Raw genomic sequence first — 57,671 nt, 5'->3', positions numbered from 1 at the left:
CTGGGCGGCCTTTAAGCACAACAAGACCAAACTGTTCTGCGCTTCGTTCCTTCCCGAGTTTTTGACGGGCCTGGTCGCCAACGTTGTCACCTGGATCCTGACGTTCGTCTTTGGCACCATTGCCTCTGTCGGTATGTATAGCTACTACTACCGTCCTTCGGCTATTGAGGCGCTTGTTACCGGCGGTGGCATCACGCTCGTATTGTTCTTGGTGCTGACGGCGTTTGTCACGGTATTCCTCACGGTCTTTGGCAAGATGCTCAAGCACCGTGCCGTTGGCTATTGGGTTGCGCGCTACGCAAGCGAGTGGGCCGACGAGGACAAGGACGACGTCCTGACTTTTGTGCTGCCGTTTGAGAAGAAGTCTGCTCCGGCTGGTTTTAGCGCCGACGCAGCGCCCGTATCCGATTCCGCTGCGGCGCCGGCGCCTGCGCCCGAGCCCGAGCCCGCGCCCGTGCCTGAGCCTGAGCCTGAGCCTGAGCCTGAGCCCGCGCCCGTGCCTGCGCCCGAGCCCGCGCCCATGCCGGAACCGGAGCCCGAGCCTGCACCTGAGCCCGAGCCTGCGCCAAGCTCCGACGAGGACCCGCAGGACGAGTAACCCTGCCACCTGCCATTTGGGGACGGGGTAGAAACGGTAGAAATAGCGCTTGACAAATAAGCGGGGGCGGACGTGCCGAAGCGTCCGCCCCCGCTTTGATATCGCGATGCGGCTATGACTGCGAGATGGTCGTGGATCGACTACTCGTCGTGCTTCTCCTCGCGGCGGGCGGCGGCGCGAGCGTCGTGGATGCCCTTGATTGCGGCGTGTCGGGCGGTGCGGGCATCGTGCATGGCGTCGCGGGCCTCGGCGGCCGTGGCCTTGGCAGAGCGCAGTTTGGCTGCCAGGTCGGGATTGGTCTCGGCGACCGCGGCAATCGTGGGGCCGTCGAGCTCTTCTTGTGTGGGCTCGGCCAAAAAGTCGATGGCATATTGGGCGGCCACCATGGAGCCCTTGGCCAGTACCGACTCGTCAATCTTGTAGAAGCAAGAATGTTGGGCGTACGTGGCGCCAATCTGGGGGTTGCGCGTGCCAACAAAGGCGAGCACGCCCGGTACGCGGCGCAGGTACTCCGAAAAATCCTCACCCGAGAGTGTGCCGCGATAATGGCCTTGGCCGGTGGGGCCCAGGCATTTGATTACTGCCTGGCGGCAGCGCTCGCTCGAGGCGGCATCGTTTTCGACCTTGTAATTGGCGATGGTGTAGTCGGTGAGCTCTGCCTCGGCGCCCAAGGCGGCCGCGGTATGCTCCACGATGCGGCGCATGAGCTCCGGCATTTCCTCGTGGGTCGAATCTCCGTAGGTGCGCACCGTGCCGGCGAGGTAGGCCGTGCCGGCGATAACGTTGCGCGCGGTGCCGCCGTGCAGCTCGCCGACGGTAATGACGGCCGGCTCGTAGGGACTGATCTCGCGCGAAACGATGGTCTGCAGAGCGTTGACGATCTCGGCGGCAACCATAACGGCGTCGTGACCGCGCTGGGGCATGGCGCCGTGGCACGAGGTGCCGCGGACGTCGATGCGGAACCAGTCGGTATTGGCCATGCGCGGTCCGGGCTCACAGCTCACGGTGCCGGCGTCGACCTCACTCCAGATGTGCGCGGCGTAGGCGCCATCGACGCCGTCGAGCACGCCCGTGCCGATCATGAGCTTGGCGCCCTGGCCGTTTTCCTCGCTGGGCTGGAAGACGATGCGGACTTCGCCGTGGATGTCGTCGGTCATATGGCGCAGGATTTGCAGCGTGCCGAGCATCATGGCGATGTGGCAGTCGTGGCCGCAGGCGTGCATGCAGCCCTCGTTGACGCTGGCAAACTCCTCGCCGGTCTGCTCGGTGACGGGCAGGGCGTCGATATCCGCGCGCAGCAGGATGCGGCGGCGCGGCGTGCCGTCCTCGTGGTAGGCATCCGACGCGGTACCGCGAAGCGTTGCCACCAAGCCGGTCTTGAGCGGACGCTCGTAGGGGATATTCATGGCGTCGAGCTGGTTGGCGATGTCGGAGGTCGTGCGCTCCTCGGCAAGGCTCAGCTCCGGGTGCTTATGGAAGTGCCGGCGCTGCTTGATGATATAGGGTTCAAACTCGGTAGCGATATCTTTGATGGCTGCGGTGACGTCGTCAGCCGCGCGAGCCTCGGTCGCCGCCATAATCTGCTGTGCCTTGGTCTTCGTCATGGTCGATTTGCTCCTTGCTGGGTTGATCGCAAAATCGTACAGGCTCTCTCCAGTATGCCACCTGCCGCTAGGGCTGGTAAAGTTGCCGTTTGCCGCTTGGGGTTTTGTTACAAGGGCGGGGGAGTACACTCGGGGGTGTTGAATTTCCTGCCAGAGATGGGGATGCCCATGCAACATATCGATCGGATTATCCGCTCCAAGAACGTCTTTACCGCGCAAGACGGCATCGATACCGCCCGCGAGCTGGCGATTGCCATCGCAGGCGACCGTATCGTCGCAGTCGGTGCGCCCGATGACGTGATTGCCGCCGCGCCTGCCGTCACGCCGGTTATCGACTACGGCGAGCAGTTTGTCTGCCCAGGTTTCCATGACGCTCATCTGCACTTCTTCCATACCTCGGTCGGCTCCTCGCCGTACATGCTCATGGATATGGGCACGTCCGAGACTGCGCTGGTGCAGCACGCGCTCGAGTTTTCCAAGGACCTGCCCGATGACGCTTGGGTTGTGACGCAGGGCTGGCGCGACTACCGTTGGGACCCGCCCGAGCATCCTACCAAGGCGTCGCTCGATGCGGCATTCCCCGATCGTCCCTGCGTTATGTATTCGGGCGACGGGCATACGCTTTGGCTCAACAGCCGCGCACTCGAGGCGCTCGGCGTCACACGCGACAGCGAGCCGCCAGCGGGCGGCAGCTACGACAAGGATGCAAACGGCGAGCTCACGGGCATTGCTCACGAGGCGGCTGCCATGCAGCTGCTACCGCGCTGCCTTGAGTGGCTGGGGGAGGATCGCATTGCAAGCGCTTACGCCGATCAAATGAGGCGTATGGCCGAGCAGGGCATCACCTCGATCTGCGACATGTCGCTCATGCCCATGCCGGGCTGCGATTTTATCCGCGACGACGTCTATGACAAGCTGCAAACAGCCGGCAAGCTGGGCATTCGTGCCCATCTGTTCCCCACACTGCTGGATGACCAGTCGCGCTTAGAAGAACTGCAGATCCGCTACGCGAACAACGCGCTGCTTTCGGCGCCTGGTTTTAAGCAGTTCTTCGACGGCGTGTCGAGCGAACACACGGCGTATCTCACCGAGCCCTATACCAATCCGCGCTTCCCGGGCGACCAGGGCCGTCTGACAGTTCCTGCCGAGCGCATGCGTAAGCTGGTTCTGGCGGCTGCGGAGCGCGGCCACACCGTGCGCATCCACGTCATCGGCGACGGTGCGATTCATGCCGCGCTGGATATCTTCGAGGAGGCCGCCGACCTGTACGGCCTGCCCCAGCACGGCCATAACACACTCGAGCATCTGGAGAACCTCCTGCCCCAGGACATCGACCGCCTGCGCAAGCTCAACGTGGTCGCCTCGAGCCAGCCCTGCCATATCACGCTCGACCCGGGTGGTCCGGAGCGCGACCTGGGCTTGGAGCGCAGCCGCATCATGTGGCCGTTTGCGACCTATAAACAGCGCGGCATTCGCCAAGCCTTCGGTACTGACAGCCCTATCACGCCTGTTACTAGCATGAACGTGCTCTACACGGCTATCACGCGCCAAGACCCCAAAAGCCACTGGCCCGAGGGCGGCTGGCTGCCGAGTGAGCGTATCGATGCGGCAACGGCTCTGCGCAACTACACCCTGGGCAGCGCCTATGCAGCGGGCGACGAGCAAAACCTCGGCAGCCTGGAACCCGGCAAATACGCCGACCTGGTAGTCCTGGACCAAAACCCACTCACTGTTGACCCCCAAGAGCTCCAGGACACCAAAGTTCAGGCCACCTACCTGGCAGGCAACCTAATCTACGAGCGCTAAGTATTCATGTCGTACCGTTAAACGCGGCTTGGGCAGCTTATTTTGGGATGGCGCTCGAGCCGCGTTTGTTTGCCAATGGGGGTTCGTTAGGAGCGTCCCCGCCCTGCTTGATCTGGGCGCGGGGCGGAGGCGCCGCTTCCCCGCGCGCTCAATTTGGACAGCAGCAATGCTATCTCTAGGTGTTTTGCATACTTTCCATTACGAATTGCATAAAAAGGCTGGGATGTTCTTTCTGATCCTGATGTACCCCCGCCCGCGCCGTGCAAAAAACGGAGTATTCAGCACCGCATGCCCCGTCGGTGCCGCTGCGGTTGGGTAATGTTGCGGAGATTGACGTCATTTTGGGCTCCGGCGCGGCGCGATGGTGTGTCCGGCGCGTATGCAGCCGTCCTGGCTTGCTGAATACTCCCAAAAATGCACGGTGCTCCCCAGGGGACCCGTGCACGCGGCGAAAACCATTCCCGCATTCCTATTCGCATCGCCATTTTGCTGCGCTGACTTTTCTGAATGCCGGGCCCGAATTAGTTAACCTGCCTCCCGTGTGGCTCCGGCGAGGCGGGGCATAAGGTTTATCGCGAGTTCCGCACGAGCCGAAGGCCACTTAATGTGGCCTTCGTGCGAGCAGGACTGCCCGAGCAGGAAACCTTATGCCCCGCCCCTCCGCAGCCACACGGGAGCCACTGCTAAGTTATCCCCCGGCATTCAGAAAATCTAAGTGCCAAAAAATAAGATTTTTTGACTCCGTGTTGTATAACCCGCCATTCGTGGGTACCATTCAACGCGTACGCAAACAAAAAGGGTTAACCCGCGCGGCATGACCGCGCGGCCCACAAAGGAGGAAACAAGCATGTCGTCTTTGAAGCCGCTTGCAGATCGCGTCCTGGTCAAGCCCGACGAGGCCGAGCAGAAGACCGCCTCTGGTCTGTACATCGCCAGCAACGCTCAGGAGAAGCCGCAGCGCGGCACCATCGTTGCCGTTGGCGCCGGCAAGGTCAACGACAAGGGTGAGCGCATCCCCATGGACGTCAAGGTTGGCGACGTTGTCATCTACGGTAAGTTCGGTGGCAACGAGGTCAAGGTCGACGGCGAGAAGTATCTGCTGATGCGCGCCGACGACATCTACGCCGTCGTCGAGGCCTAGTCTCGTCAGAATCTCTGATTCGTCTTTGAACGCGATCGTCGCATAGGACTCGGAAGCGGCGACGCGAGTCACATTTCTTTTGGAGGATTACCTACCATGGCAAAGAACATTACGTTCAACACCGATGCCCGCGCTAAGCTTGCCAAGGGCGTCAACACTCTGGCCGACGCCGTTACCGTCACCATGGGCCCCAAGGGTCGCTACGTTGCGCTGCAGCGCACGTTCGGTGCTCCGACCATCACCAACGACGGCGTTTCTGTCGCCAAGGAGATTGAGCTCGAGGACAACATCGAGAACATGGGTGCCCAGCTGGTGAAGGAGGTCGCCACCAAGACCAACGACACCGTGGGTGACGGCACCACCACCGCAACCCTGCTCGCTCAGGCCATCGTCAATGACGGCCTGCGCAACGTCGCCGCCGGCGCCAACCCGCTGGCCATCCGTCGCGGCATCGACAAGGCCGTCAACGCCGCCGTCGCCGAGATGAAGAAGCAGGCCAAGCCGGTCGAGACCAAGGAGCAGATTGCTTCCGTCGGTACCATCTCCGCCGGCGACCCCGAGGTCGGCGAGAAGATCGCCGAGGCCATGGAGGTCGTGGGCAAGGACGGCGTCATCACCGTCGAGGATTCCCAGACGTTCGACATCACCATCGACACCGTCGAGGGCATGCAGTTCGACAAGGGCTACGTCTCCGCTTACTTCGTCACGGACAACGACCGCATGGAGGCCGTGATGAAGGATCCGTACATCCTCATCACCGACCAGAAGATCTCTAGCGTCCAGGACATCATGCCTGTTCTCGAGGCTGTTCAGCGCGCTGGCCGTGGCCTGCTCATCATCGCTGAGGACATCGATGGCGAGGCTCTGCCTACTCTGGTCCTCAACAAGATCCGTGGCGCCCTCAACGTCTGCGCCGTCAAGGCCCCGGGCTACGGCGATCGCCGCAAGCGCATCCTCGAGGACATTGCCGTCCTCACCGGTGGCCAGGCTGCCCTGGACGAGCTGGGCGTGAAGGTCGCTGACATCACCGCAGATATGCTCGGTACCGCTAAGTCCGTCACCATCTCCAAGGACAACACCGTCGTCGTCGGCGGCGCTGGCTCCAAGGAGGCCATCGACGCTCGTATCGCTCAGATCAAGGGTGAGATGGAGAACACCACCTCTGACTTCGACCGTGAGAAGCTCCAGGAGCGCCTGGCCAAGCTCTCCGGTGGCGTTGCCGTCATCAAGGTCGGCGCTGCTACCGAGTCCGAGCTCAAGGAGATCAAGCACCGCGTCGAGGATGCCCTGCAGGCTACCCGCGCCGCTGTCGAGGAGGGCATCGTCGCCGGCGGCGGTGTCGCCTTCATGGACGCTGCTCCTGCGCTCGATGCTGTTGAGATCGACGACCCCGAGGAGAAGATCGGCGTCGATATCGTCAAGAAGGCTCTGACCGCTCCGGTCGCCACCATCGCCAAGAACGCTGGCTTTGAGGGCGCTGTCGTGGTCGACAAGGTTGCCGAGCTGCCCGCCGGCCAGGGTCTCAACTCTGCCAACGGCGAGTGGGGCGACATGATCGAGATGGGCGTCCTCGACCCCGTCAAGGTCAGCCGCGTCACCCTGCAGAACGCTGCTTCTGTCGCCAGCCTGATCCTCATCACCGAGGCCACCGTCTCCGATGTGCCCAAGAACACTCAGCTTGAGGACGCTATCGCTGCTGCCACCGCTGGTCAGCAGGGCGGCGGTATGTACTAAGGCCGACAAGGTCTAGAACTCCCACCGGGAATCCGGGGGCGTGACGGGGCTTCTCTCCGGAACGTCCTCGGTTAGATTGGGTCCCCTTGTCCTGCTCCTTTGGAGCCGCGGACAAGGGGCCCTTTTTGTACTGATGTCTTTATTAAATGAGACGCTTTCCGCTTTGTTTGAATGGTGATGTAAGAGGAAGGGCGCCGAGGAATCAGAGCAGCCCTCTTGCTCGCTCGTCGTAGATTTTATTGAGCTCCGATTGCACGTACTCTTCTTTGAGCTTGGCAATGAAACGCACGTCCGAGAACAGTCGGTAGATGAGTATCGCTGCGCCTCCGAGGTCGAGGCACTCGGGATTCTCTTTGATTAACGCCCGTATGACGCTGCTTGAAGTTGCGATGGTATCGGACAGGAGGATGATTTTCTTGGTACGTGCTTGGTACATCTCGGTGCAGTAATCTGATCCATCGTCCTTGAATATCAGCGTGCACCCGTGAAGTGCCGCTATCAACCAGTTGATAAGAGCGGTCATGCCTGCCTGCGCGCCGACCTTCAGCACATCGCCGGTGCTGACGTATTTGGTAAGCGCCTCGGTATGTGTTTTGTCGAGGATGAGATTGGCGAATGGAATCTGTATCCCGCACGGCGTGTACAGGTCTGTGCCGATGTGGATCAGCTGCTTGATTAGAGCAGCCGCGGCGGCATCCGGCTCGCTCACGACGCGTCTTCCCGCCGCAACCAGCATCTCTACAGTCCCAGCGGGCGCCCCAATCTGCGGATTTTTCCCAAAGGCGTCATAGGAGACCGAGTAGGTTGCGGGAATTCGTGCACCAATACCAAAAACATTGGTGTCTTTAACGCAGGTGATGCTGTTGGTCATGATGTTAGATGTTCCGAACACGAGACCGAGCACTGGGTCGTGGCCGAGGGTCGCGAACCGGTGGTTTGCGCCCTTGAAGAGTCCGATGTTTTCTGCCTCGTAGCGTGTCGCGTCGTAGGGCACTCCACGTGAATTAAGAATATGATGTTTTGAGGCGAACAGATGGTTCGATTCCCGTGGCATCCTGTCATCGAAACCAGAGAAGACACGACTTTGGAAGTCGTGCAGAGCATGTTCTTTTACGTTGCCCGCTCCGGCACACTCGACCTCCGTCAGTGAGTTGATGATAAGAATGCGGGCGACTTGGAGCATGGTTGCGGCGACGACGAAGGCGACGTCAGCATCCTGCAGTCGCGTCCGCTCCTTGAACTCCCGGTCGATGTGCTGGAGGTTCTCGCCATACTCGCGGACGGACTTTTCGACTGCCTGCTCGGCCCGGCTCTCGTCAACGGCCACGCATGCCACCCTCGCCGCCATATAGTCGGCAAAGAGTCTGCAGGCATGCTCCTCTTCTTCTGTCACCTGACCGTCCGCCGCCGCGGCGATTTGCAACTGCTCGGCTATGGAGTCCAGCGACACGATGCTAACGTTGTCCAAACAGTCCTTGACTTGGTCGAAGGACAAACCCTCGTCATCCGCGATGACCTGCACCCTCGTCTTGACGTTATTTGGGAGGCCTCCGTCCAGCTTGAGGTAATCGAGACCCTCCTCGAGCCACTTCTGCTCCTCTTGGGAGAAGTCACCGTCGCAGCGCATCAGGAAGCAGAGCGTTGCCACATATGCGTAGATGAAATTGTGTCGCTTCTCTCCCGCAAGGTAGGCGCCCTGCTTGATTCCGTCACGGAAACCCTTGATGCGTGCCCTGCGGAGTCGCGCGGAGAATGAGTTCTCCTTGATGGCATTGATCCCGCCCTCCACGGTCGACGCCGCGTCGGACGCAAGGGACGATGCTCCTTGGGCCAGATTTACGGCGGCACCGATGGCAATTCCGCCTACCGTGTTCGCGGCCCCTGTAATCGTTTTGCCTGCATCGGACGACGCAATTTGCTCGCCGGCACTCGACATACCTTCCGCAACCGAGCACATGGCGCTGCCGATGGCCTCGGATGCCGAGGTGGCCGTGTCGACGATAACGTTTCCCGCGCCTTCAGCTGCATTCGTGGCGCCTTTGGCGGCGGACTCGATGGCCGCCGATGCGTCTTTTGCCATCTCACCGGCGGCTTGGGCGGCTTGGGATAGAGCTTTCCCGAGATCAAGTTTTGCTGCCAATTTGTTCTCCTGACATACGCGGGTTGCGCAGTGACCTCCTTCATACTACTGCGCGGTGCGGAGCATTGGGTACGTCGGCGGATTGATGATTGCGGAAAATGGGATACTGCATCTTCATTCCGTTTCCTCACAACAAATTACCCCCGGCATACTTTGCACGTATATCCGTTCGTGTTACACTTCTCCCTGCTGTTTCAGGGCGGGGTGGAATTCCCCACTGGCGGTAAATCGGGCGGTGTCAAAGGGACGCCGTGGCGCAGGCGAGATGCCTGCGACCGAGCCGATGAGTCCGCGACCCGTGCGTGTGTTGGTTCGCATGCCGGCTGAACTGGTGAGATTCCAGTACCAACGGTTAGAGTCCGGATGAAAGAGGCAGGTGATCTTATGTCTGAACAGTCGCAGCATATCCATTTTGAGAACACGAATAGGTGGAGCACCAAACAGCTCGTTACCATGGCGTTGATGTGCGCCTTGGGAGCACTGTTTATGTATGTGCAGCTTCCCATCCTCCCCTCGGCGCCGTTTTTGACGTATGACCCGTCGCTGGTGCCGGCGATGGTATGTGGGTTTGCGTATGGCCCCGGTGCCGGCACAGCTGTTGCCGCCATGGCGATCGTTATCCATGCGCTCACCACGGGTGACTGGGTCGGCGCGCTTATGAACCTGGTGGCTACGCTGGGTTATATTCTGCCCGCGGCTATCGTCTACCAGAAGATGCATACCTATAAGGGTGCCGTGATTGGTCTGGTGCTCGGCGTTATTGCCGCTACGGTGCTTTCTATGGTCGCAAACCTTACCATTGGTGTTTGGTTCTGGTATGGCTCGGTCGACGTGATCGCCCCGCTCATGATTCCTGCCGTGCTGCCGTTCAACCTTATCAAGACCGTTCTCAACTCGGTGTTGACGCTGGCGGTGTACAAGGCGGTCTCCAACCTCATCACGCCCAAGAAGGACCAGGTCAAAGGCCGCGCATGATTGAGTGTCGGGGCGTTTCCTTTAGCTATGACGGTGCCGTACCGGCACTCGACGGCGTCGATCTGAACATCGAGGACGGGGAGTTTTTCTGCATCCTCGGTGGCAATGGGTCGGGCAAGTCGACGTTTGCCAAGCATCTGAATGCACTGTTGCAGCCCGATGCGGGCACGGTACACATCAACGGCATGGATGCGTCCGACCCCGAGCTGGTCTACGACATTCGTTCGACCGCGGGCATGGTATTCCAGAATCCCGATGACCAGCTGGTGGCAACGCTTGTCGAAGATGACGTTGCGTTTGGTCCCGAAAACCTTGGCGTGCCATCGGCGCAAATTGCGCAGCGCGTACGCGAGGCGCTGGAGGGCGTGGGTCTGGTGGGCTTTGAGCGCCACGAGACCCATGCACTTTCGGGTGGCCAAAAGCAGCGCGTGGCGCTTGCCGGTGTGCTCGCCATGGAACCGCGCGTGCTCATATTGGACGAGGCTTCTTCGATGCTCGATCCGCGTGGACGCAAGGGCCTCATGAAGGCTTGCCGCGCGTTGCACGATCGCGGCATGACCATCGTGATGATTACGCACTTTATGGAAGAGGCTGCCGAGGCCGATCGTGTCGCGGTGTTTCGGGCGGGGCACGTTGCCATGCTCGGTACGCCCGAGGAAATCTTGACACGGGCGGACGAACTTGCGCAGCTCAACTTGGATATGCCGGCGTCGTGTTGCTTGGGCACGGCGCTTCGCACGAAGGGCGTGCCCGTTCATGCGCAGGTGCGCGAGGTGGATATGGTCGCCGAGATTGCGCAGGCATATGCCGAGCGAAGTGGGGCAGGCACCGTAGGGCGTCCTTCTGCATCCGATTCTCGTGTGCTCGACAACGCCTCCTCTGCAACCGATGGGACAGCCACGTCGGAGCCCGTCATCGAGATTTCGCACCTCTCGCATAGTTACTCGCTGAGCGCCCGCGAGCGCCGCCGCTGGCATAAGCGCTCGGTCACTGCGGGCAAATCGAGCAAACAGGCTCTCTGGGGAAACGACCCCAGCAGTCCGTGGGCGCTGCGCGATGTATCGCTGACGGTGCGTCGCGGCGAGTTCCTGGGCCTGGCAGGTCATACCGGTTCGGGTAAGTCGACGCTGGTCCAGCATCTCAACGGTTTGATTCGCCCCCAGGAGGGATCCGTTCGCGCGCTGGGGCTCGATCTGTCAAACAAGAAAGACGCCGCCGCGGTTAAGGCCAAGGTCGGCGTGGTGTTTCAGTATCCTGAGCGTCAGCTGTTTGCCGAAACCGTGACGCAGGACGTGGCGTTTGGCCCGCACAACCTTGGCTTGCCGCAAGATGAAGTCGACCGTCGCGTCGAGTCGTCGCTCTCGCGCGTGGGCCTCGACCTTTCCACGGTCGGCGACAAGAGTCCCTTCGAGCTTTCGGGCGGTCAGCAACGGCGTGTGGCATTCGCCGGTGTGCTCGCCATGGAGCCCGAAGTCCTGGTGCTCGATGAACCCATGGCGGGGCTCGATCCGGCTGCGCGCAGGGATTTCCTTGAGCTTATCGATCGACTTCACCGCGATGGCCTGACCGTTGTCATGGTTTCACACAGCATGGATGACCTGGCCAATTGCTGCGACCGTATCGTCGTAATGAACGAAGGTGCGGTGTTTGCCGAGGGAACCCCCGCGCAGGTGTTTGCGCATGCCGATGAGCTCAAGTCGATCGGCTTGGGCGTACCTGCTGCTCAACGCATGGCGTTGGCGCTCGCGGAGGCGGGCGTGCCGCTGCGTTGCGGCGGGCTCTATACGGTTGAGTCGCTGGCAGACGAGTTGGTGGACCTGCTAATCGGTCGCTCGGACGGTCCTTCTAACGTCGCGGACATTGCTAAATCCAAGACGGTCGCGCGAGAGGAGGGCTGCTAATGGAGGCGTTTTCGTTTGGCAGCTACTATCCTGGCGATAGTGCAATCCACCGCCTGGACCCGCGAACCAAGTTGCTCTTGGGCTTTGTGTTTCTGATCACGACGCTCACGGTCAGTGGCTTCCGCGGACTGGCACCGGTCGCAATTTTCGTTGTGCTGATCTATGCCGTGTCTCGGGTGCCGGTTCGTCGCGTTCTGTCGTCGATGGCGCCGCTGCTGGCAATCGTCGTCGTGGTCGCGGTGCTCAACTTGTTTACCGATCAGAGTGGGCGCATCCTGTGGCAGCTCGGCTTTCTGCAGATAAGCGAGGGCTCGCTGCGTTCTGCCGCCTTTATGGCGTGCCGCCTGAGCTTGATGATGGCCGGTATGAGCGCTATTACGCTCACCACGCCGACGCTCGACCTCACCGCAGGTTTTGAGCGTTTGCTCGCACCATTTGCGCGCGTGGGGCTTCCGGCGCACGAGCTCGGCATGATTATGGGTATCGCGCTGCGGTTTATGCCGCAATTTGCAACCGAGATGAAACAGACGGCCGATGCACAGGCAAGTCGCGGCGCGCGCGTGACGGGCGGTCCGCTTGGCGGTGTGCGCATGCTCGGCAGTGTGGCGATTCCGCTGTTCACCGGCGTGTTCCGTCATGCCGAGACGCTTTCGGCCGCCATGGATGCGCGCTGTTATCACGGCGAGCAGGGACGCACGCGTCTGCATGCGCTTGCGTTTGGCCGGGGGGATGCACTGGCAGCGCTGGCGATGACGCTGCTGGTGACATGCGTTGTCGTTATCAATCTTCAACTCGTCTAAGCTCGATTCGAGCGCAAGAAAGGGGTCTCTATGACCGACATCGATCGCACGGCTCAGCTCGAGCGTGCCTGCTCGTATCTCAGACGCATTCCGGCGTGGTATCTGGCCACGACCGATGCGAGCGACGGGCATCAGCCCCGCGTGAGGCCGTTTTCGTTTGCCATGGTCGATGACGACAAACTGTGGTTTTGCACGTCGCGCGACAAGGACGTATGGGCGGAGTTGAGCGCGAATCCCAAGTTTGAGGTATCGGGCTGGAAGCCGGGGGAGTGCTGGATCGTGTTAACTGGCGAGGCCGCGCTCGAGGATGATGCAGTCGTGAGCGACAAGGTGCGCCAGGCAGGCTTTAAGCACATGGTGGGCATTGGCGAGCAACACGATAGCGCCAACGACGGTCGCCTTGCATTCTTCTCGGTCCGCAACATCGCCGCGCGATTCTGCGATATCGACGGCAGCGAAGAGCTCCTTGAGCTCTAATTTCCCAAATTGACTACCCATTCCAAAAAGACTGGTCAGGCGACAGGAGGAAACGTGGACGGATTGAATACGGTTTTGGAGTATCTGACGTCGGTGCCGGCGTGGTACTTGGCGACGAGCGTAGACGGGCAGCCACATGTGCGTCCGTTCTCGTTTGCACAGATTCAGGACGGCAAGCTGTGGTTTGTGACAGCGCGCACTAAAGATGTGTGGCAGGAGCTGCTGCAAAACCAGCGCTTTGAGGCCACGAGTTGGTGGCCGGGCCATGGCTGGCTCATCTTGCGCGGGCGCGCTGGCTTGGATGACCGGGCTTTAGACGAAATGCGCGAAGCCGGGTGGAAGCATCTAGAGCGCCTGGGCGAGCACTATGAGGGGCCTAACGACCCCACGCTCGTCTTCTTTAGCGTCGAGGATCCCGAGGCTTTTATCTGCAATCACGACGAATGGGTGCCGGTCGAGCTCTAGCCAACCGGCTCATCCTAACAACTTGGTTTTCGCATGGGCGGGCCCCGTATTGCCCGGCGCCGTTAGGAGCGTCGGTCAATACGGGGCCCGCTCTATTTGTCAATTCCTTCAAGCGAATGTGTCGGGAATGTTTCAATGCATGAATATGCAAGCCATTTACGTGTTAATGCATCTTTTGGTGCTAAAGTTTCAACCCACTTCATAACGACCGCTGCGAAATGCGCATCGGTGCATAAATCGCAGACAAGGAGTCTGATATGTCTTTGAAGGTTGGAATCGTCGGCGCGGCTGGATATGCCGGAGCCGAGCTCATTCGCCTCGTGCTCGGTCATCCCGAGTTTGAACTTGTTGCCATTACGTCCAACGCCGATGCCGGCCAGCCGCTGTCCGCGGTGTATCCGAGCTTTGCTGGCGTGAGCGATCTTGTCTTCACGACGCACGATGCTCCCGAGCTTAAATCCTGCGACGCTGTCTTTTTGGCCGTGCCGCACACCGCCGCCATGGCACAGGTGCCTGCACTGCTTGCCGCAGGCGTTTCCTGCTTCGACTTGTCTGCCGACTACCGCCTGAGCGATCCGGCCGTGTTCGAGGCTTGGTATGCCGCCGAGCACACGAGCCCCGAGCTGCTCAAGACCCGTGCCTTTGGTCTGCCCGAGCTGTTCTGCCAGGACTTGGAGACCGCCGCATCCGACCATGCCGACGGCAAACCCGTGCTGGTCGCCTGCGCCGGTTGCTATCCCACCGCAACGAGCCTTGCCGCCGCGCCCGCCGTGCGCGCGGGCTGGGTGGCCGAGAACGGTCCTGTGATTGTCGATGCCATTAGCGGTGTGACGGGCGCCGGTAAGTCCTGCAACGCCCGCACCCATTTTTGCAGCGCCGACGAGAACTTGGAGGCCTACGGCGTGGGCAAGCATCGCCACACGCCCGAAATCGAGCAGATCTTGGGCCTAACCGATCGCGTCGTCTTTACCCCGCACCTGGCACCGCTCAAGCGCGGTCTACTCTCTACGGTGACGATGTCGCTTACGCCGCAGGCTATCGATACCTTGACCCTTGAAGACGTTGTCGACCATTACAAGCAGTTCTACGCCGGTCGCACCTTCGTGCGCGTACTCGATGTCGGTCAGCAGCCCAAGACGGCTTCGGTCGTCGGCACCAACGCCGCCCAGATTGGCGTCGCGCTCAACAAGCGCGCGGGTGTGCTTGTGGCGACGGGCGCCATCGACAATCTGTGCAAGGGCGCTGCGGGCCAAGCGGTCCAGTGCGCCAACATCGTCTTTGGTTTTGATGAGCGACGAGGCTTGCCCACAGTGGCGTGCCCGGTGTAGCACATTCGATTGTTAACGATTTGGTAGTCGGGCATCGAGTGGGGCGCCACTCTTAAGCTGGTCTCATGATCACGACTGGCATGGCGCACCAACCGATGTCCGTTTTTTTGTTTGACATAAGGAGTCATAAAGACGATGAATACCGAGCTGTTTGATATCAAGATTCGCGCCGTCGAGGGTGGCGTTACGGCTGCGGCTGGTTTTAAAGCCGCAGGCATCCACGCTGGGTTCCGCAAGAACCCCGAGCGTCTAGATTACGCGCTCGTCGTGCCCGATAAACCCTGTCCCGGTGCCGGCGTGTTTACCACCAATCGCTTTTGCGCGGCGCCCGTGCAGGTGAGCCGTGCCAACCTGGGCGGTGCCGACAAGGGCTACGGTATCATCGCCGGTGTTTCGGTCAACTCTGGCAATGCCAACGCCGCCACGGGTGAGACCGGCCTTGCATGCGCGCGCGAGACGTGCAGCATCGCATCGCAGGTCATCGGCTGCGAGCCCCAGCAGATTCTGGTTGCCTCTACGGGTGTGATTGGCCAGATTCTGCCGATCGACACGTTTGAGACCGCCATTCCTGCTGCCTACGAGGCACTCTCCGCCCACGGTGGCGCCGATGCCGCTCGCGCCATCATGACGACCGACACGCACTCCAAGGAGTACGCCGTATCCTACGTCAGTGAGGCTGCGGGTCGTGCGGGCAATGTCTATACGGTAGGCGGAATGTGCAAGGGCTCGGGCATGATCATGCCCAACATGGCCACCATGATCGCAGTTATCACCACCGATGCCCCCGTCGAGCCTGTGGCACTTCATGCCCTGCTGCTCTCGACCGTCAAGCAGACCTTTAACAAGGTAACGGTCGATTCCGACACCTCGACCAACGACACCTGCATCATGCTTGCCTCCGGCGCCGCTGCCGCAGATGCCGAGCCTATCGTCGAGGGCTCCGATGCCTTTGACGAGTTGGCATTTGCCGTGCACGAGGTGTGCGAGAGCCTGGCGCGCAATATCGCCGCCGATGGTGAGGGCGCATCTAAGCTTGTTACGGTCAACGTTACCGGCGCCGTGAACGACGAGGAGGCCGATATCGCCGCCCGTGCCGTTGCCAACTCGCCGCTCGTTAAGACCTGCATCGCCGGCCACGACTGCAACTGGGGCCGCGTTGCTATGGCGCTTGGCAAGTGCGGCGTGAAGTTTAATCAGGAAGACGTTTCCATCGACATGATGGGCATGCCTGTCTGTCGCGACGGTCTGACTGTTCCCTTTGACGAGGACGAGGCTCTGCGACGTTTTGAGGCGTCCGAGATTGTGATCTCGGCAGACCTGGGCGCAGGCGACGCGGCGACCACCGTGTGGACTTGCGACCTCACGCACGAGTACATCTCCATTAACGGCGACTACCGTTCCTAGATTCCAGACACGCTGCGCATCTTGCCGCGATTGCGGACAGCGGAGCACGGCGCGATAACGATACGAAAGACGAGGCAGATTATGAAATTCGCACGCGATTGTCGTTCGAGCGAATCCAACGAAGCAACCGCGCAGCTGCTGTTCGAAGCGCTGCCGTGGATTAAGAACCTGACCGGCAAGACGGTTGTTATCAAATATGGCGGAGCCGCCATGGTCGACGAGCAGCTGCGCCGCGACGTGATGAGCGACATCGTGCTGCTCAAGATCATCGGCATGCGCCCTGTTATCGTGCACGGTGGCGGCAAGGCCATCAACGAGGCGCTTAGCCACTACGACATCCCCGTCGAGTTTAAGAACGGCCAGCGCGTGACCACGCCGGCGACCATGGATATCGTGCGCGAGGTGCTGGGCGGTAAGGTCAACCAGGAGCTGGTCGCGGCGCTCAACCATCACGGCAACCTGGCCGTGGGCGTTTCGGGCAGCGATGCCGGTACGCTCATCGCCGAGCCGCTCGACCCCGAACTCGGCCGCGTAGGCAAGGTCACGCACGTCAACACCGACTATATCGAGCGCCTGCTCGATAGCGAGTACATCCCCGTCATCGCTACCGTTGCGGCGGGGGAGGACGGCGGTTTCTTCAACATCAACGCCGATACCGCCGCCGGTGCCGTTGCGGCGGCGCTGCATGCGCATAAGGCGATCTTTTTGACCGACGTCGACGGCCTGTACAAGGACTTTAGCGACAAGGATTCACTTATCTCCAATCTGACGCTCGATGAGGTCAATGAGATGCTCTACGGCGGCGAGGTCGATAAGGGCATGATTCCCAAGCTGCGTGCTGCTGTCGATGCGCTTGCCGGTGGCGTATTTCGCGCTCACATCATCAACGGCACCACGCCGCATTCGCTGCTGCTGGAGCTGCTGACCGATGCCGGCGTCGGCACCGTGATCCATTCCACCGAGACGGCTTACGAGTTCGATACACATCCGCATCCGCTTTCGACGTTTGCTGCGCGTCTGACCGAGAACCTCGACGAGGTCGAGAAGCTTCAGACGGTCTAACTGACTCGCAGCCGCCCCATTCCTGCACCCATAGGCCTGCGCCGTCTGGCGCCCAACGAAAGGCATCCCATGTCACTTGCGGCTCAGCAATCGCTTGAATCCCATTACGTTATGCATACCTTTGGCCGCTCTCCGGTCGAGTTTGTCGAGGGTCACGGCATGAAGCTCACCGGCGACGATGGTCGTGAGTACCTCGACTTTCTTGCCGGCATCGGCGTGTGCAGCCTAGGTCATGGCGACCCGGCTGTGCTCTCGGCGCTCGAGGCACAGACCAAAAAGCTCATGCATGTCTCCAATTACTTCTACATCGAGCAGCGTGGACAGGTCGCGGCGCTGCTGTCCAAGCTTGCCAACGACGACTTAGATGGTGCACGCGTGCTTGCCGATGCCATTGCCGCCGGCGATGAGACCACGGCAGCTGCTCTTGGTGCCCCGGCTGCGGACGAGCAGGTGTGGGAGACCTTCTTTGCCAACTCCGGCGCCGAGGCCAACGAGGGCTCGATGAAGCTCGCGCGCCTGTACGCCAAGCGTGCCGGTAATGGCGGCAACACCATCGTGTGCATGCGCGGCGGCTTCCACGGCCGTACGCTCGAGACCATTGCCGCCACCATGCAGGATTGGCTGCAGGACAGCTTCCGCCCGCTGCCGGGTGGCTTTGTGGCCTGCACGCCCAACGATGTCGATGAATTGCGTGCGATCTTTAAGCAGCTGGGCAGTGAAATTTGCGCCGTGATGCTCGAACCGATCCAGGGTGAGAGCGGTGTGCACCCCATGACCGAGGAGTTTATGGCGGCAGCGCGCGACCTGGCACACGAAGTGGGCGCCGTGCTTATCGCCGACGAGGTCCAGTGCGGTATCTTCCGCACGGGTAAGCCGTTTGCGTTCCAGACCTATGGCGTGGAGCCCGACATCATGAGCCTTGCCAAGGGCATTGCTGATGGCGTGCCCATGGGTGCCGTCGTCGCAAAGAAGGAGATTGCCGACGTGTTTGAGCCGGGCGACCACGGCTCGACCTTTGGCGGTAGCTGCTTGGCCGTCGCGGCGTGTGCCGCGACGCTCTCCGCGCTCGTGCGCGGCGATTATGCCGACCACGCTGCCAAGGTAGGCGCCTATATGGAGCAGGCGCTGGTTAAGCTTCCGCATGTGGTAGAGGTGCGTGGCCGTGGCCTGATGCTCGGCTGCGATCTGGACGATACTGCGGGTGATGCACACGACGTTGTGGCCCGTGCATTGGGGGCTGGTGCCGTGATCAACGCTACAGGTGCACATACGCTGCGTTTCCTGCCGCCGCTCGTGTGCGAAGAGGCCGACGTGGACAGCCTAATCGAGATCCTATCGGGTGTCTTGGGCTAACGCGGCGCAATAACTCAATTTGGACCGGGTTCCGGACTGCGGACGTGCCATATGCGGCACGATTCGGCGGTCTGGAGCCCGTTTTGCCATAAATCTGCAATGGCCAGGAGAGCCTTTGGACAAAAAATGCCAAATATGAGTACTGTCACCAGTTGAATCTCATATGAAACCGACTACCTAGGATTAGTTAGACCACACATGTTCAGTTATGTTAATGGGAAAACAGCTAGTAAAGGCTTCAAATCGCTGATTCAGAGCTAGATTTATCCAGCGAAACCCAAAAATCGCTGCTACAAAATTGGTAACAGTACTCATTTTTGCCATTTTTTGGCCACGGCCTTTGTGACGGACGTGCTGGCGGGTTCGAATCCCATGCGCTGAGCCCGAAAAAGAAAGGCCTCCATCGCTGGAGGCCTAACAAATCAGTGGTGGGCGATGAGGGATTCGAACCCCCAGCCTTGTGCGTGTAAAGCACCTGCGCTAACCGTTGCGCCAATCGCCCGTGCGGAGAGAGTATAGCAAAACAATCGCCTCATTCATCTCATATCCATTAAAGGTAACCGTCGCGTGTCGGCGCGGAGCTGATTCAGTTGAGATTGCCTGAACATTCCGCCCCTTTTTACGCCCTCGGGTATACTCAAAAGCTATTGATTCGATTTGATGCCCAGCAACAGCAGAGGGGATAGTATATGTGCGGTTTTGTCGGTTTTGTCGGTGGGACGGATAACCAATCCGAGGTGCTCACCAAGATGATGGACCGCATCGTCCATCGCGGTCCCGACATGGGCGGTCAGTTTATCGACGGCCGCGTTGCCCTGGGCTTCCGCCGCTTGTCGATCCTCGACCTGACCGAGGCCGGCGCTCAGCCCATGGCCAATGAGGACGGCAGCGTCGTTATCGTCTTCAACGGCGAGATCTACAACTTCCAAGAACTCCGTTCCGAGCTCGAGGCCAAGGGCTACCAGTTCCACTGCGGCGCCGACACCGAGAGCCTCCTGCACGGCTACGAGGAGTGGGGCGAGGCAGTACTCGATCGCTTGCGCGGTATGTACGCCTTCGTCATCTGGGACAAGAAGAAGAACAAGCTTTTTGGCGCCCGCGATATCTTTGGCATCAAGCCGCTCTACTACTATCCCATGGCCGATGCGGGCGACGGCGCTCCGGGCGTGCTCTTTGGTTCCGAGATCAAGAGCTTCCTGGACTACCCGCACTTCCACAAGGCGGTCAACAAAAAGGCCCTGCGTCCGTACATGACGCTGCAGTATTCGGCAACCGAGGAGACCTTCTTCGAGGGTGTCTACAAGCTGCCGCCGGCGCATTACTTTACCGTAGACATCCCGACCGGCAAGATGAACATCGAGCGCTACTGGGATTGCGATTACTCTGCCGTCGAGAAGCCGTTTGAGGAGTACGTCGACGAGCTGGACGAGGTCGTGCACGAGAGCGTCGAGGCCCATCGCATCGCCGACGTCAAGGTCGCGTCGTTCCTCTCCGGCGGCGTCGACTCCAGCTACATCGCCGCTTGCCTCATGCCCGACAAGACCTTCTCGGTGGGCTTCGATTACAAGAATTTCAACGAGACTAACTATGCCAAGGAACTTTCTGACAAGCTCGGCGTCGAGAATGTCCGCAAGATGATTACCGCCGACGAGTTCTTCGGTGCGCTCGAGGACATCCAGTATCACATGGACGAGCCGCAGTCCAACCTGTCTTCCGTGCCGCTGTGGTTCTTGGCCGAGATGGCCCGCAAGGACGTCACCGTCGTGCTTTCGGGCGAAGGTGCCGACGAGCTCTTTGGCGGCTACGCCTACTACGAGGACACGGTCCCGGTCCGCAAGTACAAAAAGATGGTACCGCTGCCCATCCGTCGCGCGCTCGGTAACCTGGCGTTGCATATGCCGTACTTCAAGGGACATAACTTCCTGGTCAAGGGTGCCGAGATCCCTGAGAAGTCGTTCCTGGGACAGGCTCTGGTATGGCCGGAGCGCGAGGTCGACGGCGTGCTCAAGCCCGAGTACAACACCGGCGATGGCGCCTTCGAGCTTGCCGCCCCCATCTATGCGCGCGTGAAGGGTCAGCCCGAGCTGGTCAAGAAGCAGTACCTGGACATGAACATGTGGCTCCCGGGCGACATTCTGCTCAAGGCCGACAAGATGTGCATGGCGCACTCGCTGGAGCTGCGCGTGCCCTTCCTGGACCGCAAAGTCATGGAGTTCGCCGAGCACATTCCCGACCGCTACCGCATCAACGAGAACGGCAACAAACAGGTACTCCGCCACGCTGCCAACAAGTCGCTGCCCGATGAGTGGGCCACCCGTCCCAAGGTGGGCTTCCCGGTGCCGATTGTCTACTGGCTGCGCGAGCAAAAGTGGTACGACTATGTCAAGGAGTACTTCACCGCGCCGTGGGCAAGCGAGTTCTTCGATACCGACGAGCTCATGCACCTGCTCGATCTGCACTTTGCGGGCAAGGGCGATTTCCAGCGCAAGATCTATACGCCGCTCGTGTTCCTGGTGTGGTACAAGCGCTTCTTTATCGACGAGGACCAGCCCGCTGTTCAGGCTGCCTAGCCTCGGCTTACGAACGCCTGCGCGTAACGGCTCCTTCGGGAGCCGTTTTTGCGCAGGTGCGTTTCAGTTACTATAAAAACCGTCCCTGCCAAATGGCTGAGAAAGGTGAAAGATGCACCATTCGGATTCCGCGACCGTGACCACGGTCGATACGCTTGCCAAGCTTCTCGATGTGTGCGGCGAGCTGCGCGCATCAGAGCAGGTTGACGAGCGTGCCGTGACCGGCTGCTCGTTTGATTCGCGCGCGGTCTCGGCAGGTGACGTGTTCTTTTGCAAAGGCGCTGCCTTTAAGCCCGCGTTTTTGAGCATGGCGCTCGATGCGGGCGCCGTCGCATTTGTGTGCGAAGAGTCGCTGGTCGAGTCTCTGGAGCCGCTGGCGCAGGAGAGCGGTGCTGCGATGCTGGTTGTTGATAGCGTTCGCACGGCCATGGCCCTGTTGCCGCCGGAGGTCTACGACCGTCCCGACCACGATGTCAAGATCGTGGGCATCACCGGTACCAAGGGAAAGACCACGGCCGCTTTTATGCTTCAGTCCATCATCAAGGCAGCGGGCGAGTCCTGCGGCATGATCGGCTCGGTGAGTACCGACGATGGCATCGAGTGCTACGAGAGCACCAATACTACGCCCGAGGCCCCCGAGGTCTGGCGCCATATCGCCAACTGCCGTGAGTCCGGTCGCCAGTCCATGGTCATGGAGGTCTCGAGCCAGGCGCTCAAGTACCAACGCGTCGAGAATCTGCCGTTTGACGTGGCGTGCTTCCTCAACATCGGCCGCGACCACATCTCGCCGATCGAACATCCCACGTTTGAGGATTATTTTGAGAGCAAACTCAGGATCTTTGACCAGGCAAAGACCGCCGTGGTGAATCTGGGCACCGAAGAGGTCGACCGTGTGCTGGAGGCAGCGTCGACGGCCGAGCGCTTGGTGACCGTTGGCGTCGAGCATCCCGAGGCAAGCCTGTGGGCGAGCGACGTACGCATGGTCGGCTTTAGCATCGAGTTCAACTTGCATGGCCTGTGTGCCGACGAGTCCGAGGCGGGGGAAAAGGTCCTGCTGGGTATCGCGGGAGACTTTAACGTGGAAAACGCACTGGTCGCTATCGCCGCTGCGCGCGAGATCGGCATCGGTATCGATGCCATCAAGAAGGGCCTCTCCAAACTGCGTGTGCCGGGCCGTATGGAGGTCGTGGAGTCGAAGGACGGCCGCGTGATTTGTGTCGTCGACTACGCGCACAACCAGCTTTCGTTCCGCTCGCTTTTCTCGTCGGTCAAGCGCGCGTTTCCCGCTAGCCCCGTCATTGCGCTGTTTGGCGCTGCCGGCGGCAAGGCGCAGGAGCGCCGCGAGCAGCTTCCGCGCGAGGCCGCACCATATTCCGACCTGATGATCTTTGCCAACGAGGACCCGGCTCACGAGGACCCGATGAAGGTCTGTCGCGAGCTTGCCGAACATGTTCCCGACGATACGCCGAACAAGATCATCCTCGATCGCGAAGCCGCTGTGCATGCGGCGTTCAAGGCGGCGCGCGAGGAGTACGTCAACCCCGATGCTCCCACCATTGTCTTGCTGCTGGCAAAGGGTGACGAGGAGCTCATGCACGTGGGCGACGAGTTCGTGCCCATCGAGAGCGACCTTTCGTTGGCCAATCGCCTGATCGATGTTACCCAGTTTGACTAATGAACCATGACGGCGGCGGCGCCCTGAGTGCGCTGTCGCCATAAGCGTGTTCCCTCAAGCAAAGCATGCCGTCCAAGTCCAAACCCTTCTACGTAAACGGAGTAACCATGTCCCACAACACCCTGCCGACCGTTGCCGAGCTTTCGGGCGAGATGCGCGAGCGTTTGGCCAAGGTCAAGTACGTCTTTACCGACCTGGATGCCACGATGCTCGCACCCGGCTCGTGCGTGCTGCGCGACAACGACGGCAACCCCTCGACCAAACTCGTCGAGGCCGTCGTGGCACTTGCCCGCGCTGGTATTCAGGTGGTTCCCACCTCGGGCCGCAACCGCACCATGATCCACGAGGATGCGCGCGTGCTCGGCCTCAACTCCTACATTGGTGAGATGGGCGGCCTGGTCATGTACGACCTCAAAGCCAACGATTGGGAGTATCTGACCGGCGACATGCCCTACGACCCTTCTTGCGGCCTTACTCCGCACCAGGTGATCGAGCAGACCGGTGTGTGCGAGAAGATCCTCGCCCGCTGGCCGCACAAGATCGAGTATCACAACGACATGTCGACCGGCTACAAGTACCGCGAGGTCACCGTCGGCATGCGCGGCGACATCCCCGATGACGAGGCGCAGGCCATCCTCGACGAGGCCGGCTGCGGCTTGGTGTGGGCCTGTAACGGTCACCTGACGCATCTGTCCAAGCCGACGACGCTCGAGCTCGATCGCGTCGAGGACGGTCGCGCATTCAACATCAACCCCACGGGTCTCAACAAGGGCGTTGCCATTGCGCGCTTCTGCGAGCACCTGGGGATCGAGCGCGAGGAGACGCTCGCGCTCGGTGACTCTGAGTCCGACTTCTACATGGCCGATCACGTGGGCACGTTCTGCCTGGTCGAGAATGGCCTGACGAGCGCCGGCGCGCCCGAGTTCCTGGCTGCTTGCGAGAACGCTTTCGTTACGCGCGGTAAAATTGTCGACGGTTGGGCAGCGACGGCAGAGCTGCTGGTCGCGGCGCGTTCGTAGTGCGGCGTCGCCGCACTTGGACATGTCTTTTCGAGAGAGACTGGTGAGGTAATGTCCGATATCGAGAATCCGACAGGCGACACGCGCCCGATTGGCGTGTTCGATTCTGGTTTGGGCGGTCTGACGGTTGCGCGCGCCATCGCGACGGTGCTGCCGCACGAGTCCGTCTACTACTTCGGCGACACCAAACGCTGCCCCTACGGCACGCGCACCGAGGATGAGGTGCGCTCGTTTGCGTTGCAGGCGGGCCGTTGGCTGTCGAAGCACGACGTCAAGATTATGGTCATCGCCTGCAACACGGCGACCGCCGCGGCCTTGCGTCTGGCCCAGCAGGTGCTCGACGTTCCCGTGATCGGCGTGATCGCGCCGGGTGCCCGTGCGGCAATCAACAGCACCCGTTCGCGTCGCGTGGGCGTGCTCGCCACCAACCTCACCATTCGCTCGGGCGCCTACACGCGCGCCATCCAGGACCTGGATGCCGGCGTGGACGTGTACGGCTGCCCTGCTTCGAGCTTTGTCGAGGTCGTCGAGCATGAGCTCGCGTCGGGTGCGCACCTGCAGGAACAGTGGCTCGAGAACGAGGACATCTTCGATACGCCTGCCGTGCGTGCGCTGGTGGGTACCACGGTTGAGCCGCTGCGCGACCACGGTATCGATACCGTGGTGCTCGGCTGTACGCATTTTCCGCTGTTGGTGGGACCTATCCGCCATGCGCTGGGGCCTGGGGTGCGTGTCGTGAGTTCCGCCGAGGAGACCACGCGCGAGCTGACCGATATCCTCACGCGCCGCGAGCAGCTGGCGGGCGACGCCGCCGAGCCGCAGCATCGTTTTGCCACAACGGCCGATAACATTGCCGAGTTTGCGGTGGCGGGCAGCTTTATCTTTGGTCAGCCGCTCAAGAGCATCGAACATATCGATATCGATGAGCTGAAGTAGATGTAAGGCAGCCGCCAAAGCCTTCGCCGCACCTTTTGCCGAAAGGATTTTTCTATGGAGTACATGCAGGTCAACCGCGCCAACGGTCGCGCCGCCAACGAGTTACGCCCCGTTAAGCTCACCCGTGGCGTCATGAAGCACGCCCACGGCTCGTGTTTGGCCGAGTTCGGCGACACGCGCGTGCTGTGCGCCGCCACTATCGAGGAGGGCGTGCCGGGCTGGCGAAAGGGAGCTAAGGCCGGCTGGGTGACCGCGGAGTACGCCATGCTGCCGGCGTCGACCGGCAAGCGCTGCAAGCGCGAGCACGCCAACCGCAAGGGTCGCTCCATGGAGATCGAGCGCCTCATTGGCCGCAGCCTGCGTACCGTCGTCAACATGAAGGCACTCGGCGAGTACACCGTTACCGTCGACTGCGATGTGATTCAGGCCGATGGCGGTACGCGTACGGCGAGCATTACCGGCGCCTGGGTGGCGCTGCACGACGCCCTCGCCATGTGGGTCGAGGCGGGCAAAATCGAGCGCATCCCGCTTACCGGCCAGGTGGCCGCCATCTCCATGGGCGTTGTCGACGGCAATACGCTGCTTGACCTCGATTATTCCGAGGACAGCCATGCCGAAGTCGACATGAACCTCGTCGCCACCGACACCGGTGAGATGATCGAGCTCCAGGGCACCGGCGAGCAGGCGCCCTTTGACCGCAAGCGCCTCAACGCCCTGCTCGACCTGGGCGACAAAGGCATCGCCGAGCTCATCGAGCTCCAGCGCCAGGCCCTCGCCTAACCTACCAAAAAGTGACAGGTTTATTTTGGCAGGTTTTATCTGGGAAAACGTCGAAGTATAAGACTGCCGTTGATTGAGAGAGGAGAGGCGGAGGCCCTCGTCGCCTTCGGCGCGGCATTGCTATAGAGACAAGGAGACCACTCATGGCACTTGAGAAGATCGACATCGACACCCTCGACCCGGCGGCGACCATTGTCGTGGCAACGGGCAACGCCCATAAGCTCACCGAGATCGAGGCCATTTTGGGCAAGGTCATGCCCGAGGTTCGCTTTGTGGCGCTCGGCCAGCTGGGCGATTTTGAGGACCCCGAGGAAAACGGCACGACGTTTTTGGAGAATGCCATCATCAAGGCGCAGGCTGCCGTCGAAGAGACGGGGCTCATGGCTATTGCCGACGATTCGGGTCTGGTCGTCGACGCACTGGACGGTGAGCCCGGTGTGTATAGCGCGCGCTACGCGGGCGTTCACGGCGACGATGCCGCCAACAACGCCAAACTGCTCGTGAATCTGGAGGGCGTGGCAGACGAGGACCGCACCGCGCGCTTTATGAGCGTCGTTGCGCTCATCGATACGGACGGCCTGGTCACCTATGGCGAGGGCGCCTGCGAGGGCGTTATCGCGCACGAGGGCCGCGGCGATCACGGCTTTGGCTACGACCCGCTGTTCCTGCCGGTCGATACGCCGGGCAAGACTATGGCCGAGCTCACGGCGGACGAGAAGAACGCCATCAGCCATCGATTCCATGCGCTCGAGCACCTATCCGCCAAACTGACGGGCGAGGAGTAAGCCGTGCGTGCGGTGGTGCAGCGCGTACTCAATGCCGGCGTGACAGTCGACGGCGAGTGCGTGGGCAAAATTGGGCGCGGCTATCTGGTGCTGTTGGGCGTGGGCCACGGCGACACGCGCGCCGAGGCTGATAAGCTGTGGGGCAAGCTCCGCGGCTTGCGTATTAACGAGGACGAGAACGGTAAGACCAACCTGGCACTTGCCGATGTCGACGGCGAGGTTCTCGTAGTGTCGCAGTTCACGCTGTTCGCCGATTGCCGTCACGGCCGCCGCCCATCGTTTACCGATGCAGGCGCCCCCGATGTTGCCAACGAGCTCTACGAGTACTTCCTGACGCTCGTTCGCCAAGATGTCGAACACGTGGCGCACGGCATCTTTGGCGCCGATATGAAGGTCGACCTGGTCAACGACGGTCCGTTCACCATCGTCCTCGATACCGACAATCTGTAAGTAGCCAAATTAGCTACTTGCGCGTATTTGTAACAGGGTGCTATAGTATTAGAGTTTTGTCTATCTTAGGGGTATTATCCCCTTTTTGAATTGCACCTTCTGGAGGCCCTGTTCATGGAAGAGATGGAAGTCAATCACGTCGACGACATCCACGAGAAGCTGACCGATATGGTGGGCGATCGCGTCAAGGTTAAGGCCAACATGGGCCGCACCCGCGTCGTCGAGCGCATGGGCACCATCAAGAGCGTCCATCCGGCAGTCTTTATCGTCGAGGTTGACGAGCGTCGCGGCCGCAAGTCGCGTCAGTCCTACCAGTATATCGATGTCCTCACCGGTCAGGTCGAGCTGTTCGACCCCGAGAGCGGCGAGCATATCTTTACCCCGCTCGGCAATCAGCTCGAGGAGCATTAACGGTGACCGATTGGTCCCTGACCCTTTCCGCGCCGGCAAAGATCAACCTCTATCTGGGGGTTCATACCGAGCGTGACGACCGCGGCTACCACAGGGTCGATTCCCTGATGGCAGCTGTCGGTCTTTCCGATACCGTGACGGTTACGCCGGCACAGGCGCTGACCGTCCAGACGGTTCCGGCATCAGATTTTCCCATGCAAAAGAATACGGCGTATCGGGCTGCGGTTGCTATGGCCGGGCATTATGGTCGCGAGGCAAACATCTGCGTGACGATTGAGAAGCGCATTCCATTGTGCGCCGGCTTGGGCGGTCCCTCGACGGATGCGGCCGCAGTCATTGTTGCCTTGGCGGAGCTCTGGGGAATTGATCGCACCGATCCCGCGCTGGACAACATCGCGCGCGGTATTGGCGCCGACGTTCCCTTCTTTTTGCACGCGAGCCCCGCGTTCTACGTAGGTGGGGGAGACGTGCTGGCAACTGAGTATCCCGCGCTGCCCGCAACGCCCGTCGTGTTGGTCAAGCCGCGCGAGGCAAGTGTTTCGACAATTGAAGCCTATCGACGTTTTGACGAGGCCCCAGTGCCTGCAGACAAGCCCGGCGCGATAGCTTCTGCCTTGCGTTCCGGTGATGCCGAGACGGCGTATGCGCTCATCCATAACAACCTGGGTGTCATTTCCGCACAGATGGAGCCGCAGATTCAAATGGTTCTCGATTGGCTGCGTAAACAGGACGGCACCGTTGCTGTAGATGTGTGCGGATCGGGTGCCTGCTCGTTTGCCATTTGCGACACCGCCGCCACGGCCGAAAGGCTTGCCGACGCTGCCCTGCAAAACGGCTGGTGGTCCTGCGCGACGGAGCTCATTCCCAACACGGTTCGCATCGAAGTGCTAAAGAAGTAAAAATTTCTCTAGCACACGACGGAAATCTTTGTTACTATAGTCGAGCTAACGGGTTGTGGCTCAGTTTGGTAGAGCACTGCGTTCGGGACGCAGGGGTCGCTGGTTCAAATCCAGTCAACCCGACCAGAGCATGAGGAGGGACCGCTTCTTGCGGTCCCTTTTTTTAGCTATTGTTGTGATACCGCGATACCCGCGGTATACTCATTCGAGCTTGTCTCGCTGTATTGTGGAGGTCTACATGTTTGGACTGAGGGCTCCTGAGCTCATCATTATTCTCGTCGTTGTCCTGATTATCTTCGGGCCCAAGAACCTGCCGAAGCTCGGCAAGTCTCTCGGCTCTACCGTCAAGAATATCCGCGAGGGTATGGAGGGCGACGATAAGGCCGAGACCAAGCAGGCCGAGGAGGTCGTGGTCGAGCAGTCCGAGGAGGACAAGGAGATCGCTGAGCTCGAGGCCAAGCTCGCTGCTGCCAAGAAGAAGCAGGCAGAGGACAGCGACGCGGACGCAGAGTAGTCCCATCCCTTTGGGGTGAGCACCTGACCGGCTTGCCCGCAGGCTAGCCGGTCTTTTTCGTTTTGTTGACAGTTGATTGTTTGATCAGAGTTGGGGAGATATCCGTATGGACGCAAGCCAGATCGTACTGACCGCTGAGGGCCGCCAGAAGCTCGTCGAGGAGCTCGCTTGGCGTGAGGGCGATTACGCCAAGGAGATCGTCGAGGACATCAAGGAAGCCCGCGCGTTCGGCGACCTTTCGGAGAACTCCGAGTACGATGCCGCCAAGGACAAGCAGGCCCAGAACGCCGCTCGTATTGCCGAGATCCAGGCCATCCTCGCCAACGCTCAGGTTGCTGCCACCACGGGCGATCTGACCGTCTCCATCGGTTCCACCGTTTCTCTGATTGATCCCAACGGTGAGGTCATGGAAGTCACGCTCGTCGGTACCACCGAGACCAACTCGCTCGAGCACAAGATTTCCAACGAGTCTCCGGTCGGCCATGCCATCATCGGTCACGGCGAGGGCGACTCCGTCGAGGTCGTTACGCCTTCTGGCAAGACTCGCGTCTACACCATCGCCAAGATTGCACGCTAGACCACGGTCCCGCGTAAAGGTATGTTTTCGCTCCCTGGGACCGAATCCTGGGGAGCGTTTTAGTTTGAGGAGCTAACTTATGGCAGAGAACCAGAACGCCGCAGATCAGGCATCGACGCTCAACGACGAGCGCGCCACCCGCCTGGCCAAGCGCGCCGCCCTGTTCGAGGCGGGCCAGAACCCCTATCCCGAGCACTCTGAGCTTGAGGACTACGTTGCCGATATCGAGGCTAAGTACGCCGAGCTTGCCGATGGCGAGGACACCGAGGACGTCGTGAAGATCGCCGGCCGTGTGGTCGCCAAGCGCGGTCAGGGCAAGATCATGTTCATCGTCGTGCGCGATGCGACTGCCGAGATTCAGCTGTTCTGCCGCATCAACGACATGGACGAGGCTGCCTGGAATACGCTCAAGGCCCTCGACCTGGGCGACATCCTGGGCGTGACCGGCGTGGTCGTGCGCACCCAGCGCGGCCAGCTTTCCGTTGCCCCTAAGAGCGCGACCTTGCTTGCCAAGGCCGTTCGTCCGCTGCCCGAGAAGTTCCACGGTCTTTCCGACAAGGAGACCCGCTATCGCCAGCGCTATGTCGACCTGATCGCCAACGACGACGTTCGCGAGACCTTCCGTAAGCGTTCGCAGATTCTTTCCACCTTCCGTCGCTTTATGGAGTCCGACGGCTACATGGAGGTCGAGACCCCCATCCTGCAGACCATCCAGGGCGGCGCTACCGCCAAGCCGTTCATCACGCACTTCAACGCGCTCGATCAGGAGTGCTACCTGCGCATTGCTACCGAGCTGCACCTCAAGCGCTGCATCGTCGGCGGTTTTGAGCGCGTGTTCGAGATCGGCCGTATCTTCCGTAACGAGGGCATGGACCTTACCCACAATCCCGAGTTCACCACGATGGAGGCCTACCGTGCCTTCTCCGACCTCGAGGGTATGAAGGCGCTCGCCCAGGGTGTCATTAAGGCGGCTAACAAGGCCATCGGCAACCCCGAGGTCATCGAGTACCAGGGCCAGACCATCGACCTTTCTGGTGAGTGGGCCAGCCGTCCCATGACCGACATCGTCTCCGACGTGCTCGGCAAGCAGGTCACCATCGACACGCCGGTCGAGGAGCTTGCTGCCGCCGCGCGCGAGAAGGGCCTGGAGATTAAGCCCGAGTGGACTGCTGGTAAGATCATCGCCGAGATTTACGATGAGCTGGGCGAGGACACCATCGTCAACCCGACCTTCGTGTGCGATTATCCCATCGAGGTCAGCCCGCTCGCCAAGCGTTTTGAGGACGACCCGCGCCTGACGCACCGCTTTGAGCTGGTTATCGCCGGCCACGAGTACGCCAACGCGTTCTCCGAGCTCAACGACCCGGTCGACCAGGCCGAGCGCTTTGCCGCTCAGATGGCCGAGAAGGCTGGCGGCGACGACGAGGCCATGGAGTACGACGAGGATTACGTGCGCGCCCTCGAGTACGGTATGCCTCCCGCGGGCGGCATCGGCATCGGTATCGACCGCGTGGTCATGCTGCTCACCAACCAGGCTTCTATCCGCGACGTACTGCTGTTCCCGCACATGAAGCCCGAGAAGGGTTTCCAGTCCGGTGCCGCTGCCGCCAAGGCTGCAGAGGCCGGCAACGCCGCGAGCCCGTTCGTTAAGTCGCTTAAGCCCACGGTTGATTATTCCAAGATTGCCGTCGAGCCGCTGTTTGAGGAGTTCGTCGACTTTGATACCTTCTCCAAGAGCGACTTCCGCGCCGTGAAGGTCAAGGCATGCGAGGCCGTCAAGAAGTCCAAGAAGCTGCTGAACTTTACGCTCGACGACGGCACCGGCACCGACCGTACCATCCTCTCCGGCATTCACGGTTATTATGAGCCCGAGGACCTGGTCGGCAAGACCTTGCTCGCCATCACCAATCTGCCGCCGCGCAAGATGATGGGCATTCCCAGCTGCGGCATGCTCATCAGCGCTATCCACGAGGAGGATGGTGAGGAGCGTCTCAACCTGATCCAGCTCGACGCTTCCATCCCTGCCGGCGCAAAGATGTACTAGGGGGTTACGCGGGTTTACCAACCCGCGTAACCAGTTGACGCTGCAAGCCCGCCAGAGCGGCAATCTGCCTTTCAACTTCGGCGGCATGACCAAAAGGTCAATGCCGCCTTGTTTCAAGGCACCTTGCTCACTCTGGCGGGCTTTCGCTGTCGTTGCCAGGACATCGGCGTTGCTTGGCTGTCAAGATGTAATCGTTGGGGGTGTTCTAATTGTAGTCCTGAACGTCGCTCGCTGTCCGTCCTCTACCTGCGGCGGTGACTTTGTTGACACTTAGAACATCGATGTAGCCATTGGGGACGGTCTTAAACGACTACCCAACGGCTATTGCGCACATGGCTCGTATAGCAGTCGTCTCTTTTATGTTTCCTTTAGCCGTCGCTGCCTAGGATGGGGGTTAGTCGGCAGGAAGGGAGTGCCTATATGGACGATGTGAGCGAGCGCGCAATTGAAGAGGAGATGCTCGATCAGTTCAATTACTTCGATGATGAGGACGAGGAGCTGATCGATCGTCGCGAGCCGGCGTCGCTCGATGCTTTCGACCTTGTTGATGAAGAGCCCGACGAGGACGAGGTCGAATCGACGGAACCCCCACAGCCTTCGCGCCCCGATTCGCTATTCTCGAGAGTCCCTATGCACCACGGCGTTCGTGCCGGCGCGCTCCATATGAAAACTGATTGGCACCAGATCGTGACGGCAGGCGATGAGCTTGCCGTCGATGCGCCGCTCACCGATAAATCATCCATCATCTGCCGCACCGGCATGCTTATGCTGGCAAGCGGAACAGGTGCCTGGCGCGTACGCGATACCATGAATCGTGTTGCTGCCGTACTCGGCGTCACGATTCACGTCGACCTGAGTCTCCTGTCGTTTGAGTGCACCTGCATCGAAGGCGGCCACTGCTTTAACGAGGTCGTCAGCCTACCCACAACGGGAGTCAATACCCATCGCATTTGGATGATGGAGAGCTTCTTAAAGGAAATCGAGGTTTACGGGCGCCGGTTTACCGTGCATGAGTACCACGAGATGCTCAAGACCGTTGAGAGTTCAAAACCCGATTACACTCCCTGGCAACAGGGCCTTGCGGCGGCCTGTGCTTGTGGCGCCTTTGTCTTTTTGCTCGGCGGCGGCCCTATCGAGATGGCTTGTGCATTTGTGGGCGCTGGTGTCGGTAACTTTGCTCGCTCCCATATTCTCAAGCAGGGTCTTGGCCAGTTTAGCGCGCTGACGATCGGCGTTGCGCTCGCTTGCGTTTCGTATCTGCTGGCATTGCTCGGCCTTGGCCAGGTCATTCCGGGGGCAATGTCGCACCAAGAAGGCTATATCGGCGCCATGCTCTTTGTGATTCCCGGCTTTCCCCTCATTACGGCAGGCCTCGACATCGCTAAGCTCGATATGCGAAGCGGCATTGAGCGTCTTTCGTACGCTGTGTCGATTATTGTGATGGCGACCCTTGCGGGCTGGATGGTTGCCGAGTGTGTGGGGCTGGCACCGGATGATTTTGCCCCGCTCGGCCTTTCGCCGCTTGCCCTTACGCTCCTGCGCGTGGTGATGAGCTTCGTTGGCGTATTCGGCTTCTCGGTTATGTTCAACAGTCCGGTAAAGATGGCAGCGGCGGCAGGGCTCATCGGCGCCGTGTCTAATACCTTGCGCCTTACGCTCGTCGATGCGCCGACGCTGTTTCCCTTCTTGGGTCTGAGTGTAGGTATGCCTCCCGAGGCGGCTGCGTTTACCGGCGCGTTGGTATCGGGGCTGCTTGCGAGCTTAGCCGAAATCAAGCTCACCTACCCACGTATCGCCCTCACGGTGCCATCGATTGTCATTATGGTGCCGGGTTTGTATCTGTATCGCTCGATGTATTACATGTGCACCTTCGACACGGTCAATATGCTCGGCTGGTTTGTGCGTGCGGTGCTCATCGTGGCGTTTTTGCCCGTTGGTCTGGGTGTGGCACGCACACTCACTGACCCTCGCTGGCGCCACACCAGCTAATTGGTACAAGGGGGATAGGTCACTTTGCACCAAATGAGTTGCGGTGAAATAGGGACTGAATTGCTGCTTAAAGGGTCAAAACAGTCCGTATTCCACCGCAACTTATGGGGTCGGGGGATTATTGGTGCCCTGCATCTTCACAAACTCAACGCTTACGAAGCGCGGGGTTTTCGTGCTAGGCTGGTTCCACCACATAAGTAGTCGCAGACGCACGTGCCACGGGCGGGCGAGATGAAGTCCCAACAGCTCCATCTTGCCCGCCCGTTTTTGTTGCGTGGTACCGCGGCGTAACACAGAAAGGATTTTGCCCTTTATGCCTATCAACAAACGAGAGAGCCTGCTGTTCACCTTTATCATGTGCTTTTGCATGGTGCTTTGGATGAGCATCTACAACGTTGCCCTGCAGCATGGGGCCATCAACGGCGAGGTTGTTGCCGCCGCGTGGCTCGGCTTCCCCGTTGCCTACGTTTTTGCCATGTGCTGCGACTGGTTTGTTGCCAGCCCCCTTGCCAAGGGTTTCGCCTTTAAATTCCTGGTCACGCCGGGCAAGAGCTCGCCGCTTGCCATGACGCTCGCCGTCAGCTCCTGCATGGTCGTTCCTATGGTCATCATCATGTCGCTCTACGGTGCGTGCGAGGGCCTATTCCACATGCCCGGCGGCCCGCTCGCCAACCTGCAGCTGCTGCCGATGATGTGGCTCGTTAACATTCCGCGCAACTTTATCATGGCCCTGCCCTGGAACCTGCTGGTGGCCGGTCCGGTTGCTCGCTTTGTCTTCCGCCGCGCCTTCCCCATGGGAACCGTCTTTGAAGAGCCGCACATGGAGCTCGTGCGCATGCCGGGCGCTCCCGTTGCCGATGCCGTCAATGACGTTGCCGAGAGCATGGACGCCGAGCCCGCCTGCTAGACAGCAGCTCAAAACCAAACCGCCAAACGGACCCGAGCAATTCCTTTTTTGTAGACGTTGTCGCGCGGCTACGGGCGGGAAAGGTCCCAACGGTTAACATATACTCCATATGGGTAAAGAGACCAAAGCGCTGCCGCGGGGCGGCGCTTTGCGTTTGAAAAAAACTAGCTCGTCTAAGAGGAACTAGCATGTTAGACCGTTTTACCGATCGCGCGCGCAAGGTCATGTCCATGGCCAAGCAAGAAGCGCTCGATCTTCACTCAAATAAGGTGGGTACCGAGCACCTGCTGCTCGCACTCGCTAAGGAGGACGAGGGCATTGCCGCCGAGGCACTGCGTTCGCTCGACATCTCCTACGATGACATCATGGATACTCTCAAAGAGGTCCAGACCACGGTTCCCGAGCCCAGTGAGGAGACCGAGGCTGCCAAGCTCGCCTTTACGCCGCTCGTCATTAGCGTGATGGAGCGTTCATTCCGCGTGGCGCGTGAGAACAACCAGACCTACGTGTCGACCGAGCACTTGCTGATCGGCATCGTCGAAGAGGGCAACGGCATGGCCATGGACATCCTCATGCGCCTGGGCGTGTCGTCCGCCTCCATCAAAAAGGCTATCGAGAAACTCACCGCCAAGGACCAGGATAAGAAGCGTCCGCTCGCTGGCGCCGGTGCTGGTCGTCCCGGTACGGGCCTGCCGTTCTTTAGCGGCTCGGATGCCTCCCAGCAAAAGGGGAGCGGTACCGATACACTTAAGCAGTTCGCGACCAACCTTACGCAGAAGGCGCGCGACGGCGAACTCGATCCGGTGATCGGCCGCGAAAAGGAAGTCCAGCGTATGATGGAAATTCTTTCGCGCCGCACCAAGAACAACCCGCTCATCCTGGGCGATCCCGGCGTGGGCAAGACGGCCATCGTCGAGGGTCTGGCCCAGCAGATCGCCGCCGGCAACGTGCCCGAGAACCTCATGAACCAGAATATCTGGACGCTCGACCTGCCGGGTCTCGTTGCGGGCGCCAAGTATCGCGGTGAGTTCGAGGAGCGCCTCAAGAACGTGATCCAGGAGGCAACCGAGGCCGACGACGTCATCCTGTTTATCGATGAGATGCACACCATCATCGGTGCCGGTTCCGCCGAAGGCTCCATCGACGCGAGCTCCATGCTCAAGCCGGTGCTCGCGCGCGGTGCTTTCCAGATCATCGGTGCCACCACGGCCGAGGAGTTCCGCAAGTACCTCACCAAGGACCCGGCCTTCGAGCGCCGCTTCCAGACCATCGATGTCGAGGAGCCGAGCGTCGAGGATACGGTCAAGATCCTGACCGCGCTCAAGCCGCGCTACGAGGAGCACCACCACGTACGCTATACACAGGGTGCCATCGAGGCCGCCGCGAACCTCTCCAACCGCTACATCCAGGATCGCTTCCTGCCCGATAAGGCCATCGACCTCATCGACGAGGCCGGCGCCCGCGCTCGCATCGCCGCGAATCGCGCGCCCGAGCCGGTGCGCGAGGCCGAGCATCGCATCGAGGAGCTCAAGGCCGCCGCGCAGGAGGCCACCGAGAGCGACGACATGAACAAGGCCGCCGAGATCACCGAGCAGCAGAAGGCTGCCGAGATTGAACTCGCCGAGGCCAAGGCTGCCTGGACCGCCGAGCTCGACGCCAGCCCACTCACCATCGATGTGAGTCAGATCGCCGACATCGTGTCCGTGACTTCGGGCGTGCCGGTGTCCTCGCTTACCGAGAGCGAGAGCCGTCGCCTGCTGCAGGCCGAAAGCGTGCTCAAGACGCGCATCATCGGTCAGGATGAGGCTGTCGAGGCCGTTGCCAAGGCCGTGCGCCGCAGCCGCTCGCCGCTCAAGGACCCGCGTCGCCCCGGCGGCAGCTTTATCTTCCTGGGTCCCACCGGCACGGGCAAGACCGAGCTTGCCAAGACGCTCGCCGAGTATCTCTTTGGCAGCAAGGACGCGCTCATCAGCTTCGACATGTCCGAGTTCGGTAGCGAGTTCGAGGTCTCCAAGCTCATCGGCAGCCCTCCGGGTTACGTCGGTCACGACGAGGGCGGCCAGCTCACCAAGGCCGTTCGTCGCCACCCGTACTCGGTCGTGCTGTTCGACGAGATCGAGAAGGCGCACCCCGATATCTTCAACATCCTGCTGCAGGTGCTGGAGGAGGGCCGCCTGACCGATAGCCAGGGCAAGACGGTCGACTTCCGCAATACCGTGATCATCATGACGTCCAACGTGGGCGCCCGCGAGATCGCACAGGATGCGAGCGTTGGCTTTGGCACCACCGGCGAGCAGGGCCTCACCTCGAGTGAGATCCGCGGCCGCGCGATGGGCGAGCTCAAGCGCCTGTTCCGCCCCGAGCTGCTCAACCGCATCGATGACATCGTGGTGTTCCAGAAGCTCTCGGGCGAGAATCTCACCAAGATCGCGCACCTGCTGGTGGACGACCTGCGTCAGCGTTTGATTGCCAACGGCATGAACATCAAGCTCACCGATGCGGCCTATGACAAGATCGTGGCCGAGGGCACCGACCTCACCAACGGTGCGCGTCCGCTGCGCCGTGCTATTCAAAAGCTCATCGAGGACCCGCTGTCCGAGGAGCTGCTGGCCGGCGAGTGGGGCGAGGGCGATACCGTCCTGTGCGACGTGGCCGATGGCAAGTTTGTCTTTAGCCACGGCACGGGCGAGATCCCGGCACCGCGTCCGGCGGGCACGCTCGGTGGTGATACCGCCCCGGCGGCACCGCACACTGGCAACGCCGCGCCCGTGAGCGGCGGCGTGACCTCGGGCCCCGGCGGCATGATGCAAGCCGGCTCTGGCGCGCTGTAGGGCGTAACAAAACCTTGTGTCCACGAGGGCGTTCCAAAGGAGCGCCCTTTTTTCTGTTGAAAAGGGCCCTTCGTTCAAAGTAAATCTCATTAAACATACTAATGGCGTATGCATAAACGTTGATCAAGCGTTGAGGTTGGTTGAAGGGTCCAATGTCCCTTCGGCGCGGCCCGTCTAACCTGCTTTATCATAATAAAGTGGCGTCTCCCCACCGTTAGCCGATGATGCAAGGGCGCTCGGCGTTTTCGACTGGTTTATGCACGCAAAGTCTGGGAATATACAAGTCGCATGTCTTACTGTCTAACCAGTTGCGCCAAGGAGGCACCATGGATTACAAGATCACCGGCTATGAGCCCGCCCAGCTGTTCCATTTCTTTGAGGAGGTCAGCGCGATCCCCCGTGGGTCTGGCAACGAGAAGGGCATCAGCGATTTCTTGGTTGCGTTTGCCAAGGAGCGCGGCCTCGATGTGTACCAGGACGACGTCTACAACGTCATCATTCGCAAGCCCGCTTCTGCCGGCGCCGAGAATGCCCCGACCGTGATGCTGCAGGGCCACATCGACATGGTGTGCGACAAGCTGGGCTCTGTTGAGCACGACTTTACGACCGATGGTATCGACCTGGTCGTCAAGGACGGCGTCCTCACCGCTAACGGCACCACCCTGGGCGCCGACAACGGCATTGCTGTCGCTCTGATGCTTACTGTGCTCAACGACGATTCGATTGCTCACCCCGCCCTCGAGTGCGTATTCACCACCGACGAGGAGACTGGCCTGGTCGGCGCCGAGACGCTCGACAAGTCCCAGATTAGCGCCCGCACCATGATTAACCTTGACTCCGAGGAAGAGGGCGTTGCCACCGTCAGCTGCGCCGGCGGCGTCGTCGTTACCTACACCTGCCCGATCGCGCGCGAGCACAAGACCGGCAGCACCCTTACGCTCGAGATCTCCGGCCTGCTGGGTGGTCACTCCGGTTCCGACATCAACCTGGAGCGCGGCAACGGCAACCTCATCATGGCCCGTATCATCGACCGCCTGATGGTCGCCGGCGAGCCCGCCATCGTCAGCTTTAACGGCGGCACTAAGGACAACGCCATCAACCGTGAGTGCAAGGCTGTTCTGGTCTACGCCGACCACGCCGCCGCCGAGGCCGCGGCCCAGATCGCAAAGGGCATCATCGCCGACGTCGCCGCCGAGCTCGAGGTCTTCGACCCCGGCTTTACCTGCACCGTCGAGATTGCCGATGACGCCGAGGTCGAGGCCATGGACCAGAAGTCCGCGCTTGCCCTCATCCGCGCCCTGCGTCTTGCCCCTAACGGCGTGATTCGCCGCAACGTCGCCACCGACGGCTCCGTCGAGGTTTCCTCCAACATCGGTGTGGTCGCCACCTCCGATAACGAGGTCAAGATCATGCTGTCCCCGCGCTCCTCGATCACCTCGCTGCAGAACGAGTTCAAGGACCGCCTCCAGACGCTGGCCGATGTCTTGGGCTTCGACGCCAAGTTCGAGTTCGAGTATCCCGGCTGGAGCTATGCCGAGCATTCGCCGGTCCGCGACGTCTTTGTCGAGAGCTATCGCGAGCTCTTTGGCTCTGAGCTGCGCATCGAGTCCATTCACGCCGGCCTTGAGTGCGGCCTGTTTGCCGAGGCCCTGCACGGCCTGGACGCCATCGCCGTGGGCCCGACGCTCTCCGATGTCCACACCCCGGACGAGAGCATGGAGCTCGCTTCTGCCGAGCGCTTCTACGAGCTGCTCATCGACGTCCTCAAGCGCCTCGCTGCGTAAAGGTCGCCTTGGTTAAGCCGCTCTAAAACGGCTGGCTATAAAAACGGCCGCCTGGCGTAATGCCGGGCGGCCGTTATTCGTTACAGTGCGAGGATCCCAAGGTGCTCAAGCAAGATCTTAAGCCCGATGAGGACGAGTACGACGCCACCCACGATGGTGGCGGGTTTTTCGTAGCGCGCGCCAAAGGTGTGGCCGATCGCTACGCCGGCGACGGAGAAGATAAACGTTGTGACGCCGATAAGCGATACGGCGGGCACGATGTCGACCGAGAGCGCGGCAAATGAGATGCCCACGGCGAGCGCGTCGATTGAGGTGGCGATGGCGAGGATCAGGTATTCGCCCAGGTCAATCTTTTCGGCATCCTTGCCGTCGCCTTCATCCTCGTCCTCGGTAAAGGCCTCCCACAGCATTTTGCCGCCGATGAAGGCCAAAAGGATAAAGGCGATCCAATGGTCGATGGGTCCGATGATGCCCATGAATTGACTGCCGAGCGCCCATCCGATTACGGGCATGCCGGCCTGAAAGCCGCCAAAGAACAGGCCGAGCACCACGGCGACTTTAAGGTTGATCTTTTTCATGCCGAGGCCCTTGCAGATGGAAACGGCAAAGGCGTCCATCGAAAGGCCAACGGCGAGCAACACGAGCTCTGCGAGCCCCATAGTCTGGCTCCCTCTCTGCGGGCGGGCCCGATTACACGACTACTCCCTCATTTATATGAGACTCGATGCTACCACATGGGTGGTCAAAAGATCCCGTCCCAAATGAGCTACCTAAGCTGTGTTCGCTCATTCTGTAAGCATCGGATTTTGCGGGCGTCACAGAGGCAAACCGTGAGAAACTTATTGACGTTTATGGAGCGTATACGATGGGAGCGATGCCTTGGATAAGAACGAGCTGCAAAAGCGTATGGAACAGGCCATCCGCCTGACGGCACCTGGCCAGCCGATCCGCACCGCCCTCGACATGATCATTGCTGGTCACCTGGGCGCTCTTATCTGCGTCGGCGACACCGAAAACGTGCTCGCTGCTGGTAACGACGGCTTCCCGCTCAACATTTCGTTTACCTCGAACCGCCTGTTCGAGCTTTCCAAGATGGACGGCGCCATCGTTATCGATGGCGACCTCACTCAGATCCTGCGCGCCAACTTCCATCTCAATCCCGATCCCTCGCTCGCCACGAGCGAGACAGGCATGCGTCACCGCACCGCCGCTCGTATGTCGGTGCTCACCGACGCCATCGTGATCTCGGTCTCGGCCCGTCGTGCCGTCGTCAACGTGTACGTTCACGGCAAGAGCTACGAGATCCAGCCCGTCACCACCATCATGAGCTCGGTCAACCAGCTCGTCGCCACGCTCCAGACTACCCGTCAGTCGCTCGATCGCTCCTTGCTGCGCCTGACGGCCCTTGAGCTCGACGACTACGTCACGCTCGCCGACATCACCGGCATCTTCTCGAGCTTCGAGATCATGCAGCAGGCAAAGACCGAGCTTAAGGATTGCATTGTCAAGCTGGGTAACCAGGGCAAGCTCGTGCAGATGCAGCTCGAGCAGCTCGCGGGCTCCAGCATGGATACCGAATACGACTTGATGATCCGCGACTACGCAAGCGATTCCTCTGAGGCCAACGCCGAGAAGATTCGCGCCGAGCTCGCTCGCATGACGCCTAAGGACCTGTCCGACCCGCAGCATGTGGCGGCGGTTCTGGGTTACGACGACCTGGACGAGGACTCCGTCATGACACCACTGGGCCTGCGCACGCTTTCGCGCGTGTCCGTCGTGCGCGACGGCGTGGCCGAGAAGATCGTCGACGAGTATGGCTCGCTGCAGGAGCTCATGGACGACATCAGCGAGGATCCAGAGCGCTTGGGCGACTTTGGCGTCAACAACCCTGCCATTCTTGCGGACTCCCTGTACCGCATGAAGGGCACCAAACAGGGGAACGCATAATGGTGCCCGTATGCGCCGTGGTCGTTGCCGGTGGCAGCGGCCAGCGCTTTGGTAACCCCGGTGGCAAGCAGCTCGTCAATGTAGCGGGCCGTCCGCTTATGAGCTGGTCCATCCGCGCGTTTGACCGTAGCGATAAGGTCGGCCACATCGTCGTGGTTTGCCCTGCCGAGCGTCGTGCCGAGATGCGCCGCCTGGCCATCGACCCGTTTGACTATGACACGCCCATCAGCTTTGCCGATGCCGGCGATACCCGTCAGGATTCTACCCGTGCCGGCGTGCATGCGGTTCCGGCGGGCTTTGAATACGTCGCCATTCACGATGGCGCCCGTCCGCTCATTACGACCGAGGCCATCGACCACGCTATCGACGTGCTCGTGAGCGACCGTGCCCTCGACGGTGTCGTGTGCGGCCAGCCCGCGATCGACACGCTCAAGATCGTCGATGGCGACAATATCGTCGAGACGCCGCCGCGTGAGCTCTACTGGGCAGCGCAGACGCCGCAGATCTTTAGCGTCGATGCTATGAAGCGCGCCCATGCTGCAGCCATTGCCGAGGGCTTTATCGGCACCGATGATTCGTCGCTGGTCGAGCGCATGGGTGGGCGCGTCCGCTGCGTCCAGAGCCCGCGCGATAACCTTAAGGTGACGGTGCCCGAGGACCTGCGTCCCGTAACCGCGATTCTGCTTGGCCGCATGGCCGAGGGAGAGGACCTTCCCCATGTTCAGTAACCTGCGCATTGGCCATGGCTACGACGTTCACCGTCTGGTGGAGGGGCGTCGATGTATCATCGGCGGTGTCGACATTCCCTACGAGCGCGGCCTGCTGGGCCACTCGGATGCCGATGTGCTCGCGCACGCCTTGGCCGACGCCATTCTGGGCGCCTGCCGCGGGGGAGACATCGGCAAGCTATTCCCCGACACCGATCCCGCCTATGAGGGCGCCGACTCGATGGTGCTGCTCGCTCGCGTGATGGACTATGCGCGCGAGCTGGGCTTCGAGTTTGTCGATGCCGATTGCACCATTGCCTGTCAGCAACCCAAGATCACCCCGCACCGCGATGCCATGCGCGCCAACCTTGCCCATGCCCTGGGCGTTGACGTCGAAAACGTGGGCGTCGCCGCCACTACGACCGAAAAGCTCGGTTGGGAAGGCCAGGGCGAGGGAATCGGCGCCTGGGCCGTCTGCCTGCTACAGAAAACCGTTAAGGAGTAACGAATGCGTATCTACAACAGCGCTACCCATAAAAAGGAAGAGTTCCAGCCCATCGAGTCCGGCAAGGTCCGCATGTACGTGTGCGGCCCCACGGTCTACGACAACATCCACATCGGCAATGCCCGCACGTTCATCAGCTTTGACGTGATTCGTCGCTGGCTCATCGTGAGCGGCTACGAGGTCACGTTCGCCCAGAACCTCACCGATGTCGATGACAAGATCATCAAGCGCGCCAACGAGCAGGGCCGCACGGCCGCCGAGGTCGCGACGGAGTTCTCCGATAAGTTCATCGGCGTCATGCGCGCCGCCAACGTGCTCGACCCGGATGTGCGTCCCCGCGCCACCAAGGAGATCGGCCCCATGATCGCCATGATCAAGACGCTTATCGAGCAGGGCCACGCTTACGCAGCCGATAACGGCGATGTGTACTTTGCCGTGCGCAGCGATCCCAACTATGGTCAGGTCTCGGGCCGCAACATCGACGACCTTATGGTTGGCGCGCGCATCGAGGAGAACGAGGATAAGAACGACCCGCTCGACTTTGCCCTGTGGAAGGCTGCCAAGCCCGGCGAGCCCAGCTGGCCGAGCCCCTGGGGCGAGGGCCGCCCCGGTTGGCACACCGAGTGCGCTGCCATGGTGCATCGCTACCTGGGCACTCCGATCGACATCCACGGCGGTGGCTCCGACCTTGCCTTCCCGCATCACGAGAACGAGTGCGCCCAGGCCACCTGCGCCTGGCACCAGGGCTTCTCCAACACCTGGATGCACACGGGCATGCTGCTGGTAGACGGCGAGAAGATGTCCAAGTCGATCGGCAACTTCTTTACGCTGGCCGAGGTCCTCGAGCAGCACTCCGCTGCCGCCCTGCGCCTGTTGATGCTGCAGACGAGCTATCGCTCGCCGCTTGACTTCTCTTGGGAGCGCCTAGATGGTGCCGAGAACTCGCTCACACGCATTGCCGGTACGGTCGAGAACCTGCGCTGGGCCGCGAACCATGCGACGGCCGATGCCGATGAGGCAGCATCCGAGGCGTTTGCCGCTAAGGCCGCCGAGGCCCGTGCCGCCTTTAAGGAGTGCATGGACGACGACTTTAACACTGCCGGTGCCATGGGTGCTGTCTTTGGCTTTGTGACCGAGTGCAACCAGTACCTGGAGCAGGCGGGCGATGCTGCCGACAAGGCCGCTGCGCTTGCTGCCGCCGATACGCTGGTTGAGCTGCTCGACACATTTGGCGTTGAGCTCCCCGAGCCCAAGGTCGAGCTGCCGCTGGGTCTGCTGGGCGTTGCCGCCGGCCTGGTCGCCTACACGGGCGACGACGTGGACGAGGCCGCTGCCAAGATTCTCGAGGCCCGCGCCGAGGCCCGCGCCGCCAAGAACTGGGATCTGGCAGACGCCATCCGCGACCAGCTCAAGGACCTGGGCCTGACGATCGAGGATACTGCCGCCGGCACCCGTATTAAGACTCTCTAATCCCCGCGGGTTTCCCAAGCACCCGACCTTGCCGTTCAAACCGTCGCTCGCGTACTCAAGTACGCGTCGCTCCTCTTTCACGGCAATCTCGGGCACTTGGAAAACCCGTACCGACCGCTTGAGCTATTCGTCTTAAGCGGTCGCTTCTTTTGTCTTGTTTGAAAAATTTTTTAAAGGAGGCCGTTTTATGGCCGACAATCGCAAGCGTGCACCGCGTGGAGGTAAGCAAGCTGCTTCTGGCTCGCGTCCGATTCGCCGCAATGACCGCGCTGTCGCTTCCAAGGGCCAGTGCGAGCGCTCCCAAGCCCAGGCTGCGCGTCCGCAGCGAGATCGCAACCGCGACAACATTCAGGTCCCCAAGGGCGAGTTTATCGAAGGTCGCCGTGCTGCCGCCGAGGCCCTGCGCACCGGCTTTCCCGTCAAGTGCGCGCTCATCGCCGAGGGCGGGGAGCGCGATGCTGCCTTGTCGCGCCTGGTCGACGACCTCAACGCCGCGGGTGTCCGCATTAAGTATGTGCCGCGCGCGCAGCTCGATGCGCTGTCGAGCCATGGCGCTCACCAGGGCATCGCGCTCGAGGTTGGCAACTTCCCCTATGCCGATGTCGTCGATATTCTCGACCGCGCGGGTGACGGACCGGCGCTCGTCGTCGTGCTCGACCATGTGACCGACGACGGCAACTTTGGCGCCATCGTGCGCTCTGCCGAGGTCGTGGGCGCGGCGGGCGTCATCATTGCAAACAAGCGCGCCGCCGGTGTGACCGTCGGCAGCTACAAGACCTCTGCCGGCGCTGTCATGCACCTGCCCATCGCGCAGGTTCCCAACATTGCCCGAGCGCTCGATGACCTCAAGGCCGCTGGCTTTTGGGTGGGCGGCGCCTCCGAGCACGCCGAGGGCAGCTGCTGGGATGCTCCCTTCGAGGGCCGCGTGGCGCTCGTCATGGGCTCCGAGGGCGACGGCATCTCGCGTCTGGTGCTTGAGAAATGCGACTTTTTGACCAAGCTTCCCCAGCGCGGCATGACCGAGAGTCTCAATGTGGCCCAGGCGACCACCGCGCTGTGCTTTGAGTGGCTGCGCCGCAATGCCGGCGAGCTCATGGGGGAGGAGTAGCGCATGTCCAAGAAGAACCGCGCCAAGTCCAAGGCCAAGCGCTTTGGCGAGGGCTCGGCCAAGCCGATCGTTTCGGCCGCGACCTATGGCGTGGGCGGCAATGCGTTTGCGCAGGCCATCGCTGACCCGGTCTCGACGGTGCACTCCAACAAGCCCGAGCTTTTGGTGGTCGACGGCTACAACGTGATTCACTGCACGCCGCGCTACGAAAAGCTCGTCTACGACCATTCCGACGATCCATATTCCAGCGACGTCCACGATATGGCGCGCACCGCGCTCATCAACGATGTTGCGGCGTTTGCCCAGGGCCGTTACGAGGCCGTGATCGTGTTCGACGGTGCGGGCAATATCTCCAGCGAGCGCCCCAACCTGCCGGCCCGTGGCGTGCGTATCGAGTTTTCGCCGACGGGCGTCTCCGCCGATACCGTGGTGCAGAAGCTCTGCATCGAGGCGCGCGAGGAAGGCCGCGCGTGCTCCGTGGTGTCGAGCGACGGCACGATCCAGGCCGTCGTCATGGGCAAGGGCGTCACGCGCATCTCGAGCCGCATGCTGGTGGACGAGATCAAACAGATCGATAACGACGTTCACGAGGCAGAGGAAGCTCCGCAGATCAAGATGACTCTGGGCAGTCGCCTGAGCCCCGATGCCCTGGCCAAGCTCAAGGCCCTTCGCGGGAGGTAGGTAGACCTTCAATGGGGCTGCTTTCTCGGTTGACCAACCAACTGGTTTGTAATCAGTGGGTTGCAGGTCGGTCTCGCCAAAATGAATAGTTTTTTGTTTTGGCGAACAGATAAAACTTATTCGTTCTGGCGAATAGTTTTGAGATGTGGTCGGGTGAAGGGTCTGTTGCGCCTCGTCCGCAATTCCTTTATTCTTAACAGGCTTCGCGCGAAAGCGCCAAGTGTGCCAGTGTGGCGCAACGGTAGCGCAACTGATTTGTAATCAGTGGGTTGCAGGTTCGATTCCTGTCACTGGCTCCATGAGAGTTTCGGGCTCTGTTCCTTATGGGACAGGGCCCGTTTCTATTTATGTCGGTAAGTCGGCGGGTTTGGCGCCCATCCCGTTTTTGGTTTGTCTCGTCCTCTAGTTTGTCTAAATCTGTAACACCAAGACCGATATTCGGCATCTAACTGTTACAGATTGAGATGAAATTTAGGGTGTTTTAGGAATATCTCAATCTGTAACATGTAGAAGCGGAATAGGCTTCTTGCTGTTACAGATCGAGACAAGGGCGGGTGCGGACCTGGATGTCCTGCTCGAGCGTGGATTTCTGGACACGCGAGCGAAGAAAATCTCCCGACCGGAGAACGAGCGTGGATAATTAACTTGAATAGGGAGCTAAGGTAAACACCGATTGTCTATCGACGACTTTAGAAACAACGACCCCGATTTCATTGTGGAATCGGGGTCGTTTGTGCCTCAGGAATCCGAATGGATTAATCGAGCTCCTAAGGAACTTCTTGGGTTCTTGCTAATGATCTGCCGAGGATGTCCCCAATGCAAACAGCGGGCATCTACTCAATATAGCTGGGGTTCTTCTTGATGATCACGCGTGCAGCGATGAAGGAGACGACGATGGCGATGATGGCGACAACGCATGCCAGCACGAAGTTGCCCATGGACCCATCGGGAGCGATAAAGATGAGTGCCGAAAGAAGGCCGGGGCATGCTCCCGCAACATACTCTTTCAGAACAAAGATGCCTGCAGGGAGTCCAGCGCAGAGCGCGCCGATTGCCGTGCCGACAAGCAGGCGGGGACGCTCGATGAGGCAACCGTAGAACGCGGGCTCGGTTACGCCACAGAGTGCGGTGACGGCAACCGTGGTGACCATACCCCTCTTCTCTTTGTTTCCCTTCATGGCAGTTGCCAGGGCGAGGCTCGTGCCGCCAATGCAGAGGTTCGAGATGAATCCAAAGATAATGGGTGCCCAACCGAGCTGCGCCAGGCTCGTAACTTCGATTGCGATGTAAGCCTTATCGAGACCGAGCATGACGAAATAGGGGTTAAGGGCTGCCAGGATCGGAGTGGCGATAAATGCCACGTTGTCCATAAGCCACGTGACGGCATCGCTCAGCGCGTAGCCCATCATGCTGCCGGCGGGGCCAAGGATAATCAGCTCGACGGGCACGACGATGATCATGGTGAGCAGCGGCTTCAAGAACAGTTTGGTAACGTCGGGAATGATCTTCTGAAGGCCGCGGTCGACAAAGTACATGAATACAACGCCCAGTACGATGGGCACTACCGTACTCGAATAGTCGTTCGTCGGGATGGGAATACCAAGAAAGTCGAGACCCTCGGCACCGCTAATGGACGAGCTGATCATGATCGCGCCCAGCAATGCGCCCATGATGGGCTGCATCTTCATGACGGCTGCGAGCTGATAACCAAGATAAACGGGCAAGAAGCTAAACGAAGCGCTAAAGATCGCCAACAGGACCTGGGCGGTTCCGCTATCGGTGCTCAATCCGCAATAATTGACCAGGAGATTCTTGATCGAAAGAATGAGTCCGCCAACGATGAGCGCCGGGACGATGGGCATGAATACCTGTGCAGAGACGTTCCCGAATTTCTCAATCAAGCCCATGGCGGTGTTACCGCTTTTAATGCCTTCTGCAAGGTCTTTGGCGGTTTGGGCATCATCGGCAACCGTGCCACCGCCGACTTCGATTCCCGCGAAGTCGAGGAAGTCGTTGTAAGCCTCGGTGACGTTGGGGCCGATGATCACCTGAAGCTGGCCACCGCTGACTACTGCCCCGAGCGCCTGATCGGCCGATTTGGCGAGCTGGAGATCGATGATCGAGGTGTCTCGTGCGTCGATGCGAAGGCGCGTCGCACAATGAGTTACCGATGTAATGTTCTCTTTGCCGCCAACAGCCTTTAGGACTGTTTCGGACATTGCCTGATATTTCATCTCTTTCTCCTAACCTTCCTGCTCCTGATACTTCGAGATAAGGTCTCGGTACCAATACCAGCTCTTTTTGGGGGTGCGCTCCAGATTGTTCTCGAAGTCGATATGGACAAGTCCGTATCGTTTTTCGTAGCCGTTGATCCAGCTATACAGATCCATCGTCGACCAGAGGTAGTAGCCCTCAACGCGCGCGCCGTCGCGCTTAGCCCTCATCATGTGCTCGATGAACTGGCCCAGAAGCTCGATGCGGTCATCATCGTGGATCATTCCGTCTGCGTCTGGTTGCTCATAGGCGCCATGTCCGTTTTCCGTAATAAAGATGCGGGGCGCGTCATAGCGCTCGTGGACATCCATGATGGTTGAATACATGCAACCTGGGAGTATTTCGCGGCCCCATTTATTGCGGGGAACATTGCTGTCGCGGGCGCTTTCAAACAAGGGCGCAATGCATTTTCCTTCGACCTTTCTGCTCGAACCGCCCTTATTGTTCGCCGAAACGGCAAGCTCTCCACCGTGCCAGTCGGTTACATACTCTCGGCAATACACGTTGAGTCCAATAAAATCGACTTTACCGTCTCTGAATTCTTCTACGTCATTTGGGGATCGATAGAGCGAGACGCCAAGTTTTTCAAGGATTTCGTCCATTTCTGGCGGCAGTTGACCCTGAAGCGCTGGTGCCAGAATCATGCGATTGGCGAAAAAGTCTGCGTATCGAAATACGTCATCAGGGTGCTCGGTTGCCGGGTCGAGTTCGACAACGCCGCCATCGTGGACGGCGCCGATGATGCCGTCGTAGCCCATTTGACGATATGTTCGGACTGCGAGTGCGCTTGCGCGCATCAGGTTGTACTGAAACTGCATGTACGACTGAACGTCGAGTGATCGATTGGGGGGATAGTTGCCCAACATGTTTACGCAGTAGCTGTAGAAATGCGGCTCGTTAACGGTAGCCCAGATTTTGACGCGGTCTCCAAAGCGCTCAAAGCAAATCTTGGCGTATTTGCAGAACCACTCTGCCATGTCGTTGTTCAGCCATCCGCCTTTGCAAGCAAGCGTGAATGGCAGATCGTAATGGAACAGCGTAACGTTGGGCTCTATGCCATTTTCGAGGCAGCAATCAATGACCCGATTATAAAAATCGATACCCTCTTCATTCACTTCGCCGATACCCGTGGGGATGATTCGACTCCATGAAAGAGAGAAGCGATAGGTGTTTTGTCCGCCTTCTTTCATCATGCGGATATCTTCTTCATAGCGATGGTAGAAGTCGCAAGATACATCACCGTCAACATGGTTGATGTTCTTATTGCTTGTGTGGCTAAAGAAATCCCACTCGCCAAGGCCTTTGCCGTCTTCGTTCCAGGCACCCTCGCACTGATAAGACGCCGTAGCGGAACCCCAGAGAAACGGCATGTTGTTCACGTTGCCCATGAATCCCCTTTCCATCATTCAACACGGTGGATACGTGTGGCGGAATTACGATTAAGATGACGTCAACTGATTTGAATCATAGGAGAACGACCAAAGCTGTTTGATTCAATAAATGAACCATGATTTCGAGGAGAGCGGAAAGAGGGATCACGTGAATATCAATGACTTCGATGTGCTCAATCGCATTAGCTCCATCATCAACAGCGAGTTTGGGTCAAACGATGCCGCCATCGCTCGATATCTCATCGCTCACATTAGGCGTTCGAGCGAAATCAATGTTGCCGCAATAACCCGCGATGCATTCGTGACCCGTTCCGCTGTTCGTCGTTTCTGCAATCGATTGGGCTACCAGTCTCTTAGCGATTTGAAAGAATCATTTACTCAATCAGTCTTTCCAAGCGACTTAAGCCATCGAGAGGAGGAATTTGGCTACGAGGAGTACAGGGCAGAGCTCGACGTTCGCATGATCGAGATGTTCGCTGAGGTTGAAAGCGGCGTGTCCGATATCGCTATTAAGCACCTTGCCGACGAAATTGATGGTCATAAAAACGTTGAAATCTGGTGCACCAATAATGTGAGCACCAATCTCGTACGATTTCAGCAGGAAATGTTTTATGCGGGCAAGATAGTTCGCATAGTTGCTGGGGCTAACGTCGCGGAATTGAAAAACATGGGAGACGCTTCGCAGTCATTGATAATTCTCGTATCGGTCTCCGGGCTATTTGCGTCACAGGCGCGTGAGTATCTTGATTGCCGTTCGGGCAGGAAGATTCTAATTACTGCGTTTAGCAACGATGACAAATCGAGGTCTTTTGACCGTGTATATCGTCTTGGTAATGCGGGAAACGGAATTGACCGACTCGGCGTTTATTCGAAATATGCCATGACTTATTTCTTCGACTTGCTATCGTCGTGTTACTTGAGTCGCTACCCCTGCACCAAGGGTGAGCCGCTCTATGGGTCTACTTTGGCCTGGCCCGAGTAGTTGCGGCTCTATAGTTCTCCCGCCTGGAGAATGAGCGTGGATAATTTGCCACTTTGGCCTTAGAGCCGCGCTAAGAGCGGGAGATTATCCACGCTCGATTTCAAACGGGAGATTATCCACGCTCGATCGATCCGGGTAAGCCCGATCTCGACCTATATATAGGTGCAAATGAGTCGTTATCGAAGTAATATTCTGCAGGCTTACTCCACTACGCCAAAGTGTTCCCTTGGGAAATGTCACCGCTACATACAAATCCACCATCCTTCATATCCAAACCCAACAAAATCGCAGGTCAAAAGCATATAGATACGCCCGGCACCGTGTATTTAGAGGTTTTCGTTGACAGCCCCCAAGGTGGCATCGTATTATCTTCTTCGTTCGCGGGGGCGGCGGTCCAAAAGACCAAAGAACCTGCGGATACTTGAACGATTGGGAGTTTGCCCGAGTGGTTAATGGGGACGGGCTGTAAACCCGTTGGCTCTGCCTACATAGGTTCGAATCCTATAGCTCCCACCCGTCAAGTGCCTGTATAGCTCAGTCGGTAGAGCACTTCGTTGGTAACGAAGAGGTCACCAGTTCAAGTCTGGTTGCAGGCTCCATCCGGCGGTGTAGCTCAGTTGGTTAGAGCACACGGTTCATACCCGTGGCGTCACTGGTTCGAATCCAGTCACCGCTACCATAGGTAACACGGTGGCTTCTCAATAGTATGTTGAGAGGCCACTATGGTATAAAGGCAAAGTCCCGTCCGGGGACGACCTGTTAAGAGGAGGGCTTTATGGCCAAAGAGAAGTTTGAGCGCACTAAGCCGCATGTTAACATCGGCACCATTGGTCACGTCGACCACGGCAAGACCACGCTGACCGCCGCCATCACCAAGGTTCTCTCCGAGACCGAGGGCTGCAAGGCTGACTTCACTGCGTTCGAGAACATCGACAAGGCTCCCGAGGAGCGCGAGCGCGGCATTACGATCTCCGTCTCCCACGTCGAGTACGAGACTGCTGCCCGTCACTACGCTCACGTTGACTGCCCGGGCCACGCTGACTACGTCAAGAACATGATCTCCGGTGCTGCTCAGATGGACGGCGCTATCCTGGTCATCGCCGCTACCGACGGCCCCATGGCTCAGACCCGCGAGCACATCCTGCTCGCCCGTCAGGTCGGTGTTCCCTACATCGTCGTCTTCCTGAACAAGTGCGACATGGTCGACGATGACGAGCTCATCGACCTCGTCGAGATGGAGACCCGTGAGCTCCTCTCCGAGTACGATTTCCCCGGCGACGACATCCCCGTCATCCGTGGTTCCGCTCTGGGCGCTCTCGAGGGCGACGCCAAGTGGATGGACGCTATCCGCGAGCTCATGAAGGCCGTCGACGAGTACATCCCGACGCCTGCTCGTAACAACGACCTCCCCTTCCTGATGGCCGTTGAGGACGTTATGACCATCTCCGGCCGTGGTACCGTTGCTACCGGCCGTGTCGAGCGCGGTGAGCTCAAGCTCAACGAGCCCGTCGAGATCGTCGGCATCAAGGATACCCAGAACACCGTTGTTACCGGTATCGAGATGTTCCGTAAGTCCATGGACTTCTGCGAGGCTGGCGATAACGTCGGTCTGCTGCTCCGCGGCATTAAGCGCGAGGACATCGAGCGCGGCCAGGTTCTCTGCAAGCCCGGTTCGGTTACCCCGCACACCAAGTTCACCGGCGAGATCTACGTTCTGACCAAGGAGGAGGGCGGCCGTCACACCCCGTTCTTCGATGGTTATCGTCCTCAGTTCTACTTCCGTACCACCGACGTTACCGGTACGGTCAAGCTCCCCGAGGGCACCGAGATGGCTATGCCTGGTGACCACATCACCATCGAGGGCGACCTCATCCACCCGATCGCTATGGAGGAGGGCCTGCGCTTCGCTATCCGCGAGGGTGGCCACACCGTCGGTTCGGGCATCGTCTCCACGATCATTGAGTAAATTAGCTCTTTGATATAGCTGACTTAGAGAACCCGGCACTTATATGGGTGCCGGGTTCTTTTCTGCAATGGATATTGAGCCGTTGCTGGTGTCGAGAGGATCGATAATGGTCCTGGATGCACCGTCGATTAGATCTCGATGGCTTCATTGATGTGTTCCAAATATGAATGGATCCACCGAGAACCAATTGACTCGAGGTTTTCATTGACAGCACTTACGTGGAGCTGATAAAGTAACAACTCGTGCCCGTACGGGGCGGAAATGAAAGGTTCAGGATACATGCGTACTCTAGTTACTCTTGCGTGCACTGAGTGCAAGCGCCGCAACTATACGACCACCAAGAACAAGTCGACCATGCCTGATCGTATGGAGATCAAGAAGTATTGCCCCTGGTGCCGTCACCACACGCTGCACAAAGAGACTCGCTAGTCTCTAGTCATATACGCCAGTAGTTCAATTGGTAGAGCATCGGTCTCCAAAACCGAGTGTTGAGGGTTCGAGTCCTTCCTGGCGTGCCAGTCATTATTCCGTAAGCTCCCATTTGGGGGCTTACGGTTTACTCATGTATAAGCGCATTGCGCGGAGGTAACCCAAATGGCCAACAAGAAGAACAAGAAGAAGGCCCAGCAGCAGGCGCCTGCCAACAACGCTGCCGCCAACTCCAAGGTTGAGGCCAAGAAGGCCGTTGCCAAGAAGAACGATAAGGCTGCGAAGTCCAAGAAGAACGAGAAGCCTGGTTTCTTCGCCCGCACCAAGAAGTATTTCGCTTCGGTCAAGTCCGAGATGAAGCGTGTTACGTGGCCCGACAAGAAGGAACTCGTGAACTACTCGGTTGTCGTTTGCGCTTCTCTGGTCGTCGTCGGTGTCGTCATCGCTCTGCTCGATGCTGGCTTTGGCGAGGCTCTTGCTCTGTTCTCTGGATTGAGGGGCTAAACCATGTCTAAGCGTTGGTACGTCGTTCACACTTACTCTGGATACGAGAACCGCGTTAAGTCCGATCTCGAGCATCGCATCGAGACTATGGGCATGCAGGACCGTATCTTTGATATCGAGATTCCTATGGAGCGTGTCACCGAGATTAAAGAGGGTGGCAAGCGCGAGACCAAGGATTCCAAGATCTTCCCGGGTTATGTCCTGGTCCGCATGGAGATGGATGACGATGCTTGGACGTGTGTTCGTAACACGCCTGGCGTCACCGGTTTCCTGGGTGGCAACGGTAAGCCCGCTCCGCTTTCCCGCGACGAGTACAACAAGATGACTCGTCGTCCCGGTAAGGGCGATTCGCCCAAGCGTACGTCGGTTGATATTGAGGTCGGCACGTCCGTCCGCGTCACCGATGGCCCGCTTACCGACTTTGATGGCAAGGTCTCCGAGGTTAACACCGAGGCTGGCAAGCTCAAGGTCACGCTGATGATCTTTGGCCGCGAGACGCCGGTCGAGCTCGACTTTAACCAGGTCGCTGTCATCGCTTAAGTTTTCGTCCGTTCGCGCGAGCGTGCTTCTTCTGTGACTGCTCATCTCAGGAGTGCTTCTAACACGTGCGTGCTTACGATATAGCAAGTACTTCACACTCGTGATTCGAAAGGAATGACCATGGCTGAGAAGAAGGTTGCCAACGTCATTAAGCTTCAGATTCCTGCTGGTGCAGCTAACCCCGCTCCTCCCGTCGGCCCCGCCCTGGGCGCTGCTGGCGTGAACATCATGCAGTTCTGCCAGGCCTTTAACGCCGAGACGCAGGACAAGAAGGGCGACATCATCCCCGTTGAGATTACTGTCTTCGAGGATAAGTCCTTCTCCTTCATCACCAAGACCCCGCCGGCGGCTCACCTCATCAAGAAGGAGCTGAACCTCAAGTCTGGTTCCGCTAAGCCCCAGGCTGACAAGGTTGGTCAGCTCTCCCAGGAGCAGCTCACCAAGATCGCCGAGATCAAGATGCCGGACCTCAATGCCAACGACATTGACGCCGCCAAGAAGATCATCGCCGGTACCGCCCGTTCCATGGGCGTCACCATCGCTGAGTAGCGATTTCTTTAGGTAACGACGGGTGCTCCGACCGGGGTGCCCGTTGAATGTGTGCAATAGGGCACACGATATGATGTGGGAGGGCTCACGCCCGTTTAACCACAGGAGGTAATGCACATGGCTAAGCATGGTAAGAGCTATAACGCCGCTGCCGAGAAGATCGACCGCGCCACGCTCTACACCCCCCTTCAGGCTGCCAAGCTCATCAAGGAGCTCGACACCGCCAAGTTCGACGAGACCGTCGAGGCCCACTTCCGTCTGGGCATCGATACTCGTAAGGCTGACCAGAACATCCGTGGTTCCATCTCCCTGCCCCACGGCACCGGCAAGACCGTTCGTGTTGCCGTCTTCGCCGAGGGCGAGAAGGCCCGCGAGGCCGAGGCCGCCGGCGCCGACATCATCGGTTCCGACGAGCTCGTCGCCCAGATCCAGAAGGGCGAGATCAACTTCGACGCCGCTATCGCTACGCCGAACATGATGGCCAAGGTTGGCCGCATCGGTAAGATCCTTGGTCCCCGTGGCCTCATGCCGAACCCCAAGCTCGGCACCGTGACCATGGACGTCGCCAAGATGGTCTCCGAGCTCAAGGCTGGCCGCGTTGAGTACCGCGCCGACCGCTACGGCATCTGCCACGTGCCCCTGGGCAAGAAGTCCTTCTCTGAGCAGCAGCTCGTCGAGAACTACGCTGCCCTGTACACCGAGATCCTGCGCGTCAAGCCCTCTTCTGCTAAGGGCAAGTACGTCAAGTCCATCTCCGTGTCTTCCACCATGGGCCCTGGCGTCAAGGTCGATCCCGCTGTCCAGCGCGACTTCCTGGCTGAGTAACTTTTAGTTACTGCCTGAGTACAGCAAGCATTGCTAAAGAAACCCGGTTCTGCCCTGCGCAGGACCGGGTTTCTTGCTATCTCGGGGTAAAACCACCTCAAGGGGGACAGTGTCCCCTTTGAGGTGGTTACCAGGGTGTTCTGGCGGTAGAGGACTCGATGGCATCGTGGCGTTTGAGCTCGCGGCGCATGGTTTGCGAATTGAGCCAGGCTGCCTGCCATCCGCGGATGGGGTAGCGCGTCTGGTCGAGCTCAAACTGCGTATAGCCGCAGGCGTTGATGATCGTCGTTCCACACACATGCTGCCGCTCGCGCTGAAAATCGTAACCGTAGCTTTGGTGTACATGCCCATGCACCATGTAGTCGGCCCCCCAGGACTCAAGCGCTGTGTTAAAGCACTCAAACCCTCGATGCGGCAGATCATCCAGATCACCCATACCGGCGGCGGGTGCATGGGTAAGCAGAATGTCGCACCCGCCGACCATCCTAACCTTACGCGACAGCTTACGCATGCGCTTGGACATCTCGCGTTCGGTGTACATGTTGGCGCCGTCGCGATAACGCATGGACCCGCCAAGGCCCGCAATGCGAATCCCTCGGTACGTGTACACGCTGTCTTCCACGCAGATACATCCGCCCGGTGCATGACGTGCGTAGCGGTCGTCGTGGTTGCCGCGAACGTAGATGAGCGGTTTGTTGATGACGGTGACCAAAAACTCAAGATAGTCCGGGTCCAGATCGCCGGCAGACAGAATCAGGTCGACACCCTCAAAGCGCTCCTTGCGAAAGCACTCCCAAAGGCATCGTTCTTCGGTATCTGCTATGGCAAGGATCTTCATAGGGCGGTAACTCCCGGCTCATCGTCGAGCTGCGGAATGGTGCCTACCACGTTGTCCGCCAGCCAATTCATCTCGACAATCTGCGCGCTCGGCAGTGGGGGAAAGCCCTCGATCTGCACCACGCCGTCTTGGCTATGAATCTCGCCGCCAAATGGATTGATGGAGCCCTCGACGATGCCATTGCGGAGCAGCTGCACCAGTTTGCGCGTCTGATAGGGCAGGCCCGGAGCGTAGCGAATGTCGATGACGCCCGAGCTCATGCCATACCAGTAGTTGACGGCGCGAATCTGGCTGTCGTCACTGGTCTCATCCCAGGTGCCATGCAGCAGGCTTCGCACGATAAGCTCGTAGTATCGGCCCCAGTTCCAGACCGGCATGGCGATGCCGACGACCTTGCCATCGACCAGGCGGTGGAGTCCGTAGGCCGTAGGGTCTACGAGCGACTTTGACATGTCAGCGCCGGTCATGACGCTCACGCCTTCGCGGCACATGGCCTCGGCAAGGCCTCCGGCGGGCACATCGCCCCAGGTCAGGATAATTTGCGCGCGGGGGTCGAGCAGCGAGGCGCCGATGGCAAAGGCGTTGATCTCGCTAAGCGCGCCCGAGGCGAAGACCGACGCGTGGTAACCGATGCGGTGGTTATCTGCCATGCTGGCGGCAAGGGCGCCCAAGAGAAATTTGGCCTCGTACATCTTGCCAAAGTACGAACGGACGCTTTGGTGGGGAAGGCCGATAGAGCAGTTAAGGAACCGCACCTGGGGATACTCAACGGCAGCTCTGAGCGTGTATTCCATCAGGCGGTGCGAGGTCGAGAAGATGACGTTAGCTCCATGTTTGACAGCCGTTTCCACGGCGGCGTAGAACACGTCCGGATTGTGACAGTCCTCGAACGCCTCGGTGCGCACGATACCGCCAAAGTGCTCATCGAGATACTGACGCCCTTGGTCGTGCAGGCTGTCCCAGCTCGATGTCGCACAGGGGAACTCATGGATAAAGGCGATGCGCAGGGGGTTGGCCGCCGAGTAGACGGTCTTGCCCATAAAGAAGCTGAGCACGCCGGAGGTGGACTTGGCGGGCGCCTCTTCCTCATCGACGCTCGGTGCTTCGACAAGATCGACCTTGTCCTCGTCATTTTTGCCGGCAATGACCAGCTCGCGCCAGATCTTGCACAGGCGGTTTACGACGATATCCGTCGGCGTATCCAGCAGGCGGTCCTGGTTGTACACATTGAGGTAGACGAGCATAGCGTCGGCGGGCGTAATGTCCAGATGGTCGCCGCCGGCGCGCAGGTAGGCGCGCTTAAAGAGCAGGAAGGTGTGGCGCAGGTAGTCGACCTTATTCTGCGGCCATTTTTCGATAAGGTTCTGACCGAGCATCTTGGCGAGCGTTTCGTAGCTTCCCTCACGCGAGAACTCGATCTCGTATAGGGGGCAGACGCGCCAAAACGCGCAGAACTCGCCATAGAGGCGGCTTTCGACGGAATCCCATTTTCCGGGGTAGAGGCGGGTGACCTTGGCCGAAACCGTCGGGGCGTCCAGGAATTTGAGGACGCTGACGCGCTTGTTGCCCTCTTGGACGTAGAACCGATGCATGAACTCGGTGACGATGATGGGGTCGCGATAGCCCTCGGTCACCTGGATGTCGTAGAGGTTGGACCACTTGCGGGCGAACTCGGTGCTAAATGGCAACAGGGGCATAAAGTTGCACGAAAAGGCAGACTGACGGCCCTTGGTAACCGTGCCGACGACCATTTCGAGCGGAATATCCCGCAGGCCGACATTCTCTCGCTGACCTAAGGGGAGCTGAGCAACCAAACTGTCGAGGTCCGTGAGGTACGGGTGCTCGCTTTGGCTGATGGCGCGACGGCGTCCCTGCTCGCCGCGCTTGCGTGCTTGACGATAGGCCTCTTCCATGGTGTCTACTCCCTTAGTCGTTTAAACAACGATATGAACCATGGTACCACGATGCGAAACCACCACAAAGGTGCCTGTCCCCT

Annotated in this window: 49 protein-coding genes, 7 tRNA genes and 1 riboswitch (1 of these 57 cut by a window edge); of the genes, 48 read left to right on the top strand and 8 right to left on the bottom strand. The window is 59.7% G+C overall.

Annotation, left to right across the window (positions count from 1 at the left end):
* A protein-coding gene (locus ACEG18_RS06245) for a DUF4013 domain-containing protein (RefSeq protein ID WP_372541778.1) crosses the window boundary here: on the top strand, positions 1-598 show its final stretch. 815 nt of this gene lie to the left of the window's left edge; 598 of the gene's 1,413 nt are visible here — the last part of the coding sequence; the start codon falls outside the window, past its left edge; its stop codon occupies positions 596-598.
* Positions 599-738: 140 nt separating this feature from the next.
* On the opposite strand, the gene ACEG18_RS06240 is transcribed toward ACEG18_RS06245, so the two are convergent.
* Positions 739-2,202: a M20 family metallopeptidase gene (locus ACEG18_RS06240; protein WP_055252003.1), complete on the bottom strand. Its 1,464-nt coding sequence runs from the start codon at positions 2,200-2,202 to the stop codon at positions 739-741.
* A 162-nt stretch (positions 2,203-2,364) separates the two neighbouring features.
* Here ACEG18_RS06240 and ACEG18_RS06235 point away from each other — a divergent pair, with 162 nt between their 5' ends.
* The 3 genes from ACEG18_RS06235 (at position 2,365) to groL (ending at position 6,883) form a co-directional block, all read left to right on the top strand.
* The gene (locus tag ACEG18_RS06235) at positions 2,365-4,008 is read left to right on the top strand and encodes an amidohydrolase (RefSeq protein ID WP_372541776.1); all 1,644 of its coding nucleotides are present in this window, start codon (positions 2,365-2,367) and stop codon (positions 4,006-4,008) included.
* A gap of 847 nt (positions 4,009-4,855) precedes the next feature.
* Entirely contained in the window at positions 4,856-5,149 is a 294-nt protein-coding gene (gene groES, locus ACEG18_RS06230) for a co-chaperone GroES (protein ID WP_022094351.1), read from the top strand.
* A 96-nt stretch (positions 5,150-5,245) separates the two neighbouring features.
* On the top strand, positions 5,246-6,883 hold the full coding sequence (gene groL, locus ACEG18_RS06225) for a chaperonin GroEL (RefSeq protein ID WP_006234938.1): 1,638 nt from the start codon (positions 5,246-5,248) through the stop codon (positions 6,881-6,883).
* Between the two features lie 202 nt (positions 6,884-7,085).
* Here groL and ACEG18_RS06220 read toward each other — a convergent pair whose 3' ends face one another.
* Positions 7,086-9,023 (bottom strand): tellurite resistance TerB family protein, encoded by a 1,938-nt coding sequence (locus tag ACEG18_RS06220; RefSeq protein WP_372541773.1) that lies wholly within the window; start codon positions 9,021-9,023, stop codon positions 7,086-7,088.
* A gap of 186 nt (positions 9,024-9,209) precedes the next feature.
* Positions 9,210-9,402: riboswitch (FMN riboswitch) on the top strand.
* Between the two features lie 5 nt (positions 9,403-9,407).
* Here ACEG18_RS06220 and ACEG18_RS06215 point away from each other — a divergent pair.
* From ACEG18_RS06215 to ACEG18_RS06175, 9 genes are all read left to right on the top strand, one after another.
* Positions 9,408-9,998 carry an ECF transporter S component gene (locus ACEG18_RS06215; protein WP_055309442.1) on the top strand — a complete coding sequence of 197 codons (591 nt, stop codon included), beginning with the start codon at positions 9,408-9,410 and terminating at the stop codon, positions 9,996-9,998.
* Positions 9,995-11,899: an energy-coupling factor transporter ATPase gene (locus tag ACEG18_RS06210; protein ID WP_372541771.1), complete on the top strand. Its 1,905-nt coding sequence runs from the start codon at positions 9,995-9,997 to the stop codon at positions 11,897-11,899. The genes ACEG18_RS06215 and ACEG18_RS06210 overlap by 4 nt, the downstream gene beginning before the upstream one ends.
* The gene (locus ACEG18_RS06205) at positions 11,899-12,699 is read left to right on the top strand and encodes an energy-coupling factor transporter transmembrane component T family protein (protein WP_372541769.1); all 801 of its coding nucleotides are present in this window, start codon (positions 11,899-11,901) and stop codon (positions 12,697-12,699) included. Before ACEG18_RS06210 ends, ACEG18_RS06205 begins: the two co-directional genes overlap by 1 nt.
* Positions 12,700-12,729: 30 nt before the next feature.
* Complete coding sequence (locus ACEG18_RS06200) at positions 12,730-13,176, top strand: pyridoxamine 5'-phosphate oxidase family protein (protein ID WP_372541768.1); 447 nt, start codon at positions 12,730-12,732, stop codon at positions 13,174-13,176.
* A 54-nt stretch (positions 13,177-13,230) separates the two neighbouring features.
* The gene (locus ACEG18_RS06195; RefSeq protein WP_099432117.1) at positions 13,231-13,641 is read left to right on the top strand and encodes a pyridoxamine 5'-phosphate oxidase family protein; all 411 of its coding nucleotides are present in this window, start codon (positions 13,231-13,233) and stop codon (positions 13,639-13,641) included.
* 257 nt (positions 13,642-13,898) lie between these two features.
* Positions 13,899-14,969, top strand: coding sequence for an N-acetyl-gamma-glutamyl-phosphate reductase (argC, locus tag ACEG18_RS06190; RefSeq protein WP_372541767.1), 1,071 nt, complete (start codon positions 13,899-13,901; stop codon positions 14,967-14,969).
* Between the two features lie 135 nt (positions 14,970-15,104).
* Positions 15,105-16,373: a bifunctional glutamate N-acetyltransferase/amino-acid acetyltransferase ArgJ gene (argJ, locus tag ACEG18_RS06185; protein WP_372541765.1), complete on the top strand. Its 1,269-nt coding sequence runs from the start codon at positions 15,105-15,107 to the stop codon at positions 16,371-16,373.
* 81 nt (positions 16,374-16,454) lie between these two features.
* Positions 16,455-17,435 (top strand): acetylglutamate kinase, encoded by a 981-nt coding sequence (gene argB / locus ACEG18_RS06180; RefSeq protein WP_117806086.1) that lies wholly within the window; start codon positions 16,455-16,457, stop codon positions 17,433-17,435.
* Positions 17,436-17,504: 69 nt separating this feature from the next.
* Positions 17,505-18,788 (top strand): aminotransferase class III-fold pyridoxal phosphate-dependent enzyme, encoded by a 1,284-nt coding sequence (locus ACEG18_RS06175; protein WP_372541763.1) that lies wholly within the window; start codon positions 17,505-17,507, stop codon positions 18,786-18,788.
* Positions 18,789-19,214: 426 nt separating this feature from the next.
* Here ACEG18_RS06175 and ACEG18_RS06170 read toward each other — a convergent pair.
* Positions 19,215-19,290, bottom strand: a tRNA-Val gene (locus ACEG18_RS06170).
* Between the two features lie 187 nt (positions 19,291-19,477).
* On the opposite strand from ACEG18_RS06170, the gene asnB reads away from it, so the two are divergent.
* From asnB to ACEG18_RS06085, 17 genes are all read left to right on the top strand, one after another.
* On the top strand, positions 19,478-21,358 hold the full coding sequence (asnB, locus tag ACEG18_RS06165) for an asparagine synthase (glutamine-hydrolyzing) (RefSeq protein ID WP_099432112.1): 1,881 nt from the start codon (positions 19,478-19,480) through the stop codon (positions 21,356-21,358).
* Positions 21,359-21,470: 112 nt separating this feature from the next.
* Positions 21,471-23,033, top strand: a complete 1,563-nt coding sequence (locus tag ACEG18_RS06160; protein WP_372541761.1) for a Mur ligase family protein — start codon at positions 21,471-21,473, stop codon at positions 23,031-23,033.
* Positions 23,034-23,140: 107 nt separating this feature from the next.
* Positions 23,141-24,052, top strand: coding sequence for an HAD family hydrolase (locus tag ACEG18_RS06155; protein ID WP_372541759.1), 912 nt, complete (start codon positions 23,141-23,143; stop codon positions 24,050-24,052).
* 51 nt (positions 24,053-24,103) lie between these two features.
* Complete coding sequence (gene murI, locus ACEG18_RS06150; protein WP_372541758.1) at positions 24,104-24,988, top strand: glutamate racemase; 885 nt, start codon at positions 24,104-24,106, stop codon at positions 24,986-24,988.
* 54 nt (positions 24,989-25,042) lie between these two features.
* Positions 25,043-25,768 (top strand): ribonuclease PH, encoded by a 726-nt coding sequence (gene rph / locus ACEG18_RS06145; protein ID WP_372541756.1) that lies wholly within the window; start codon positions 25,043-25,045, stop codon positions 25,766-25,768.
* A 143-nt stretch (positions 25,769-25,911) separates the two neighbouring features.
* Positions 25,912-26,553 (top strand): RdgB/HAM1 family non-canonical purine NTP pyrophosphatase, encoded by a 642-nt coding sequence (gene rdgB / locus ACEG18_RS06140; protein ID WP_022094898.1) that lies wholly within the window; start codon positions 25,912-25,914, stop codon positions 26,551-26,553.
* 3 nt (positions 26,554-26,556) lie between these two features.
* Positions 26,557-27,003, top strand: a complete 447-nt coding sequence (dtd, locus tag ACEG18_RS06135; RefSeq protein ID WP_089572532.1) for a D-aminoacyl-tRNA deacylase — start codon at positions 26,557-26,559, stop codon at positions 27,001-27,003.
* Positions 27,004-27,117: 114 nt separating this feature from the next.
* Positions 27,118-27,414 (top strand): Veg family protein, encoded by a 297-nt coding sequence (locus ACEG18_RS06130; RefSeq protein ID WP_006234957.1) that lies wholly within the window; start codon positions 27,118-27,120, stop codon positions 27,412-27,414.
* Positions 27,415-27,416: 2 nt separating this feature from the next.
* Positions 27,417-28,313, top strand: coding sequence for a 4-(cytidine 5'-diphospho)-2-C-methyl-D-erythritol kinase (gene ispE, locus ACEG18_RS06125; RefSeq protein WP_372541753.1), 897 nt, complete (start codon positions 27,417-27,419; stop codon positions 28,311-28,313).
* A 49-nt stretch (positions 28,314-28,362) separates the two neighbouring features.
* Positions 28,363-28,439: transfer RNA gene (locus tag ACEG18_RS06120), tRNA-Pro, on the top strand.
* Between the two features lie 112 nt (positions 28,440-28,551).
* Complete coding sequence (gene tatA, locus ACEG18_RS06115; RefSeq protein WP_022094895.1) at positions 28,552-28,827, top strand: twin-arginine translocase TatA/TatE family subunit; 276 nt, start codon at positions 28,552-28,554, stop codon at positions 28,825-28,827.
* Between the two features lie 106 nt (positions 28,828-28,933).
* Positions 28,934-29,404 (top strand): transcription elongation factor GreA, encoded by a 471-nt coding sequence (gene greA, locus ACEG18_RS06110; RefSeq protein WP_006234960.1) that lies wholly within the window; start codon positions 28,934-28,936, stop codon positions 29,402-29,404.
* Positions 29,405-29,483: 79 nt separating this feature from the next.
* Complete coding sequence (gene lysS / locus ACEG18_RS06105; protein WP_372541751.1) at positions 29,484-31,448, top strand: lysine--tRNA ligase; 1,965 nt, start codon at positions 29,484-29,486, stop codon at positions 31,446-31,448.
* A gap of 420 nt (positions 31,449-31,868) precedes the next feature.
* Complete coding sequence (locus ACEG18_RS06100; protein WP_372541749.1) at positions 31,869-33,437, top strand: threonine/serine exporter family protein; 1,569 nt, start codon at positions 31,869-31,871, stop codon at positions 33,435-33,437.
* 313 nt (positions 33,438-33,750) lie between these two features.
* Complete coding sequence (locus ACEG18_RS06095; RefSeq protein WP_372541747.1) at positions 33,751-34,344, top strand: DUF2798 domain-containing protein; 594 nt, start codon at positions 33,751-33,753, stop codon at positions 34,342-34,344.
* A 188-nt stretch (positions 34,345-34,532) separates the two neighbouring features.
* Positions 34,533-37,175 carry an ATP-dependent Clp protease ATP-binding subunit gene (locus tag ACEG18_RS06090; RefSeq protein ID WP_372541746.1) on the top strand — a complete coding sequence of 881 codons (2,643 nt, stop codon included), beginning with the start codon at positions 34,533-34,535 and terminating at the stop codon, positions 37,173-37,175.
* Between the two features lie 326 nt (positions 37,176-37,501).
* Positions 37,502-38,959, top strand: a complete 1,458-nt coding sequence (locus tag ACEG18_RS06085; RefSeq protein WP_372541744.1) for an aminoacyl-histidine dipeptidase — start codon at positions 37,502-37,504, stop codon at positions 38,957-38,959.
* An 80-nt stretch (positions 38,960-39,039) separates the two neighbouring features.
* Here the strand turns inward: ACEG18_RS06085 and ACEG18_RS06080 are convergent, their stop codons facing one another.
* Complete coding sequence (locus ACEG18_RS06080) at positions 39,040-39,618, bottom strand: manganese efflux pump MntP (RefSeq protein ID WP_372541742.1); 579 nt, start codon at positions 39,616-39,618, stop codon at positions 39,040-39,042.
* Positions 39,619-39,865: 247 nt separating this feature from the next.
* Here ACEG18_RS06080 and disA point away from each other — a divergent pair, with 247 nt between their 5' ends.
* The 7 genes from disA (at position 39,866) to ACEG18_RS06045 (ending at position 45,676) form a co-directional block, all read left to right on the top strand.
* Positions 39,866-40,906 carry a DNA integrity scanning diadenylate cyclase DisA gene (gene disA / locus ACEG18_RS06075; RefSeq protein ID WP_006234973.1) on the top strand — a complete coding sequence of 347 codons (1,041 nt, stop codon included), beginning with the start codon at positions 39,866-39,868 and terminating at the stop codon, positions 40,904-40,906.
* Complete coding sequence (ispD, locus tag ACEG18_RS06070) at positions 40,906-41,634, top strand: 2-C-methyl-D-erythritol 4-phosphate cytidylyltransferase (protein WP_372541740.1); 729 nt, start codon at positions 40,906-40,908, stop codon at positions 41,632-41,634. Before disA ends, ispD begins: the two co-directional genes overlap by 1 nt.
* Positions 41,624-42,118 carry a 2-C-methyl-D-erythritol 2,4-cyclodiphosphate synthase gene (gene ispF / locus ACEG18_RS06065; protein WP_006234975.1) on the top strand — a complete coding sequence of 165 codons (495 nt, stop codon included), beginning with the start codon at positions 41,624-41,626 and terminating at the stop codon, positions 42,116-42,118. Before ispD ends, ispF begins: the two co-directional genes overlap by 11 nt.
* A 3-nt stretch (positions 42,119-42,121) precedes the next feature.
* Positions 42,122-43,588 carry a cysteine--tRNA ligase gene (gene cysS, locus ACEG18_RS06060; protein WP_372541738.1) on the top strand — a complete coding sequence of 489 codons (1,467 nt, stop codon included), beginning with the start codon at positions 42,122-42,124 and terminating at the stop codon, positions 43,586-43,588.
* A 187-nt stretch (positions 43,589-43,775) separates the two neighbouring features.
* Positions 43,776-44,696, top strand: a complete 921-nt coding sequence (gene rlmB, locus ACEG18_RS06055) for a 23S rRNA (guanosine(2251)-2'-O)-methyltransferase RlmB (protein ID WP_372541736.1) — start codon at positions 43,776-43,778, stop codon at positions 44,694-44,696.
* A gap of 3 nt (positions 44,697-44,699) precedes the next feature.
* Positions 44,700-45,377 (top strand): NYN domain-containing protein, encoded by a 678-nt coding sequence (locus ACEG18_RS06050; protein WP_006234978.1) that lies wholly within the window; start codon positions 44,700-44,702, stop codon positions 45,375-45,377.
* A gap of 224 nt (positions 45,378-45,601) precedes the next feature.
* Positions 45,602-45,676, top strand: a tRNA-Thr gene (locus ACEG18_RS06045).
* A 534-nt stretch (positions 45,677-46,210) separates the two neighbouring features.
* On the opposite strand, the gene ACEG18_RS06040 is transcribed toward ACEG18_RS06045, so the two are convergent.
* Together ACEG18_RS06040 and ACEG18_RS06035 are read right to left on the bottom strand one after the other, a co-directional pair.
* The gene (locus ACEG18_RS06040; protein ID WP_117646058.1) at positions 46,211-47,611 is read right to left on the bottom strand and encodes a PTS transporter subunit EIIC; all 1,401 of its coding nucleotides are present in this window, start codon (positions 47,609-47,611) and stop codon (positions 46,211-46,213) included.
* A 9-nt stretch (positions 47,612-47,620) separates the two neighbouring features.
* A complete protein-coding gene (locus ACEG18_RS06035; protein WP_372541734.1) occupies positions 47,621-49,039 on the bottom strand; it encodes a glycoside hydrolase family 1 protein in 1,419 nt (472 codons plus the stop codon).
* 151 nt (positions 49,040-49,190) lie between these two features.
* On the opposite strand from ACEG18_RS06035, the gene ACEG18_RS06030 reads away from it, so the two are divergent.
* The 11 genes from ACEG18_RS06030 (at position 49,191) to rplA (ending at position 54,837) form a co-directional block, all read left to right on the top strand.
* Positions 49,191-50,024: a MurR/RpiR family transcriptional regulator gene (locus ACEG18_RS06030; protein WP_372541732.1), complete on the top strand. Its 834-nt coding sequence runs from the start codon at positions 49,191-49,193 to the stop codon at positions 50,022-50,024.
* A 431-nt stretch (positions 50,025-50,455) separates the two neighbouring features.
* Positions 50,456-50,537 (top strand) — tRNA-Tyr (locus ACEG18_RS06025).
* A 10-nt stretch (positions 50,538-50,547) separates the two neighbouring features.
* Positions 50,548-50,623, top strand: a tRNA-Thr gene (locus ACEG18_RS06020).
* A 3-nt stretch (positions 50,624-50,626) separates the two neighbouring features.
* Positions 50,627-50,703: transfer RNA gene (locus ACEG18_RS06015), tRNA-Met, on the top strand.
* A gap of 96 nt (positions 50,704-50,799) precedes the next feature.
* A complete protein-coding gene (gene tuf / locus ACEG18_RS06010; RefSeq protein ID WP_035137538.1) occupies positions 50,800-51,990 on the top strand; it encodes an elongation factor Tu in 1,191 nt (396 codons plus the stop codon).
* 279 nt (positions 51,991-52,269) lie between these two features.
* Positions 52,270-52,419: a 50S ribosomal protein L33 gene (rpmG, locus tag ACEG18_RS06005; protein ID WP_022093895.1), complete on the top strand. Its 150-nt coding sequence runs from the start codon at positions 52,270-52,272 to the stop codon at positions 52,417-52,419.
* A 13-nt stretch (positions 52,420-52,432) separates the two neighbouring features.
* Positions 52,433-52,508, top strand: a tRNA-Trp gene (locus ACEG18_RS06000).
* A 76-nt stretch (positions 52,509-52,584) separates the two neighbouring features.
* On the top strand, positions 52,585-52,923 hold the full coding sequence (gene secE, locus ACEG18_RS05995) for a preprotein translocase subunit SecE (RefSeq protein WP_372541730.1): 339 nt from the start codon (positions 52,585-52,587) through the stop codon (positions 52,921-52,923).
* 3 nt (positions 52,924-52,926) lie between these two features.
* The gene (gene nusG / locus ACEG18_RS05990) at positions 52,927-53,463 is read left to right on the top strand and encodes a transcription termination/antitermination protein NusG (protein WP_099432095.1); all 537 of its coding nucleotides are present in this window, start codon (positions 52,927-52,929) and stop codon (positions 53,461-53,463) included.
* A gap of 120 nt (positions 53,464-53,583) precedes the next feature.
* Positions 53,584-54,012, top strand: a complete 429-nt coding sequence (rplK, locus tag ACEG18_RS05985) for a 50S ribosomal protein L11 (protein ID WP_152067404.1) — start codon at positions 53,584-53,586, stop codon at positions 54,010-54,012.
* 117 nt (positions 54,013-54,129) lie between these two features.
* Positions 54,130-54,837, top strand: a complete 708-nt coding sequence (gene rplA / locus ACEG18_RS05980; protein WP_022093892.1) for a 50S ribosomal protein L1 — start codon at positions 54,130-54,132, stop codon at positions 54,835-54,837.
* Between the two features lie 127 nt (positions 54,838-54,964).
* Here the strand turns inward: rplA and ACEG18_RS05975 are convergent, their stop codons facing one another.
* Both ACEG18_RS05975 and ACEG18_RS05970 read right to left on the bottom strand, forming a co-directional pair.
* Entirely contained in the window at positions 54,965-55,675 is a 711-nt protein-coding gene (locus ACEG18_RS05975; protein ID WP_006234987.1) for a metallophosphoesterase family protein, read from the bottom strand.
* Positions 55,672-57,588 carry a BMP family ABC transporter substrate-binding protein gene (locus tag ACEG18_RS05970; RefSeq protein WP_372541727.1) on the bottom strand — a complete coding sequence of 639 codons (1,917 nt, stop codon included), beginning with the start codon at positions 57,586-57,588 and terminating at the stop codon, positions 55,672-55,674. Before ACEG18_RS05970 ends, ACEG18_RS05975 begins: the two co-directional genes overlap by 4 nt.
* Positions 57,589-57,671: the final 83 nt, after the last annotated feature.

Origin of the sequence: Collinsella aerofaciens (assembly GCF_041537385.1) — a bacterium.
GTDB lineage: Bacteria > Actinomycetota > Coriobacteriia > Coriobacteriales > Coriobacteriaceae > Collinsella > Collinsella aerofaciens_BV.
The sequence above is the reverse complement of the archived record's forward strand: the minus strand, read 5'-3'. Positions and strand labels throughout refer to the sequence as shown.

Bases quoted from the DNA above. Each gene is read 5' to 3' on its own strand.
- ACEG18_RS06240 (WP_055252003.1), bottom strand. From the start codon at position 2,202: ATGACGAAGACCAAGGCACAGCAGATTATGGCGGCGACCGAGGCTCGC.
- ispD (WP_372541740.1), top strand. From the start codon at position 40,906: ATGGTGCCCGTATGCGCCGTGGTCGTTGCCGGTGGCAGCGGCCAGCGC.
- argC (WP_372541767.1), top strand. From the start codon at position 13,899: ATGTCTTTGAAGGTTGGAATCGTCGGCGCGGCTGGATATGCCGGAGCC.
- ACEG18_RS06095 (WP_372541747.1), top strand. From the start codon at position 33,751: ATGCCTATCAACAAACGAGAGAGCCTGCTGTTCACCTTTATCATGTGC.
- ACEG18_RS06155 (WP_372541759.1), top strand. From the start codon at position 23,141: ATGTCCCACAACACCCTGCCGACCGTTGCCGAGCTTTCGGGCGAGATG.
- ACEG18_RS06080 (WP_372541742.1), bottom strand. From the start codon at position 39,618: ATGGGGCTCGCAGAGCTCGTGTTGCTCGCCGTTGGCCTTTCGATGGAC.
- murI (WP_372541758.1), top strand. From the start codon at position 24,104: ATGTCCGATATCGAGAATCCGACAGGCGACACGCGCCCGATTGGCGTG.
- ACEG18_RS06235 (WP_372541776.1), top strand. From the start codon at position 2,365: ATGCCCATGCAACATATCGATCGGATTATCCGCTCCAAGAACGTCTTT.
- argJ (WP_372541765.1), top strand. From the start codon at position 15,105: ATGAATACCGAGCTGTTTGATATCAAGATTCGCGCCGTCGAGGGTGGC.
- lysS (WP_372541751.1), top strand. From the start codon at position 29,484: ATGGCAGAGAACCAGAACGCCGCAGATCAGGCATCGACGCTCAACGAC.
- disA (WP_006234973.1), top strand. From the start codon at position 39,866: ATGGAACAGGCCATCCGCCTGACGGCACCTGGCCAGCCGATCCGCACC.
- ACEG18_RS06100 (WP_372541749.1), top strand. From the start codon at position 31,869: ATGGACGATGTGAGCGAGCGCGCAATTGAAGAGGAGATGCTCGATCAG.
- ispF (WP_006234975.1), top strand. From the start codon at position 41,624: ATGTTCAGTAACCTGCGCATTGGCCATGGCTACGACGTTCACCGTCTG.
- argB (WP_117806086.1), top strand. From the start codon at position 16,455: ATGAAATTCGCACGCGATTGTCGTTCGAGCGAATCCAACGAAGCAACC.
- secE (WP_372541730.1), top strand. From the start codon at position 52,585: ATGGCCAACAAGAAGAACAAGAAGAAGGCCCAGCAGCAGGCGCCTGCC.
- ACEG18_RS06175 (WP_372541763.1), top strand. From the start codon at position 17,505: ATGTCACTTGCGGCTCAGCAATCGCTTGAATCCCATTACGTTATGCAT.
- groL (WP_006234938.1), top strand. From the start codon at position 5,246: ATGGCAAAGAACATTACGTTCAACACCGATGCCCGCGCTAAGCTTGCC.
- ACEG18_RS06205 (WP_372541769.1), top strand. From the start codon at position 11,899: ATGGAGGCGTTTTCGTTTGGCAGCTACTATCCTGGCGATAGTGCAATC.
- ACEG18_RS06215 (WP_055309442.1), top strand. From the start codon at position 9,408: ATGTCTGAACAGTCGCAGCATATCCATTTTGAGAACACGAATAGGTGG.
- ACEG18_RS05970 (WP_372541727.1), bottom strand. From the start codon at position 57,588: ATGGAAGAGGCCTATCGTCAAGCACGCAAGCGCGGCGAGCAGGGACGC.
- greA (WP_006234960.1), top strand. From the start codon at position 28,934: ATGGACGCAAGCCAGATCGTACTGACCGCTGAGGGCCGCCAGAAGCTC.
- cysS (WP_372541738.1), top strand. From the start codon at position 42,122: ATGCGTATCTACAACAGCGCTACCCATAAAAAGGAAGAGTTCCAGCCC.
- rph (WP_372541756.1), top strand. From the start codon at position 25,043: ATGGAGTACATGCAGGTCAACCGCGCCAACGGTCGCGCCGCCAACGAG.
- rlmB (WP_372541736.1), top strand. From the start codon at position 43,776: ATGGCCGACAATCGCAAGCGTGCACCGCGTGGAGGTAAGCAAGCTGCT.
- ACEG18_RS06050 (WP_006234978.1), top strand. From the start codon at position 44,700: ATGTCCAAGAAGAACCGCGCCAAGTCCAAGGCCAAGCGCTTTGGCGAG.
- rplA (WP_022093892.1), top strand. From the start codon at position 54,130: ATGGCTAAGCATGGTAAGAGCTATAACGCCGCTGCCGAGAAGATCGAC.
- nusG (WP_099432095.1), top strand. From the start codon at position 52,927: ATGTCTAAGCGTTGGTACGTCGTTCACACTTACTCTGGATACGAGAAC.
- ACEG18_RS06160 (WP_372541761.1), top strand. From the start codon at position 21,471: ATGCACCATTCGGATTCCGCGACCGTGACCACGGTCGATACGCTTGCC.
- rdgB (WP_022094898.1), top strand. From the start codon at position 25,912: ATGGCACTTGAGAAGATCGACATCGACACCCTCGACCCGGCGGCGACC.
- rpmG (WP_022093895.1), top strand. From the start codon at position 52,270: ATGCGTACTCTAGTTACTCTTGCGTGCACTGAGTGCAAGCGCCGCAAC.
- ACEG18_RS06210 (WP_372541771.1), top strand. From the start codon at position 9,995: ATGATTGAGTGTCGGGGCGTTTCCTTTAGCTATGACGGTGCCGTACCG.
- tatA (WP_022094895.1), top strand. From the start codon at position 28,552: ATGTTTGGACTGAGGGCTCCTGAGCTCATCATTATTCTCGTCGTTGTC.
- tuf (WP_035137538.1), top strand. From the start codon at position 50,800: ATGGCCAAAGAGAAGTTTGAGCGCACTAAGCCGCATGTTAACATCGGC.
- ACEG18_RS06090 (WP_372541746.1), top strand. From the start codon at position 34,533: ATGTTAGACCGTTTTACCGATCGCGCGCGCAAGGTCATGTCCATGGCC.
- ACEG18_RS06200 (WP_372541768.1), top strand. From the start codon at position 12,730: ATGACCGACATCGATCGCACGGCTCAGCTCGAGCGTGCCTGCTCGTAT.
- ACEG18_RS06130 (WP_006234957.1), top strand. From the start codon at position 27,118: ATGGAAGAGATGGAAGTCAATCACGTCGACGACATCCACGAGAAGCTG.
- ACEG18_RS06085 (WP_372541744.1), top strand. From the start codon at position 37,502: ATGGATTACAAGATCACCGGCTATGAGCCCGCCCAGCTGTTCCATTTC.
- groES (WP_022094351.1), top strand. From the start codon at position 4,856: ATGTCGTCTTTGAAGCCGCTTGCAGATCGCGTCCTGGTCAAGCCCGAC.
- rplK (WP_152067404.1), top strand. From the start codon at position 53,584: ATGGCTGAGAAGAAGGTTGCCAACGTCATTAAGCTTCAGATTCCTGCT.
- asnB (WP_099432112.1), top strand. From the start codon at position 19,478: ATGTGCGGTTTTGTCGGTTTTGTCGGTGGGACGGATAACCAATCCGAG.
- ACEG18_RS06040 (WP_117646058.1), bottom strand. From the start codon at position 47,611: ATGAAATATCAGGCAATGTCCGAAACAGTCCTAAAGGCTGTTGGCGGC.
- ACEG18_RS05975 (WP_006234987.1), bottom strand. From the start codon at position 55,675: ATGAAGATCCTTGCCATAGCAGATACCGAAGAACGATGCCTTTGGGAG.
- ACEG18_RS06035 (WP_372541734.1), bottom strand. From the start codon at position 49,039: ATGGGCAACGTGAACAACATGCCGTTTCTCTGGGGTTCCGCTACGGCG.